The 55,539-nt window shown below is 68.3% G+C and carries 54 protein-coding genes and 2 pseudogenes (1 of these 56 only partly in view); 18 read left to right on the forward strand and 38 right to left on the reverse strand.

The features are described 5' to 3' along the window. Positions 1–351 precede the first annotated feature (351 nt). Both ACX80P_RS11375 and ACX80P_RS11380 read right to left on the reverse strand, forming a co-directional pair. Positions 352–1,101, reverse strand: coding sequence for a dienelactone hydrolase family protein (locus ACX80P_RS11375; RefSeq protein ID WP_459278210.1), 750 nt, complete (start codon positions 1,099–1,101; stop codon positions 352–354). 198 nt (positions 1,102–1,299) lie between these two features. Then, the gene (locus tag ACX80P_RS11380; protein ID WP_459278211.1) at positions 1,300–1,608 is read right to left on the reverse strand and encodes a RidA family protein; all 309 of its coding nucleotides are present in this window, start codon (positions 1,606–1,608) and stop codon (positions 1,300–1,302) included. 506 nt (positions 1,609–2,114) lie between these two features. On the opposite strand from ACX80P_RS11380, the gene ACX80P_RS11385 reads away from it, so the two are divergent. Together ACX80P_RS11385 and ACX80P_RS11390 are read left to right on the forward strand one after the other, a co-directional pair. Continuing rightward, positions 2,115–2,291 (forward strand): hypothetical protein, encoded by a 177-nt coding sequence (locus ACX80P_RS11385; protein WP_459278212.1) that lies wholly within the window; start codon positions 2,115–2,117, stop codon positions 2,289–2,291. Positions 2,292–2,394: 103 nt separating this feature from the next. Further along, positions 2,395–2,916, forward strand: a complete 522-nt coding sequence (locus tag ACX80P_RS11390) for a hypothetical protein (protein ID WP_459278213.1) — start codon at positions 2,395–2,397, stop codon at positions 2,914–2,916. A gap of 491 nt (positions 2,917–3,407) precedes the next feature. Here ACX80P_RS11390 and ACX80P_RS11395 read toward each other — a convergent pair whose 3' ends face one another. The 3 genes from ACX80P_RS11395 to ACX80P_RS11405 form a co-directional block, all read right to left on the reverse strand. Next, on the reverse strand, positions 3,408–3,620 hold the full coding sequence (locus ACX80P_RS11395; RefSeq protein ID WP_459278214.1) for a hypothetical protein: 213 nt from the start codon (positions 3,618–3,620) through the stop codon (positions 3,408–3,410). Positions 3,621–4,274: 654 nt separating this feature from the next. Next, entirely contained in the window at positions 4,275–4,775 is a 501-nt protein-coding gene (locus ACX80P_RS11400; protein WP_459278215.1) for a DinB family protein, read from the reverse strand. Positions 4,776–4,933: 158 nt separating this feature from the next. Next, positions 4,934–5,614: an SDR family NAD(P)-dependent oxidoreductase gene (locus tag ACX80P_RS11405; protein WP_459278216.1), complete on the reverse strand. Its 681-nt coding sequence runs from the start codon at positions 5,612–5,614 to the stop codon at positions 4,934–4,936. A 102-nt stretch (positions 5,615–5,716) separates the two neighbouring features. On the opposite strand from ACX80P_RS11405, the gene ACX80P_RS11410 reads away from it, so the two are divergent. Beyond that, positions 5,717–6,628, forward strand: a complete 912-nt coding sequence (locus ACX80P_RS11410) for a helix-turn-helix domain-containing protein (RefSeq protein ID WP_459278217.1) — start codon at positions 5,717–5,719, stop codon at positions 6,626–6,628. A gap of 280 nt (positions 6,629–6,908) precedes the next feature. On the opposite strand, the gene ACX80P_RS11415 is transcribed toward ACX80P_RS11410, so the two are convergent. The 10 genes and pseudogenes from ACX80P_RS11415 to ACX80P_RS11460 all read right to left on the reverse strand — a co-directional run bounded on the left by ACX80P_RS11415 (position 6,909) and on the right by ACX80P_RS11460 (position 18,749). Then, positions 6,909–8,030, reverse strand: coding sequence for a Gfo/Idh/MocA family protein (locus ACX80P_RS11415; protein WP_459278218.1), 1,122 nt, complete (start codon positions 8,028–8,030; stop codon positions 6,909–6,911). Beyond that, positions 8,015–8,710, reverse strand: a complete 696-nt coding sequence (locus ACX80P_RS11420; protein ID WP_459278219.1) for a ThuA domain-containing protein — start codon at positions 8,708–8,710, stop codon at positions 8,015–8,017. Before ACX80P_RS11420 ends, ACX80P_RS11415 begins: the two co-directional genes overlap by 16 nt. Before the next feature lie 86 nt (positions 8,711–8,796). After that, positions 8,797–8,958 (reverse strand): annotated as a pseudogene (locus ACX80P_RS11425) (sugar phosphate isomerase/epimerase); the annotation flags it as partial. After that, a complete protein-coding gene (locus tag ACX80P_RS11430) occupies positions 8,951–10,132 on the reverse strand; it encodes a Gfo/Idh/MocA family protein (RefSeq protein ID WP_459278220.1) in 1,182 nt (393 codons plus the stop codon). The gene ACX80P_RS11430 and the pseudogene ACX80P_RS11425, both read right to left, overlap by 8 nt. Positions 10,133–10,266: 134 nt before the next feature. Continuing rightward, positions 10,267–11,772, reverse strand: coding sequence for an arabinosylfuranosidase ArfA (gene arfA, locus ACX80P_RS11435; RefSeq protein WP_459278221.1), 1,506 nt, complete (start codon positions 11,770–11,772; stop codon positions 10,267–10,269). A 137-nt stretch (positions 11,773–11,909) separates the two neighbouring features. Further along, positions 11,910–13,166, reverse strand: coding sequence for an endo-1,4-beta-xylanase (locus ACX80P_RS11440; RefSeq protein ID WP_459278222.1), 1,257 nt, complete (start codon positions 13,164–13,166; stop codon positions 11,910–11,912). After that, positions 13,163–15,535 carry a beta-xylosidase/alpha-l-arabinosidase gene (locus tag ACX80P_RS11445; RefSeq protein WP_459278223.1) on the reverse strand — a complete coding sequence of 791 codons (2,373 nt, stop codon included), beginning with the start codon at positions 15,533–15,535 and terminating at the stop codon, positions 13,163–13,165. Before ACX80P_RS11445 ends, ACX80P_RS11440 begins: the two co-directional genes overlap by 4 nt. Positions 15,536–15,543: 8 nt before the next feature. Next, positions 15,544–16,416 carry a carbohydrate ABC transporter permease gene (locus ACX80P_RS11450; protein ID WP_459278224.1) on the reverse strand — a complete coding sequence of 291 codons (873 nt, stop codon included), beginning with the start codon at positions 16,414–16,416 and terminating at the stop codon, positions 15,544–15,546. Next, positions 16,416–17,441: a carbohydrate ABC transporter permease gene (locus ACX80P_RS11455; RefSeq protein WP_459278225.1), complete on the reverse strand. Its 1,026-nt coding sequence runs from the start codon at positions 17,439–17,441 to the stop codon at positions 16,416–16,418. The genes ACX80P_RS11450 and ACX80P_RS11455 overlap by 1 nt, the downstream gene beginning before the upstream one ends. 9 nt (positions 17,442–17,450) lie before the next feature. Then, on the reverse strand, positions 17,451–18,749 hold the full coding sequence (locus ACX80P_RS11460; protein ID WP_459278226.1) for an ABC transporter substrate-binding protein: 1,299 nt from the start codon (positions 18,747–18,749) through the stop codon (positions 17,451–17,453). 121 nt (positions 18,750–18,870) lie between these two features. On the opposite strand from ACX80P_RS11460, the gene ACX80P_RS11465 reads away from it, so the two are divergent. Both ACX80P_RS11465 and ACX80P_RS11470 read left to right on the forward strand, forming a co-directional pair. Then, the gene (locus ACX80P_RS11465) at positions 18,871–19,887 is read left to right on the forward strand and encodes a LacI family DNA-binding transcriptional regulator (protein WP_459278227.1); all 1,017 of its coding nucleotides are present in this window, start codon (positions 18,871–18,873) and stop codon (positions 19,885–19,887) included. 245 nt (positions 19,888–20,132) lie between these two features. Beyond that, entirely contained in the window at positions 20,133–21,134 is a 1,002-nt protein-coding gene (locus tag ACX80P_RS11470) for an NAD-dependent epimerase/dehydratase family protein (RefSeq protein WP_459278228.1), read from the forward strand. A gap of 100 nt (positions 21,135–21,234) precedes the next feature. On the opposite strand, the gene ACX80P_RS11475 is transcribed toward ACX80P_RS11470, so the two are convergent. From ACX80P_RS11475 to ACX80P_RS11485, 3 genes are all read right to left on the reverse strand, one after another. Next, positions 21,235–21,975, reverse strand: a complete 741-nt coding sequence (locus ACX80P_RS11475) for a GAF and ANTAR domain-containing protein (RefSeq protein WP_459278229.1) — start codon at positions 21,973–21,975, stop codon at positions 21,235–21,237. Positions 21,976–22,154: 179 nt separating this feature from the next. Further along, positions 22,155–22,808, reverse strand: a complete 654-nt coding sequence (locus ACX80P_RS11480) for a thioredoxin-like domain-containing protein (protein WP_459278230.1) — start codon at positions 22,806–22,808, stop codon at positions 22,155–22,157. 125 nt (positions 22,809–22,933) lie between these two features. Beyond that, on the reverse strand, positions 22,934–23,593 hold the full coding sequence (locus ACX80P_RS11485; protein ID WP_459278231.1) for a DUF305 domain-containing protein: 660 nt from the start codon (positions 23,591–23,593) through the stop codon (positions 22,934–22,936). Between the two features lie 141 nt (positions 23,594–23,734). On the opposite strand from ACX80P_RS11485, the gene ACX80P_RS11490 reads away from it, so the two are divergent. The 3 genes from ACX80P_RS11490 to ACX80P_RS11500 are packed head-to-tail and all read left to right on the forward strand — an operon-like array spanning position 23,735 to position 26,577. Then, a complete protein-coding gene (locus ACX80P_RS11490; protein ID WP_459278232.1) occupies positions 23,735–24,061 on the forward strand; it encodes a metal-sensitive transcriptional regulator in 327 nt (108 codons plus the stop codon). 43 nt (positions 24,062–24,104) lie between these two features. Continuing rightward, positions 24,105–24,329, forward strand: coding sequence for a heavy-metal-associated domain-containing protein (locus tag ACX80P_RS11495; RefSeq protein ID WP_459278233.1), 225 nt, complete (start codon positions 24,105–24,107; stop codon positions 24,327–24,329). 1 nt (position 24,330) lies between these two features. Further along, positions 24,331–26,577 carry a heavy metal translocating P-type ATPase gene (locus ACX80P_RS11500; RefSeq protein WP_459278234.1) on the forward strand — a complete coding sequence of 749 codons (2,247 nt, stop codon included), beginning with the start codon at positions 24,331–24,333 and terminating at the stop codon, positions 26,575–26,577. Positions 26,578–26,619: 42 nt separating this feature from the next. On the opposite strand, the gene ACX80P_RS11505 is transcribed toward ACX80P_RS11500, so the two are convergent. The 3 genes from ACX80P_RS11505 to ACX80P_RS11515 are packed head-to-tail and all read right to left on the reverse strand — an operon-like array spanning position 26,620 to position 29,847. Further along, positions 26,620–28,059 carry an MFS transporter gene (locus ACX80P_RS11505; RefSeq protein ID WP_459278235.1) on the reverse strand — a complete coding sequence of 480 codons (1,440 nt, stop codon included), beginning with the start codon at positions 28,057–28,059 and terminating at the stop codon, positions 26,620–26,622. A gap of 46 nt (positions 28,060–28,105) precedes the next feature. After that, entirely contained in the window at positions 28,106–28,876 is a 771-nt protein-coding gene (locus ACX80P_RS11510; protein ID WP_459278236.1) for a VldE C-terminal domain-containing protein, read from the reverse strand. Continuing rightward, the gene (locus ACX80P_RS11515) at positions 28,873–29,847 is read right to left on the reverse strand and encodes an EamA family transporter (protein ID WP_459278237.1); all 975 of its coding nucleotides are present in this window, start codon (positions 29,845–29,847) and stop codon (positions 28,873–28,875) included. Before ACX80P_RS11515 ends, ACX80P_RS11510 begins: the two co-directional genes overlap by 4 nt. Before the next feature lie 88 nt (positions 29,848–29,935). Between ACX80P_RS11515 and ACX80P_RS11520 the strand changes: the two genes are divergently transcribed. The 4 genes from ACX80P_RS11520 to mmsB all read left to right on the forward strand — a co-directional run bounded on the left by ACX80P_RS11520 (position 29,936) and on the right by mmsB (position 34,682). After that, a complete protein-coding gene (locus ACX80P_RS11520) occupies positions 29,936–30,481 on the forward strand; it encodes a CGNR zinc finger domain-containing protein (protein ID WP_459278238.1) in 546 nt (181 codons plus the stop codon). A 252-nt stretch (positions 30,482–30,733) separates the two neighbouring features. Beyond that, on the forward strand, positions 30,734–31,855 hold the full coding sequence (chvE, locus tag ACX80P_RS11525) for a multiple monosaccharide ABC transporter substrate-binding protein (protein ID WP_459278239.1): 1,122 nt from the start codon (positions 30,734–30,736) through the stop codon (positions 31,853–31,855). 74 nt (positions 31,856–31,929) lie between these two features. Next, positions 31,930–33,477 carry a multiple monosaccharide ABC transporter ATP-binding protein gene (gene mmsA / locus ACX80P_RS11530; protein WP_459278240.1) on the forward strand — a complete coding sequence of 516 codons (1,548 nt, stop codon included), beginning with the start codon at positions 31,930–31,932 and terminating at the stop codon, positions 33,475–33,477. Then, a complete protein-coding gene (gene mmsB / locus ACX80P_RS11535; protein ID WP_459278241.1) occupies positions 33,474–34,682 on the forward strand; it encodes a multiple monosaccharide ABC transporter permease in 1,209 nt (402 codons plus the stop codon). Before mmsA ends, mmsB begins: the two co-directional genes overlap by 4 nt. Before the next feature lie 69 nt (positions 34,683–34,751). On the opposite strand, the gene ACX80P_RS11540 is transcribed toward mmsB, so the two are convergent. From ACX80P_RS11540 to ACX80P_RS11550, 3 genes and pseudogenes are all read right to left on the reverse strand, one after another. Then, positions 34,752–35,174, reverse strand: coding sequence for a hypothetical protein (locus ACX80P_RS11540; protein WP_459278242.1), 423 nt, complete (start codon positions 35,172–35,174; stop codon positions 34,752–34,754). Between the two features lie 46 nt (positions 35,175–35,220). After that, a complete protein-coding gene (locus ACX80P_RS11545) occupies positions 35,221–35,832 on the reverse strand; it encodes a hypothetical protein (RefSeq protein WP_459278243.1) in 612 nt (203 codons plus the stop codon). Positions 35,833–35,948: 116 nt separating this feature from the next. After that, positions 35,949–36,266, reverse strand: a pseudogene (locus ACX80P_RS11550) (VOC family protein); the annotation flags it as partial. A gap of 399 nt (positions 36,267–36,665) precedes the next feature. On the opposite strand from ACX80P_RS11550, the gene ACX80P_RS11555 reads away from it, so the two are divergent. Next, positions 36,666–37,328 carry an ANTAR domain-containing protein gene (locus ACX80P_RS11555; RefSeq protein ID WP_459278244.1) on the forward strand — a complete coding sequence of 221 codons (663 nt, stop codon included), beginning with the start codon at positions 36,666–36,668 and terminating at the stop codon, positions 37,326–37,328. A gap of 52 nt (positions 37,329–37,380) precedes the next feature. Here the strand turns inward: ACX80P_RS11555 and ACX80P_RS11560 are convergent, their stop codons facing one another. The 4 genes from ACX80P_RS11560 to ACX80P_RS11575 form a co-directional block, all read right to left on the reverse strand. Continuing rightward, the gene (locus tag ACX80P_RS11560) at positions 37,381–38,679 is read right to left on the reverse strand and encodes a hemolysin family protein (protein WP_459278245.1); all 1,299 of its coding nucleotides are present in this window, start codon (positions 38,677–38,679) and stop codon (positions 37,381–37,383) included. A 244-nt stretch (positions 38,680–38,923) separates the two neighbouring features. Then, a complete protein-coding gene (locus ACX80P_RS11565; protein ID WP_459278246.1) occupies positions 38,924–39,790 on the reverse strand; it encodes a GAF domain-containing protein in 867 nt (288 codons plus the stop codon). A gap of 240 nt (positions 39,791–40,030) precedes the next feature. Then, the gene (locus tag ACX80P_RS11570; RefSeq protein WP_459278247.1) at positions 40,031–40,834 is read right to left on the reverse strand and encodes an MBL fold metallo-hydrolase; all 804 of its coding nucleotides are present in this window, start codon (positions 40,832–40,834) and stop codon (positions 40,031–40,033) included. Positions 40,835–41,092: 258 nt separating this feature from the next. After that, on the reverse strand, positions 41,093–42,460 hold the full coding sequence (locus ACX80P_RS11575) for an MATE family efflux transporter (RefSeq protein WP_459278248.1): 1,368 nt from the start codon (positions 42,458–42,460) through the stop codon (positions 41,093–41,095). An 80-nt stretch (positions 42,461–42,540) separates the two neighbouring features. Here ACX80P_RS11575 and ACX80P_RS11580 point away from each other — a divergent pair, with 80 nt between their 5' ends. Continuing rightward, the gene (locus ACX80P_RS11580; RefSeq protein ID WP_459278249.1) at positions 42,541–42,897 is read left to right on the forward strand and encodes a hypothetical protein; all 357 of its coding nucleotides are present in this window, start codon (positions 42,541–42,543) and stop codon (positions 42,895–42,897) included. A gap of 149 nt (positions 42,898–43,046) precedes the next feature. Next, complete coding sequence (locus ACX80P_RS11585; protein ID WP_459278250.1) at positions 43,047–44,165, forward strand: S1C family serine protease; 1,119 nt, start codon at positions 43,047–43,049, stop codon at positions 44,163–44,165. Positions 44,166–44,190: 25 nt separating this feature from the next. On the opposite strand, the gene ACX80P_RS11590 is transcribed toward ACX80P_RS11585, so the two are convergent. From ACX80P_RS11590 to ACX80P_RS11600, 3 genes are read right to left on the reverse strand one after another with little or no spacing between them, the layout of a single operon-like run. After that, entirely contained in the window at positions 44,191–44,586 is a 396-nt protein-coding gene (locus tag ACX80P_RS11590) for a GAF domain-containing protein (protein ID WP_459278251.1), read from the reverse strand. After that, positions 44,544–44,969: a hypothetical protein gene (locus ACX80P_RS11595; protein WP_459278252.1), complete on the reverse strand. Its 426-nt coding sequence runs from the start codon at positions 44,967–44,969 to the stop codon at positions 44,544–44,546. The genes ACX80P_RS11590 and ACX80P_RS11595 overlap by 43 nt, the downstream gene beginning before the upstream one ends. Before the next feature lie 2 nt (positions 44,970–44,971). Then, positions 44,972–45,706 carry a GAF and ANTAR domain-containing protein gene (locus tag ACX80P_RS11600; RefSeq protein ID WP_459278253.1) on the reverse strand — a complete coding sequence of 245 codons (735 nt, stop codon included), beginning with the start codon at positions 45,704–45,706 and terminating at the stop codon, positions 44,972–44,974. Between the two features lie 636 nt (positions 45,707–46,342). Between ACX80P_RS11600 and ACX80P_RS11605 the strand changes: the two genes are divergently transcribed. Beyond that, positions 46,343–47,161 carry a putative protein N(5)-glutamine methyltransferase gene (locus ACX80P_RS11605; protein ID WP_459278254.1) on the forward strand — a complete coding sequence of 273 codons (819 nt, stop codon included), beginning with the start codon at positions 46,343–46,345 and terminating at the stop codon, positions 47,159–47,161. Here ACX80P_RS11605 and ACX80P_RS11610 read toward each other — a convergent pair. The 4 genes from ACX80P_RS11610 to ACX80P_RS11625 all read right to left on the reverse strand — a co-directional run bounded on the left by ACX80P_RS11610 (position 47,144) and on the right by ACX80P_RS11625 (position 49,652). Further along, positions 47,144–47,551 carry a hypothetical protein gene (locus ACX80P_RS11610; protein WP_459278255.1) on the reverse strand — a complete coding sequence of 136 codons (408 nt, stop codon included), beginning with the start codon at positions 47,549–47,551 and terminating at the stop codon, positions 47,144–47,146. The two genes, ACX80P_RS11605 and ACX80P_RS11610, sit on opposite strands and share 18 nt — an antisense overlap. A 220-nt stretch (positions 47,552–47,771) precedes the next feature. Next, on the reverse strand, positions 47,772–48,119 hold the full coding sequence (locus ACX80P_RS11615) for an iron chaperone (RefSeq protein WP_459278256.1): 348 nt from the start codon (positions 48,117–48,119) through the stop codon (positions 47,772–47,774). Between the two features lie 41 nt (positions 48,120–48,160). Then, on the reverse strand, positions 48,161–49,060 hold the full coding sequence (locus ACX80P_RS11620) for a DUF4031 domain-containing protein (RefSeq protein ID WP_459278257.1): 900 nt from the start codon (positions 49,058–49,060) through the stop codon (positions 48,161–48,163). A gap of 40 nt (positions 49,061–49,100) precedes the next feature. Beyond that, a complete protein-coding gene (locus ACX80P_RS11625) occupies positions 49,101–49,652 on the reverse strand; it encodes a dihydrofolate reductase family protein (RefSeq protein ID WP_459278258.1) in 552 nt (183 codons plus the stop codon). A 134-nt stretch (positions 49,653–49,786) separates the two neighbouring features. Between ACX80P_RS11625 and ACX80P_RS11630 the strand changes: the two genes are divergently transcribed. Next, a complete protein-coding gene (locus tag ACX80P_RS11630; protein ID WP_459278259.1) occupies positions 49,787–50,803 on the forward strand; it encodes a sigma-70 family RNA polymerase sigma factor in 1,017 nt (338 codons plus the stop codon). Positions 50,804–50,855: 52 nt separating this feature from the next. Here ACX80P_RS11630 and ACX80P_RS11635 read toward each other — a convergent pair whose 3' ends face one another. The 3 genes from ACX80P_RS11635 to ACX80P_RS11645 all read right to left on the reverse strand — a co-directional run bounded on the left by ACX80P_RS11635 (position 50,856) and on the right by ACX80P_RS11645 (position 55,147). Then, positions 50,856–51,983 (reverse strand): AI-2E family transporter, encoded by a 1,128-nt coding sequence (locus tag ACX80P_RS11635; protein ID WP_459278260.1) that lies wholly within the window; start codon positions 51,981–51,983, stop codon positions 50,856–50,858. A gap of 22 nt (positions 51,984–52,005) precedes the next feature. After that, positions 52,006–52,425, reverse strand: coding sequence for a PLDc N-terminal domain-containing protein (locus ACX80P_RS11640; RefSeq protein ID WP_459278261.1), 420 nt, complete (start codon positions 52,423–52,425; stop codon positions 52,006–52,008). A gap of 106 nt (positions 52,426–52,531) precedes the next feature. Beyond that, the gene (locus ACX80P_RS11645; RefSeq protein ID WP_459278262.1) at positions 52,532–55,147 is read right to left on the reverse strand and encodes a LuxR C-terminal-related transcriptional regulator; all 2,616 of its coding nucleotides are present in this window, start codon (positions 55,145–55,147) and stop codon (positions 52,532–52,534) included. A 231-nt stretch (positions 55,148–55,378) separates the two neighbouring features. Between ACX80P_RS11645 and ACX80P_RS11650 the strand changes: the two genes are divergently transcribed. Next, positions 55,379–55,539: the 5' end (the start) of a DUF6325 family protein gene (locus ACX80P_RS11650; protein WP_459278263.1), read on the forward strand. 268 nt of this gene lie beyond the right edge of the window; the window shows 161 of its 429 coding nt (coding positions 1–161); the start codon lies at positions 55,379–55,381; its stop codon lies off the right edge, out of view.

Consider the following 55,539-nt stretch of genomic DNA (forward strand, 5'->3'; position numbering starts at 1 on the left):
TCACGCGGTGGCCGCGTCCATGTCCATCACCATGACGACCCGGGCAACCGCGCTACACCACTATGCGGGGCACAACTCATGGCAGGACTCGACAGCGTAAAGACTTGCCGCACTGCGGTTGTTCAGGTGAAGTGTCCCGAGGACAAGGAACAGCATTGACAGCGCGACTGCTGGCCAGAAGGCGGCCGGGCTCAGGGTTGCACCGAACAGGGGCTTGACCAGTTCGCCCACGGCCAGAAAGAAGATGAGCGTGAATCCCAGCACCTGTATGGATCCCTGAGCGGGGCGGTTCACCCAGGCCAGCCGTCGCGCTCAGGATGATGTCGCGGCTGGATCAGCCGCTGCTCATGGTCATGCCGAGGAGGATGTATCTGGGCGCAGGTGTGTGTTGAAGAACCGAACGATGCGCCGGCGCGCATCCGCAGTGGCGGCCTCGTCGTACCTGGTGCCGGAGATGCGGGCGAGGAAACGCAGGAACAGGGTCTGATCCTCGGGTGCGTGGTCATTCATGAACCCGTGACCCACCCTCGGGTAGATCTTGACGTCGTGGGGCACCTCGAACTCGGTGAGCAGCTCGTCCAGCTGCTCACCGGCGCGCGCGCCCAGTGGGGACCTGTCAGCACCTCCGAAGCTCCCCACGACTGGGCACGCCTGCGTCAACCAGTTCCTTGCATCTGAGGGGCAGCCGCCGTAGTTGACGGCCGAAGCACTGAAACCGTGGCCCTCGGCCAAGGCGATGGCGTACCCGCCTCCCATGCAGAACCCGACCACACCCACGACATCTGTGCACCCGTCGTGATCTCGGAGCCATTGCCGCGCTGCCTCGATGTCGTCGAAAGACCGACCCCGGCGCGGGCCAAGGTCTCCCATGATCGTGCGCAGGCAACGCAGTCTGCTGCCCCAGTAGTAGAGGTCAGGTGCGATCGCCAGGAACCCTTCCCCAGCCATCCAGCGGGCGTGGCCCTGAAGGTCCTGGCTCATCCCAGTAAAATCGTGAATCACGACAACGCCTGGCCACGGTGGTTCCGTCGTCGGCACCGCCACATAGGCGGTCATCGACCCACGACCGGTTTCGATCTCGAGAAGTGATGTCGTGTCCATAGCTCAGTTTGGGAGACACCGCGGTCTTTGGCCAGAGGAGGACCAAACTCGGTGCATCTCGGCCGGAAAAGCGGACTGCATTACGGGTCTCGAAGCGTGTCCGTAAGCCCATCGACCGTCGTCCTACGCGTCCCTCCTGTGCCCGAGCGGTTGCAGGGCAGCCGGCCAAGACGTGAGAGCCTAGGGTCGAGCATGACGTCAACTCAGGGAGAGGAAGATCGTGCGCGCCGAGCGCTGCTGCCGGTCAGTAGACGCCACCAGCACCCGAGTACTGATCACGTCCTCGATGGTGGCTCCAGCGTCCTGGAGAGCGGTCGTCATGTTCCTGATGCACTGTGCAGCCTGAGCTGCATAGTCACCGTGACCTACGGTTGCTCCGGCCGTGTCGAGGGGGCAGGACCCTGCGAGGAAGATGAGTCGAGCATCTGGGGCTGCAGTGGCCGCGTAGGCGTACTGCGCCACGTCAGATAGCGCGGTGGAGCGAATCAAAGTCACTGTTGAAGCCATCCGCGCCCAGCTTTCCCTCGTATCGACGAAGCTCCAGCATCCCACCTGCCGCAACGGGCGGGGAGGATCGGCTAGCAGGTCCGCTGTGGGACGCGGAATCGCCCGATAGGCGCGAAGGGCTGTGGTGGCCTCGCTATTCGTAGCTTGGTGGCTACACCCGGTTCAACGGCGGCAGGAATAGATATCGAAGTCGAGCCTCCAACGCGGCAGAGTCACGCTCAGTACGTACTCGGATTGCCCGTGACATTAGGCGGGATCTGAAACAGCAGCTCACAGACATTCCGACGCATTGCCAACTGAATAGCAGACACGAGTGGGAGAGCCGGGCTGACCCTTCCTGCGCCGCGGGCCCGATAGACGGTCCAGCAACGCATATGGAAAAAGCAGACTGGGCTCTTAACCTGATCGGTTTACGCGTCACGCTGCAGCGGGTTTCTTCTCTCAGCTGTCGTTTCCCGCGTAGACAAGGCCTTCGGCGTTACGCTCGAGCGACTAGATGATCAACCATGGGGGTAGTTGTGCGTGTAGATGGATTCGGTTTCTTCGTCATCCTCTTCATCATGTGGGTCGTGGTGCCGGCGGTCATCGGTTTCATCCTGTACTTGATCGTCCGGCTGGGCGTGAAGCATGGGTTGCGGGCCCACGATGCTGCCAGGAACGCAGGATCTCTCTCCGCGGAGTAGGTCAAAGTTTTCGTCCGCAGTCCGATCGTCGATTGAACGCCTCGGTCTCGACGACGAGTCGTCAACTGGCTGGCCCTCTGGGGTGTGCCGGAAAATCAGCCTCATGACGAGCACCGCGGATATCGAGCCCTTCACTGTTCAGGTCGGCGGGCAGTCCCGACCCGAAGTCTTGCAGTCGTTGAAGGATGCGGGCGTGCAGCTCAATGCCCACGCGGAGACGCTGCTCGCCCATCCCGCCTTCGACACCCCCGCGAGTCGGATACTGCGGATCGTGGAACGAACCGTGGGGCAACTTGGCTTTGAGCACGGTGGCGTCCAATCCCGGATCTTTGCCGCCGCGAGGCATCAGGGTCTCGAGCTTTGCCCCTTGGTGACCGGCCCCTACTTCCGGTTGGCGATGATGGATCAGGCAAACGCACCTGACTCCATCCTGTCCGCAGGTCGCGGCCCGACCGGAGCAATCCACATCGCGTCCGAGCCTGTCAGCGAAGACGTCGACTACCCCAAGGGGTTCTACCTCCGCGTCGTGGACGGGCAACCCTGGCTGCGAGGCTATTGCTGCGATGACACCTACCTATGGGCCCCGGAACAGCGGCTCGCGTTCCTCCTACCGGATCGCAAATAAGGCACCGCAGTGCCGCTCAAGGATCGTCTACCGGCGACCTCTGGAGCGTCCTCATCTGTCGACAGTCGTCCTACCGCATCGTCACGCTGCGAACAGCAACGATAACGAATGTCGATCCAGGCAATGGAAGCACCACCCAGGCCTTCCGCTCCGCGCTTAGCGGCTCCCCTTTTTTCCGCGGGTGCCGTACTGCCCACAACGAGCCGCCGATGATGAGCGCAATTCCCCCGAGGAGACATCCAAATAGACGATCGCGTAAGAGGTATCCATAGTTCCGCATCGTACGGGAGCTCTCGACTGGCTCTCGAAAATCAGGGCGGGTGTCCCGATCGGCGATGGACTAGCGGGCGGCGTGTCCCGTTCAAAGGCCGGAATCCGGTTCTTCCATGTGGTGCATCATGAGCTTTGGAAGTCGCGATCGATCCCATGCTGATCGCGATGCGTGTGCAGCGGCAGCGCCGTCCCGGCGGTCACGAGCCGCGATGTCATATTCAGCCGACGACGTCGATCAGCGCGAAGCGCTTGGACGCCTCCATGTCCTCCCCCGTCCCTTGTCCGGGTACGACGAGGGTGACAACCCCGTAGGTGTTCGGCGCGATGTCCGGCGTGACGTTGACGGTGTAGCTGACGCTCCCCGAGCCATCTGCGACGGCCGTCTGCTCGTCGACCTCCGTCGAGTCGGTCTGGTAGATACCCATGCTCATGAGCACGCTCTGCCCCGGCTGGTATCCGGTGCTCGTAACGATGAAGGAGGACCCGTGGACTGCAGTGATCCGGGGCGCCGCCTCCCATGTCGTCGCTGCAGCGACTTGTACCGGCGCCTCCGCCGTCGGCTCAGGGGACGGCACCTCGACCGGGGTCTCCGAGCGGATAGCATCCGGTGTTTGCGATGCCGTCGGTGAAGGAGCGGTGTCTGCAGCAGCGGTAGGCGTTGCAGAAAGCGTGGCCCTCGCACTCACGGAGGCAGTCGGGGCAGCGGAGGCCCGCGCCGCGCCGGGTTCTTCGGCAGGTGTAGCCGCACAGCCTGCGAGCAAGGCGGTGAGTGCGGCGAGGGTGACGGCGGCGGGTAGTTTGGACACGGTGCGGCGCTCCTGATGCAGTGCGGATGGTCGGACAACAAGGACTCGCCCGGCAGGTACTGCGCTGCTTCATCCCCCACTGGCAACGTTACTGGCGACGGGCGGCCTGCTGATGTCCGGAACCTCTCCTGGCGGGAACCGTGATCATTCCGGTACGTGTCGCCAGCCTCCGTGTGATCTCATCGCCGGAGACTGGGAGCATGGCTCCCATCGGGATCCTCGTGCGCCCACGCTGCCGGTGTGTTCGAGGCGTTGCAGGCGGACAGTGAAATTCCTTGCCTAATCTCCGGTGGATCCGTCCAGCAGCTCGCGCAGGATGTCCAGGTGCCCGCAATGCCGGCCCGTTTCCTCGATCATGTGCACCAGAACCCACCGCACGCTGTGCTCGCCGTCTCCACCGCTGCAGCGCTCCTCCAACCCATGCCGCTGCAGCACTTCGCGGGACTGGCGGCAGGCAGCCTCGTAGTTGTCGATGATGCCCGCCAGGCTGTCCGCTTCACTTACCCGGAACTCGCCGTCGGGATCCTCGGCGGACCATCGGGTGGGAACATCGCGTTGACCGTCGATTCGGTCCTGGAACCAGAACTGCTCAACGTCCGTCAGGTGTTGCACCAGGCCGGACACCGTTGTCAGCGAGGGCACGAGCCGCTTAACACCGTCGACATCGCTGAGGCCACTGGCCTTCATCACTACGGTGGCTCGGAAGTAATCCAGGAAGCCGGTCAGGGTTTCCCGTTCTCCGGCTGCCGTAGGCGGGTCAGTCCGGGTGTCCTTGTCCATCTACCCAACCTAGTCAAGGGGACCGAGCCGCTGTACAGGCTCCGTATCGCTCAAGTAGGAGGCGCTCGTCTTGTGGGCGTGACCAGGTTGATCGAACAGTGCTTGGCGCGGCGCTCCTTCATTGGTCACGAAGCCCTGCCGGGCCGTGGAGCAGACCGTCAGTAGCCGATGCGCCCGTGTCGGTTGTGGAACTCACCGGTCGGCCCGTCAGCCGCGATGAGGGCGAGGGCCACCGTGGCGTCCGTTCCCTCGGTCACAGTCTGGTGGCCACCGTGGCCGTTGAAATCGGTGGCGGTATATCCGGGGTCGCTGGCGTTGATGCGGAACGAAGGCAGGTTTTTCGCGTACTGCACGGTGAGCGCGATGACGGCAGCCTTCGACGCCGCGTACGGGATGGTGGGCACGGGGAACTCGTCGTGTCCTTCGGTACTGATGAAGCGCGGCCAGCCGACTCCGGAAGACACGTTGACGATGACGGGATACTGAGATTTACGCAGGAGGGGCAGGGCCGCCTGGGTGACGCGGACGATACCGAGCACGTTGGTGTCGAGCACGGCCTGCATCGCCTCGGGGGTGAGGTCGTCGACGCCGAAAGAGGTTCCGAGGATGCCGGCGTTGTTCACCAGTACGTCGAGTTCCGGCAGGGAACCGAGGGCGGTGTCCACGCTTCCTTGGTCGGTGACGTCGAGCTGCACGGGATGGGCGCCAAGGGCGCGGACCGCGTCGCCGTGGGTGAGGTCTCGCATTCCCGCGTAAACGACATGACCTGCTTCGATGAGGCGGCGGGTAGTTTCGAGGCCGAGGCTTTTGTTGGCTCCGGTAATCAGTGCTGTTGTCATACCTCCATCGTCCGTCCCCCGTTTTGTCTCATCCAGGCACCCGTCGACAGGGGGACTGCGAGTACCACCGTGATCATGCCGGCGCAGAGGACAATGAACTGCATGACCGAATTCGCCAGCGTCCTCAGAGCCTGGCGGGAGCGGGTGGGGCCTGTGGATGTCGGCTTCCCGGCTGGTTCTGGTCGACGCACCGCCGGCCTCCGCCGCGAGGAGCTCGCCGCCCTGGCCGGGATCAGCGTCGACTACATCGTGCGCCTCGAACAGGGCCGTGCGCGCAACCCCTCTCCGCAGCTGCTGCGCGCTCTGGCAAACGCGCTGCGCCTGACAGACGACGAACGCGATCATCTCTACCGGGCCGCCGGAGCTGCCCCACCCTCAGCCGGGGTCGTCCCCCAGCACATCGGCCCCGGAGTCCAGCGCATCATCGACCGACTCTCCGACGTACCGATGGCCGTCTTCAGCGCCACCCATGACATCCTGCTCTGGAACCCGCTCTGGGCCGCGCTCAATGGTGACCCGTCCCGATATGTCGGGATCGAGAGGAACCTGGTCTGGCGACACTTCACATCGGGTCATGCAGGCACAGACTTCGACGAGCAGCACGAAGAGGACTTCGCGCGTGACCTGGCAGCGGACCTCCGCGCCGCGGTCGGCCGATACCCGCGCGACAGGGCTCTGACCCACCTCGTGTCGCGGCTCCGTGCCGAGTCCCCCGAGTTCGAACGCCGCTGGGCGGAGGCACGGATCGCCGAGCACCGGTCGAGCCGCAAGACAGTCACGACTACCCCGGTCGGACCGATCACGATCGACTGCGACGTGCTGACCGCTCCCGGCAGCGACCTGCGCATCGTCGTCTACACGGCTGCTCCCGGCAGCGCGGACGAGGCCAGGCTCGACCTCCTGCGCGTCACCGGGCTCCAAACACTGACATCGACAGACCCCAGCCGACCCCGAGGACACGAAGGAATCCCATCAGGCGAAGCGCCCCTGGGAGACCGACGCATCCCGATCTGATCCTCCATCCGAGCCCTACCTGCGGTCAGCGAGCATCCATCCCGCCGCTTTCGGCTCGACGACATGATCTCCCTGGGCTCAAGCCAGACAGGTCGCCGCGACGAACTCACCGGGTTATCGAGATCTCAGGCGTGGCCGTGGGAGGAGGGGACGTAGTGCAATCCGTGGGTCTTCTGAAAACCCTCCTTCACTGAGCAGATTTGGTGATGCCGCAAGGGGATCGAGATTTCAGAATCTGCGGTCGTAGAACGTGCAGTAGACAGTCTCTACTGATGCCGCCTCAGCGGGAGGTCGAGGCAGCCAGCTCCGTAAGGGACCTGAGTGGCACCAACTTGGGTCTCTCCGCGGTGCTTCCCACGGATTCGGTGCTGCCGCTTGACGCCGCCTTCAGGAGCGACTCCATGACGTCGAGCACGTGGTAGGCGAGTTGCCCGTTCGCGCGGTGTTCCATACCGGATGGCGTTAGAGCCATGTCCGCGAGGCCGTATCCCCTGCCGGCTCCGATATAGCCTGCACTGGTGGGGAGCACCTTCCACGTGTTCTGCTCCCTGTCCTCGAGGCCCCAAATGGACACCTCGCCATCGAAATAGTTGGGGTCAGGAACCGTCAAGCTGGCCGATTCCCCGTGCACCTCGATGTTGGAAGCCCTCGTCTGCACGGCGTCGAAACTCATGATCAGGGTGGAGAGAGCTCCGGATTCGTGGACGAGGACTCCGGTGACATGCGTGTCGATCGAGACAGGCACAGTCTCACCCGCACGGGGCCCACCCCCGATGGTTCGCTCGTCCCTGGTGTGGCTGGCCGCACCGATGACGGACGTGACCGGGCCAAGCAGGGTGACCAGCGCGGTGACGTAGTACGGGCCCATGTCCAGCAGGGGTCCGCCACCGGGGACGTAGTAGAAATCGGGGTTGGGGTGCCATCGTTCGTGTCCCGGCGTCATCATCGTGGCAGACGCCGAGATCGGGCGGCCGATCAGGCCGCTGTCGATGGCATCGCGGGCTGTCTGGATGCCCGTCCCCAGAACGGTGTCCGGTGCGCACCCGACGCGGACGCCGGCCTCGTCCGCCAGGGCGAGCACCTCCTGCGCCTCGCTCGTGGTGGCCGCGAGGGGTTTCTCACCGTAGACATGCTTGCCCGCCGCGATCGCACGCTTGGCCACCTCGGCGTGCGCGGCAGGGATCGTGAGGTTCAGGACCGTGTCGATGCCGGGGTCGGCCAGAAGTTCGTCCACGGTCAGTGCGCGCACGCCCTCCTGGGATGCGGCGACGGCTTCCGCTCGGCTGAAGTCCAGGTCCGCGACCGCCCTCAGATTCACCGATTCCAGCGGCGGCAGGGTCTTCAGGTACTGGGCCACGATCGCTCCGCAGCCGACTATTCCGACGTTCAACGGCTCGCCCACAGCAAACCCCTTTCGATGATGGTTCGGACGTTCGGATCATCGAGGATCTCGACGCGGTGACCGGGCGTCGAGACGAAGATGCGCCCCTCGCCCCACTGACGGGTCCAGACGGCAGGGGACGTCACGGGACGGTTCCACGGGTCCCAGTCGCGGACCGCCTGGGTCGTGGTCGCGAGCACGTCGACGTAGTCGTCCGTCAGAACCCAGTACTGCTCCGTGACGAGGTCGAAGTCCCCGATCCCCTGCGTGATCGGATGGTCCGCCGCAGCCGGGAGCATGTTCACTCTGTACGGCACGTAGTTGTCCGATTGCTCGCCGACCCGCTCATCGGGGTGCTTGCCCGGGTGGCACGCGAACTGCCCGCCGATCAGGTGGAGGTAGTCGGACTCGTTGCGGTAGGAGTCCGCGATCCCGCCGTGCCATCCGGCGAGCCCGGTCCCGGCCTCGATCGCCGATCGGAGCCCGGCGAATTCGTCCTTCTCGATGGTGTTCATGGTGTTGCACTGGAGGATCACATCCACGGTCGACATGTAGTCCGCGTCCGCGTAGATCTTCGGTGCCTCCTCGACCCGGACGGCGTATCCGTTCTCACGGAGGAACGGGATGAAACGGTCCGTGGCTTCAACGGGCTGGTGGCCGTCCCACCCCCCGCGGACGACGAGTGCTTCCTTGCTGGTCATGGTCCCTCTTTCGTGATGGCGTGGTCGGATGTTTCATGGGTGCTCGCGCTTCGCGCCGAGAAGGCGGCGTCGAAGGCGGCGGCCCGACGGCGGACCCCCGGGTGATCCCCCCAGCAGGCGATCTCGAGGCCGTCGTAGCCCCACTCGCCGGGCAGCCGGGCGACCTCCTCGAAGGGCAAATCGGCCCATTGCCCGGTGAACAGGGTGACGGGACGCGGTGCGATTCCGGTCGGGGCGGCCTCAGACATGCTGCCACCCCGAGTCGTTCGCTGCGCTCTGCTCGATGGCGTGCAGGACCTTCTGAACACTGAGCGCCTCGTCGAAGGACGGCGAGGGGGTGGTGCCGTCCGCGATTGCCTGCACCAGGTCCACGACCTGGTGCGTGAACCCGTGCTCGTAGCCGAGCCCGTGACCGGCTGGCCACCAATTCCCGGTATAGGGGTGCACGGGTTCGGTGACGTTGATGGTGCTGAAGCCCGCGGTCTCGGCGGGCTGGGTGCCGTCGTAGAACTCCAGGGAGTTCATGTGCTCGAAGTCGAAGGCGAGCGAACCGAGCGTGCCGTTGACCTCGAGCCTCATGGAGTTCTTCCTGCCGAGCGCGAAGCGCGTGGCCTCGAACACCCCGATCGCCCCGGAGTCGAAGCGCGCGCTGAAGATCGCGGCGTCGTCGACCGTGACCGTTCCGGTTCCCCCGTCACTGGCGCCCTGGCCGCCCAGGCCCACGAGGGTCCCGCCGAGGGGACGCTCGTGGACGAAGGTGTTGAGGAGACCGGACACTCCCGTGACCTGCAGGCCGGAGACGTACTGTGCCGCGTCGATGCTGTGCGCTCCGATGTCCCCCAGGGCACCGGAACCGGATTTGCTCCTGTCCAGGCGCCAGGTCATCGGTGCATTCTCGTCCGACAGCCAGTCCTGGAGGTACTGTGCGCGGATGTGGCGGATGGTCCCGATCCTCCCCTGCTCGACGAGCCGCCGAGCGAGGGTCAGGGCCGGCGTGCGCCGGTAGGAGAACCCGCACATGGCGAAGACCCCTTTCGCTGCGGCGGCCTTCGCGGCCGCCGCCATGCGTTCTGCCTCCTCGACCGAGTTCGCCAGCGGCTTCTCACAGAGCACGTGCTTGCCGGCTTCCAGCGCCGCGATGGCGATCTCGGCATGCGTGTCCCCGGGGGTGCAGATGTCGATCAGGTCGACGTCGTCGCGTTCCACCAGGGCCCGCCAGTCCGTCTCGGTGTCCCGCCAGCCCATCTTCTCGGCGGCGGTCGTCACGGCCTTCGGGTTCCGCCCGGCGAGGACGGCGAGTTCGGGCCGCAGCGGGAGGTCGAAGAAGCGCGGCGCGGTGCGCCAGGCATGGGAGTGCATCGCGCCCATGAAGGCATAGCCGATCATTCCGACCCGCAGGGCGGGTTGCGACGTGGACGTCATGAGACTGGTGGTTCCTTTCGTTCACAAACCAATGTCGGCAGATCATTCCCGCGATATGCCTGCCGGAATCAGCCATATCGGGCGGATGGCAAGCCCTGATCACACCACCGGAACCGCCTCGTGAAACATCGAGGCTAGGTGAGGCTGATAGCTGACCATGACACGGGTGGCAGCGTCACGGTGAGTGTCCCTTCGTCGACCGAGACGCCGTCGAGTGCTTTGAGGCCCACCCGGTTCTGGTCCTCGAACGTATTCTTCGCGTAGACGTCGTCATCGTGCAGGGTGAGCGCCTCGGTGATCGTGGTGGCATCAAGATCGGCGACGTCGATCGAGACGTCGATGGATTCGGTTCGGCTGCGGTTCACGAGGAACACCGCCGACGAGCCGGCCTCTACGTCCATTGTTGCCACGGCGTCGACGAGGGGCGCACGGCCGTAGACGGGGGTCTCGTAGGTGTCCACCTCGATGGTTGGGCGAAGGATGTCGCCTCGGGCTAGGCGTGCGGTGACCGAGAAGGGGAAGAAGGTGCTCTGACGCCATGCTGCACCACCTGGTTCGGTCATGATCGGCGCGATGACGTTGACGAGTTGCGCCAGGGACGCAGACGCGACTCTGTCGTGGTTCTTGAGCAGGGTGATCATGAGGTTGCCGAGCACTACGGCGTCGGCGACGGAATAGACGTCCTCGAGTTGGCGGGGCGCAAAAGTCCACTGGTCGTTGACCTCGCCGGAGGCTTGGTGCTCGTCGAGGTACCAGATGTTCCACTCGTCGAAGGACAGGTTGATGGTCTTGTCGCTGCGCAGTTTGTGTTTGACGTGATCGGCGGCGGCGACGACGGCCTGGATGAAGTACTCCATGTTCAATGACGAGGCGAGGTAGGAATCGAGGTCGCCGCCGCGCTCTTGGTAGTACGCGTGGCAGGAGATGTAGTCCACGTGTTCATAGGCGTGTTCGAGCACGATGCGCTCCCAGTCGCCAAAGGTGGGCATCGAGGAGCCGGAGGATCCACAGGCTACGAGTTCCAGGGTCTTGTCCGCCGCTTTCATGGCCTGTGCGGTGCGGGCAGCGATCTGACCGTAAGCGTCGGCGCTCATGTATCCGGTCTGCCAGGGGCCGTCCATCTCGTTCCCGAGACACCACATGCGGATGTCGTAGGGCTCTACAGCGCCGTTGGCGACCCGCTGGTCGCTCAGTGCCGTTCCTGATGGGTGGTTGGCGTACTCCAGGAGGTCGAGGGCGCTGTCGATCCCGCGGGTCCCGAGGTTCACGGCCATCATCAACTCGGATCCGGTGAGTTTGCACCAGCGAGCAAACTCGTCGATGCCCACCTGGTTCGACTCCAGAGCATGCCAGGCGAGGTCACGGCGTACCGGGCGTTGATCGCGTGGGCCCACACCGTCTTCCCACCGGTAGCCGGAGACGAAGTTGCCGCCCGGGTAGCGGATCGTCGTCGAGCCGAGCTCTTTGACCAACTCGACCACGTCGAGCCGGAAGCCGTCCTCGTTGGCGGTGGGATGATCCGGCTCGTGAATCCCGCCGTACACACACCGGCCGAGGTGCTCTACGAACGAACCGAAAATCCTACGATTCAGGGGTGCAACGACCGCCGAACGCTCGATGACAATACGGGCATTGGTCACAACATCATCCTGTCCATAGTTACGTACGAGAGAGCTTGTTCCTCGGAGCCACGGAGCGCGGTAAAGGCACGGCTCCCGGCCCGGGTGCCTTGATCTTGAGGTGAAGCGGGAAGCTGGTCGGCGCGATCACGCCAGAGTCAGCGGAATCGGACGGTGTCCGTGTCACGCCCCCGCGCGAGCGAGACCGGCGCACTCTGCCCGTCGCGCTGGATCACGTAATCACCGAGGAAACCCGTGATCGACAAGCGTGCGTCACCATCCGTGCGCATCGACGTTCGCGGCAGCCACCATTCGCCCTTGATCAGTGACCGTAGTGCGTGAAACGAGGGTTTCGGCGTGCCGTCGGCACGAACGAACCCGCCCGGCGCGCCGAGCCACGCTCCGTCGTCGGTGAACCCCCAGTACGTGATGGCCTGCACGGCCGGGTGGCCCACGAGTGAGCGATAGTGGCGGACGATCTCGTCCGCTTGCCTGGCCTCTCCCTCGGGTGTCGATGGCCACGATGGGATCTGATAGTCGTTGAGGTCGACGATCTCCGGCGGCATGAGGTCCCCCGACAGCAGAGTCGTCTCGGTCAGATGGAGGGGCAGGCCGAAGCGGGCGAATCGGTCGACCATCGCGAGCATGGTCTCTTCTCCCCAGTACCCCTGATGCATGTGCGTCTGCAGGCCGATCGCGTCCACGGCGATCCCCGCTTCAAGCACGCGCTCGATCAGAGCTTCGTAGTCGCTCGACAGGTCGAAGTCGTTCAGGACGAGGGTCGCCGAAGGATTCGAGGCGCGAGCTTCCTCGAACGCGAGCTGAATCATGGGCACGCGACCGATGCTCTGCGCAAGCCGGGTGATTCCGTTGTCCTCTGCAGTGAACACGGGCATGATGACGACTTCGTTGATGGCGTCCCACGTGTCGATGACCCCGGAGAAGTCGGTCACCTCGCGTCGGATCCTCTCGCGTTGCAGCCGCTCGATCTCCGCCACCGGGAGACCGGTGAGCCACTCTGGCGCGAGCGTGTGCCAGGTGAGCGGATGCCCCTTCACCGTCACGCCGTGCTCAGCGAACCACGAGGCGGTCCGGAGAAGTCTTCGGGTGTCGGGCTTGCCGCGGGTCGGCTCGAATCCTCGCCAGTAGAAGGGAAGGGTCGCGGTGTTGAAGAGGTCGAGCCACATCGTCTCGAGCTCCGCCAGGCCGGCGAGCCCGGCCCCGCCGAAAACGGGCTCCGCCGCGGCATCCTGCTCGGTCTCCCCATTGGCGAGCGGAATGAAGTCGAAACCGATGTTGCCGAAGGCGAAGTCGTGGCGTTGCTGTTCGACAGTGACATCCGCGTTGCGCACCGGGTTGCCGACGGCGTCCAGCACGGTGACCTGCGCGGTCACCCGGCGGTGATCGACACTCACGAGGCGCTCCGTGCGATCTCGTTGAAGGTCGGGTGGAAGGCCCGGTCGAAGCCCACGACGCGGGCTTCACCGGAGAGCTGCACCGAGTGGGTGATCCGTATGTCGGTGCTCGACGCTCCGAGGCCGAGGACGATCTCTCCCGGTTCGACGACCCGCTCGCCGTTTCGGCCGGTGAAGCCGGTGACGTCTGCGGGAACGTGTATCGAGAGTTCGACGGATTCGCCCGGCTTCAGGTCAACGCGCTGAAAACCGACCAGACGCTGCACCGGGCGCACCACTGACGCGACCGGATCGTGGACGTAGATCTGGACGATTTCCGTCCCAGAACGGTCCCCCGTGTTGCGGAGGCGGAGGCCGAGGGTCGCCGTGCCGTCGACTCCGACCGTATCCGGCCCGTGCTGGCCGGCGCTCCAGTCGAAGGTCGTGTACCCGATCCCGTGCCCGAACGCGAAGACCGCGGTCGGGTCGATGCTCGACACCTCGTTGGAGCGCGCCAGGGGAGCGGCCAGGTATGTGGACGGCTGCGTTCCCTCTGAGGCCGGGATGCTGACAGGCAGGCGTCCGCTCGGATTGACCCGGCCGGAGAGGATGCCGGCGAGTGCGGCGGTTCCTTCTTCTCCTGCGAAGAACGCCTGCACGATGGCGCCGGCGCGTGTGGCAGCGGATCCCAGCGCGTACGGTCGTCCAGCGAGCAGGGTGACGACGGCAGGAGTCGATGTTGCCAGGACGGCGTCGAGAAGGTCCTGTTGGGCACCGGGCAGGCGGAGCGACTCGACGTCGCAGCCCTCGCCGCTCGTGCCGCGGCCGAAAAGCCCGGCCCGGTCGCCGAGGGCGACGATGACGACGTCCGCCCGCGTTGCGGCATCCACCGCTGCGGGGATCCCGGCCGTTTCTCCTCCGTCGATCGTCGTGCCCGGCACGTATTCGATGTCGGCTTCGGGAAACTCGATGCGGAGGCTGTCCAGCAGGGTAGGCAGCTTGATACCGAGGGGTGTGTCAGGATGCTGCACGCCGACATGCGCAGGGAACGAGTAGCAGCCGAGAACGGCGAAGGGGTCGTCGGTCGTCGGTCCGACGACAGCAATCCGGCGCGGGGCGGCGAGCGGAAGGGTCCCGTCGTTGCTCACGAGCACGATGGACTGTTCGGCGATCTCGCGGGCGACCGCCCGATTGCCGGCGTTGTCCAGGTCGATGGTGCCGCGGATGCCCTCCGCGTTGTCCACGTCGACGTCCCGTAACGCTTCGGGCGTGGCATCCCAGTCAGGATCGAGCAGTCCGAGTTCGATCTTCTGGCGCAGCACACGCCGGAGGGCACGATCGATGACCGCCTCGGGCAGGTCGCCCGACCGGACGGCTTCAGCCAGCGGCGCACCGAAGGTCTTCACGGTCGGCAGTTCGACGTCCACGCCCGCAGTGAGCGCGAGAGCAGCGGCCTCGCCCCACGAACCCGCGACGCCGTGAAGCAGTTTCAGGAAGGCGATCCCGAAGTAGTCGGCCACGACGGTGCCGTCGAAGCCCCAGGTGTCACGCAGGACTCCGGTGAGCAGCGACTCGTCAGCCGCCGATGGCACGCCGTCGATGTCGGTATAGGAGTGCATGACCGAACGCGGCTTGCCTTCCCGCATGACCATTTCGAACGGGACGAGCAGCACGTCGGCGAGTTCACGCGGACCGACCGAGACCGGCGCGAGGTTACGCCCGGCTTTCGACGCCGAGTATCCGACGAAGTGCTTGAGGGTTGCGACGATTCCTGCGGACTCGAGGCCACGGACGTACGCCGTTCCGATGGTGCCGATGAGATACGGGTCCTCACCGATGGTCTCTTCGACGCGACCCCAGCGGGCATCCCGCACGACGTCGAGCACCGGGGCAAGGCCCTGGTGGATGCCGACCGAGCGCATGTCGGACCCGATGCGGTGTGACATCCGCTCGATGAGCCCCGGATTGAACGAGGCCCCCCAGGCGAGAGGCACCGGATAGGCGGTCGCCCCCCAGGTGGCGAAGCCGGCAAGGCACTCCTCATGCGCAACAGCCGGGATGCCGAACCGGTTGGATGCCGCGATCCGGCGCTGGCTGCGGAGGAGGGACAGCGCCCCGAGCGCCGGGTCGACCGGAGCCGAGCCGAACGGCCGAGTCAACTGGCCGAGCCCGTTCGGCAGGAGCGCATCGAGGTCGACGACGTCGTCCATGTCGTTCTGATGCGGCGCTACGTCCCCGCCCTCATTGGACGCGCCGACCCAGACGCCGAACAGCTGGGCGATTTTCTCTTCGAGCGTGAGCTCGGTGAGGAGTGCTTCGACGCGGTCGGAAGCGGATGCGGTCACGTCGTGCCATGCCGGCGTGGTCGTCGTGGATGTCGTGGTGCTCAAGGGAAGTCCTAACCTTTGACGGCGCCGGTGAGTCCGCCGACGATGCGACGCTCGAACAGCGTGAAAAATATCAGTGCCGGAATCATGGACAGTGAGGTGAAGGCGAGTACCTTCGCCGTGTCCACCGAATACTGCGAAGCGAACGCCTGGACGCCGAGCGGCAGGGTGTACGTCGCCTGGTCACCGAGGATGAACAGCGGCAGAAGATAGCTGTTCCAGCTCGCCACGAAAGCAAGGATGCCCGTCGTCACCACGCCCGGCAGCGACAGAGGAACGACCATCCGGAAGAAGAAGCCCAGCCGGCTGGTGCCGTCGATCGACGCCGCCTCTTCGATCTCATCGGGGATGGCCTTGAGGAACGGCACCAGGATGATGATCGTCACCGGCAAGCCGAAGGCGATCTGCGGGAGAATCACGCCGGCCAGGCTGTTCATCAGCCCGAGGTCCCTGACGAGGATGTAGAGCGGCGTGATGGCCACGGTCATCGGGAACATGAGCCCGGCGGCGAACAGTGAATACATCGCTCCGCGGCCGGCAAACCTGTACCGCGCGAGGATGAAGCTCGCCATCAGGCCGAGCACCACCACACCGATGGTCGTAGCGATCCCGGCAATCGCCGAGTTGCCGACCTGCTGCCAGAAGGTCGGGCTCGCGAGCACCTCAGCGTAGTTGTCGAAATTCCAGGGGTTCGGGAATCCCGCGGGCGAATTGGTGATCTGCGAGTTGTCGCGGAACCCACCGAGGATGATGTAGATGACGGGTCCGAGACAGAGTGCGATGAAGACAAAGGCGATGAAGTAGGTCGCCGGGCTGCCCCACTCCTGGCGGTCACTCGGTGGACGCTTCTTGTGCAGGCGCGTGGGAGCTTCGAGAACAGCCATCACTTCTTTCCTTCTGTGAGGGCACCGGCGGTGTCGCGTGAGAGAACGAACCGCTGGTAGATCAATGCGATGACGAGGGAGATCAGGAACATGATGACGGCGACGGCACTGCCGTAGCCGAAGTTGCCCGACGTGCGCCCGTTGGCGACCATGTAGGTGGCCATGGTCGAGGTCCCGGCAGTCGAGGCGACGTACTGGCCCCAGATGATGAAGACCAGGTCGAACAACTGCAGCGAGCCGATGATCGACAGGAACGCCCAGATCCGCACGGTCGGCCCGAGGAGCGGCAGCGTGATGGTGCGCTGGATCTGCCAGTAGCTGGCGCCGTCGATCGCGGCCGCCTCGAACAATTCGTCCGGGATGCTCTGCAATCCGGCGAGAAAAAGGATGACGGCGAAGCCGATGTACTTCCACGAGATGATCACCATCAGGGACCAGATGGCGATACTCGGATCGGAGAGCCAGTCTTTCTGGAAAGCTCCCAACCCGATGCTGTCGAGCAGCCCATTGACGGAACCGGATGTCTGCAGCATGAGACCCCAGCCGATCCCGACGATGACCTCGGAGATGATGTACGGGACGAAGATGAGCACGCGGATGAGCGAGCGGCCACGGATTTTCTGGTTGAGCAAGAGCGCGAGGACGATCGCGATGGGCCCCTGGAGGACTAGGGAGAGCACCAGGATGAACCCGTTGTGGCGCAGCACGTCGTGGAACGCGCTGTCCTGAAGAATGATCATGTAGTTTTCGAAACCGACGAAGTCGGTAGCTGGCCCGAAGCCCTTCCAGCGGAAGAAACCGTAGTAGCCAGCGAGGACGACCGGGAAGATCACGAAGCTGACGAAAACGAGGATCGCCGGCCCGGCCAGAAGCGTGATTTCGAGGCGCTTGCGCCAGTCCGTTGCACGCCGTCTGGGCCGCGGCGCGGCAGGGGACGCCGCGCGAGCGCCATCCCCTGCCGTAACCGTGCCCCGCGGCGGCTGCTGGTCCGTCAGCAACGGAGCACCCCCTGCAGGTTCACTCATGATCTGCTGCTATCCCTTGGCCGCTGCGTCGTTCAGAGCGGAGACGATGTCTTCAGCTGTGCCCTGACCGGCGAACAGATCGACGGCACCCTTGTTCAGCGCGTTTCCGACGTTCTGCCCGAACAGGGTGTCGAGCCACACCGTGACGTACGGTGCGTCGTTGTACGCTTCGAGGATCGACTGGAGCGCCGGGTCGGTCACAGCTGCCTGGGCGTCCTGGTTGGCGGGGATCGTCTGGAACGCTTCCGCGTAGCCTTCCTGGTGCTCCTGCTGCATGAAGAAGTTCAGGAACGCGGCGCACTCTTCCTTCGGGGCCTGAGCGGAGCAAGTGAATCCGTCGACGCCGCCCATCATGGCGCCAGGCTCACCCTCGCCGCCGTCGACCTCGGGGAACGGGAACCAGCCCAGGTCCGCCAGAGGCTTCTCGTCAGGAGTCAGCGAAGCGATGACACCTGGATTCCACGCCCCCATGAGCTCCATGGATGCCTTCTTGTTGGCGAGGAGTCCGGCCGAGCTACCTGCACCCTGCTGCGCCGAGGTGGTGAGGAATCCGTTGTTGAACGGCTCCGTGTCGACGAATTCCTGCAGGTTGTTGCCGGCTTCCAGCCAGCACGGATCGTCGAACTCCATGGTTTCGGCGGCCGTGTTGAGAACGTCCTGCGAGCAGGCGCGAACCGCGAAGAAGTAGTACCAGTGCGCTGCAGGCCAGGCATCCTTCGCGCCGACGGCGATGGGGTCGATTCCTGCACCCTTGAGCTTGTCGACGGCAGAACCGAGCTCGTCGATGGTCGTCGGTGTCCCCTCGATGCCCGCTTCGGCGAAGAGGTCTTCGCTGTAGTAGATGCCACCAGGCAGCAAGGCGGTCGGCATTCCGTAGATCTTGCCGTCGACCGCGAAAGCGTCCAACACACTTTCGGGCACAGCAGCCCTGGTGGCGTCGTCGATGGAATCCGTGATGTCCATGGCCTGTCCGGCCGCGACGACATCCGCAAGCTTGCCGCCACCGCGCGCCATGAAGATGTCGGGTGCATCGCCGGAGTTCAGCGCCGTCTGGAGCTTTCCGTCCATCTCCTCGTTCTGGATGGACTGGATGTCGATCGTAACGCCAGGGTTCGCCTCCTCGAACGCTGCGACCGTCTTCTCCCAGTGCGCCTTGCCGGCGCCCGTCGTCGAGTTGTGCCAGAACGTCATGGTGACGTCGCCACCTTCTGTTGCTCCACTGTCGGAGCCACACGCTGACAGACCGCCAAGGGCGATTGCTGTCGCCGCCCCGACGGTCAGCAGCTTCTTCATGCTGTGCTTGTTCATCGTTGAACACCTCTCGAAAGTTTCGACATTTTCGTCGAAGACATTTAGTGTGGTGTGAGCCTAACAGTGGCGGCCCGGTGCGCCGCAAGTGTTTCCCGCAACAAATGAAGATTGGATCCTCATGATCGACTCGAGTCGCAAGGTCAAACTCAACGAATTGGCCGATGAGGCCGGAGTCTCGCTGTCCACCGTCTCCAAGGTCCTCAACGGCCGGTCGGACGTGTCCGCGCAGACGCGGGCAAGAGTCGAAGAGCTCCTCAGCAAGCACGGGTACCAACGCCGCCCGGGCCTGCCCAACCGGGACACCTTGATCGAGCTCGTCTTCCCCGAACTCGAGACAGCCTGGGCCATGGAGATCATCCGCGGAGTCGAAAATGTCGCTCGTGCGAACGATCTGAGCGTCGTACTCACCGAGTCGGGTGACCGTCACTCCCCGTCTCCGGCCTGGATCACCGGGGTTCTCCGCCGGCGCCCGGTCGGGGTGGTGCTCGTCTTCGCCGATCTCGCGGCCGAAGCGAAAGCAACCCTCCAATCCCGCGCCATTCCGTTCGTGATCATCGACCCGGCCGGCGATCCGGCCTCGGATGTCCCCGCGATCGGGTCGGCGAACTGGTCCGGCGGCCTCGTCGCCACTCGTCATCTCATCGAACTGGGACACACACGGATTGCCGCGATCACCGGTCGCGACGACATGATGTGCTCCTTCGCCCGCGTCGACGGATACCGGTCCGCCATGAACACGGCCGGCATCGACATCGACGAACGCTTCGTGCGATTCGGCAACTTCCGGGTCGACGGTGGCCGCAGCATCGCTCTCGAACTCCTGACGCTGCCCGACCGCCCCACAGCGATCTTCGCGGGAAGCGACCTCCAGGCGCTCGGCGTCATCGAGGCTGCCCGAACCCTCGGGCTCCGAGTGCCCGTTGATCTGTCCATCGTGGGCTACGACGATCTGCAACTCGCTCAGTGGTCCAGTCCTGCGCTCACAACCGTGCATCAGCCGCTCACGGCGATGGGCGAGGAGGCGGCGCGGCTCGTGATCCGCATGAGTGAGAGCACCCTCAAGACCATCCCCCGGATGGACCTCGCAACGCGGCTCGTCGTCCGTGACAGCACCGCCGCGCCGGCTGCGGGCTGACGGGCCGAGGCGGAGATGACCGGCCCGGACCCGCCCGAGTCGAGCGAACCACGAAGCACCCGGCAGGACAATGATCCCCGGGATCGAGAATACGAATGATGCGATGTCCACGGAGGCTGACACAGGCAGTCGAGAAGTGGCGTCGTCGCGACCGCACCTCTGGCCATCCTCATTCCGCTCTTTCAGCGGCGTATCGTTAGCGAACTCACAACAGGCTGGGTCGAATGAACCACCAGGAGAAAACCATGCAGGGCTTGAAAGTACTTTTCATCGGCGGCAGCGGAATCATCAGCGCCTCCTGCACGAGACAGGCAGTCGAGGCAGGCATGGACGTCTATCTGCTCAACCGCGGGATCAACACCCTGCGCCAGGTACCCGAGGCTGTCACCACCTTGGTCGCGGATTCCCGGGACAGGCAGGCCGTCGCCGACGCCATAACTGGTCACAACTTCGACTGCGTGGTCAGCTGGGTCAACTTCACTCCCGAGCAGGTGAAGCAGGACATCGAGATATTTGCCGGACGCACCGGACAATACGTCTTCATCAGCTCGGCATCGGCTTATCAGACACCGCCGACACACCTGCCCGTACTGGAATCCACCCCGTTGAAGAATCCCTTCTGGGAGTACTCGCGCAACAAGATCGCCTGTGAGGACCTGCTCGTTGCGGCCTACCGCGAAGAGGGATTCCCCGTCACGATCGTCCGTCCCTCCCACACCTACGACGAGACGCTGATCCCGTTCGACGGAGGATGGACAGTGGTTGAACGCATGCGCGCCGGGCGGCCCGTCATCGTGCCCGGAGACGGAACATCGTTGTGGACGATCACCCACAGCCGCGATTTCGCACAGGGGTTCACGGGTCTGCTCGGAAACACCTCCGCCATCGGTGAAGCCGTGCACATCACCGGTCAGGAGACTCCGTCGTGGAATCAGATCTACACCCAGGTCGCGGCGGCTGCCGGCGTCCCGGACCCCTTCCTGGTCCATGTCGCCTCCGACTCCATCGCCGAAGCCGACCGTGAATGGGGCGCAGGCCTCCTGGGCGACAAATCGCACACGATGATCTTCGACAACACGAAGATCCGCTCCCTCGTCCCCGGATTCACCGCCAGCATCCCCTTCAGCCAGGGCGCTCGGGAAATGATCGCCTGGCATGACGCGGATCCGTCGCGCCGAACCGTGGACGCCCACATGGACGCCCTGATGGACCGGCTCGCCGAAGCGTACGCACCGCGTCCTCTCTGACACCCCGACGGAACGCGGCGCGTCACCCACGCAGGATGACTTCACGCAGCACGCCGGGGAGGACTCGGCGACCTGCGCAGGCGCGCCGACGTGCGGTGGGTCAGGGGACGAAGTACGTCTCGGGGACCTGCTGGCCGATCGAGGTGACCACGGCGGCGGCGACGTCCGCCAGCTTCATGTTCCGTCCGCTGGACGCGGCCTTGAGGATGGCGATGGCCGCCTCGTGGCTGCAGCGGTTCTGACCCATGATGATGCCCGCCGCCACGTCGATCGTGGTCCGCGAACTCATCGCGGCCCGCAGGTGCTCGCCCGTGTCGGTGAGATGGGCCACACGGACCGCCATGCGGAGGAACTTCGAGGCCTCCGTGGCGAGCTGCACCGCCTCGGTGACGGACGCGTCGTCGAAGGCGTGGGGCTGCGGCGAGTAGAGGTTCAGGCCGCCGGCCGCGAGGCCGTCGAGCGGTATCGGCACGCCGAGGGCGGAGCGCACCCCGTGATCCGCGATGGCCGCCGTGTAGTCACCGAAGCGCTTCTCGTCGAGGAAGTCGTCCACACGGTAGACCTGCCCGTCGCGGGCTGCCCGGATGCACGGACCGTCGTCGAACGCGTACTGGACCTCGTCCATCAGCTTCGCCTGTTCGCTGCTGCTGGCCACGGTCCCCGTGGAACGGCGCCGCAGGAGAGTGACACCGGCCATCACGTCCCTGCCCCGGGAGGAGAGCTCGTCCGCGATGATCCTGGCGAACCCGTCGAGGAACTCGTTGATGTCCGTGCTGTCCAGGACCATGTCCTGCAGCATCCCAGGCAGGGACCGTTCTCCGAGCATCTGGTCGTCGGTCACAACTGGTACCTTCCGCTCATCCGGGGCCGCCGGTTCGCTGCCCTGTCTGTCCACGGTACCGAAGTGTTCCCCGGAAGTGACAACGGATGTGGCTGGACGAGTGTGCAGCAGGAAGGCGGACGACGACGGCGCGGCAGGACCGCGGTGGGTCCTGCCGCGCCGTCGGCGGTGCGGAACGGCTAGGAGGCGAGGCCCGGAGGCGTGATCCCGCCGGAGCAGGCAGCACCGGGTTCGCGGGTCTGCTCGCCCTGGATGTACTTGGTGAGGAAGGTGGACAGCCGCGGATCGTCGGCGGAGTCGACCTTGAGCTGGACGCCCCACGCGCTCGCCGCGACGGGCGAGTCGAGGTCGGGGTAGGGGCTGAGCAGCACGTAGGAGCGTTTCCCTACGAGCTCTGTCAGCTTGTCGATCTCGGCCTGGCCGATATCCGGGTTGTAGGTGATCCAGACGGCGCCGTGCTCCATCGAGTGGACGGAGTTCTCGTTGGGGAGGGGCTCGGTGTAGACGCCGCAGTTGGTCCAGACGGGGTTGTGGTTCCCTCCGACGGGCGGCGACTGATCGTACGCCACGGGAGTGTCCACGTGGTCGAACGTCACATCGGGGTATTCCTGGACGCCCTCGATGGGCTGGGACGCCAGAGCGTCGCGCTCCCGGTTGTCCTGCACCTGGTTCACGATGACCAGGGTCACCGCGATGATGATCGCGAGGATGACGGCGCCGATCCCGCCGAAGATGAGGGCATTGCGCTTGCGTTCACCGGCCCGCTGCTGAGCTTGGATGGCGGCCAGGCGCGCTTGGCGGTCCTGGTTCTCCTGAGACCGTTTCTTGTTCAACGAGGTGTCCTTCGGTGCTGGGATGGCTGCGGCGGTCGCCGCGGTTCGGTGGGCGCCGGAACCAAATGTACCGGCGGGGGTCGCCCGTCCCTGAACCGCCCGGCGGGGCGGCGGGGCTTTCGGCCCTACAGTGCGTCGAGCATGGTCTGCATGAGGGTGATCTCGGCCTGCTGACCGGACTGGATCTTCGTGGCCAGCGTGCGGACCTGGTCCGTCTCCGCGAGGTCGGCGCCCGCCGCGGCCATGTCCACGCCGGCCTCGTGGTGCCGGATCATCAGCGTGAGGTAGAGGCGTTCGGCGTCCACGCCGCGGGCGGCGCGCAACTCGTCGAGTTGGGCGTCGGTCGCCATGCCGGGCATGAGCCCGTCGGATGTGAGCATGGAGCCGGCGTCGGCCGCCGGCCCCATGTCCATCCCGCCGTGATCGGCCGAGCCCGCCATCCACTCCATACGGGGCTGCGCATCGCTCTGCGGCAACCCCCACTCCTCCAGCCAGGCGTACATCTGGCCGGCCTGCTGCTGCTGGGTCAGCGCGATGTCGTAGGCGATGGCACGGAGCGTCTCGTCGTCCGCGCTGTCACGCACGATCATGGACATCTCCACGGCCTGGTTGTGGTGGACCTGCATGTCCCGGGCGAACCCCGCATCGGCACTGCCGGTGTCGGGGTAGGAGGGCCCGGCGGAGACACGGCCGGCGGTGAAGGCGAGGGCGAACAGTGCGACGACGGCGATCCCCGCGAGGATCACGAGGACTCGCTTCTGCCAGACCGGCAGTGAGAGGGTCATGGACGTCCTTGGGTCGGGGGGTGTGCCGATTAGCAAACGTACGGCATCCCGCTGGGCGTTCCCTCGATGCGGGGATACCAGGAGGACGTTGCCGGTTATACCCCCCAAGGGTATCGTGGGCCGTATGCGAGGAGCCAATTCATGACTGCAGGGACGGACGCGGAGAATACCGTGCAGCACGGCTACACGGCCGACAAGGACGCCTACCTCAAACGGCTGCGGCGCATCGAGGGCCAGGTCCGCGGCATCGCGCGGATGGTCGAGGAGGACAAGTACTGCATCGACGTCCTCACGCAGGTCGCGGCCGTGAACAAGGCGCTGCACGCCGTCTCGATGGGGCTGCTCGAGGAGCACATCGCCCACTGCGTCGTGGGAGCCGCCCAGGACTCCCGGATCTCCGGCAACGATGACGCCGTGCAGGAGAAGGTCCAGGAAGCCACCGCGGCGATCGGCCGCCTCCTGCGCTAGCACCACCCACCGATCCACCGATCCACCTACCGAGGAGAACACCATGAGCACCACAACCGTCAACATCACCGGCATGACCTGCGGCCACTGCGTCAGCGCGGTCAAGAGCGAACTGTCGGAGCTTCCCGGCGTCGAGACCGTCGACGTCCACCTCGTGAACGGCGGCACCTCCACCGCGACCATCTCCTCCTCCGCGCCACTGGATGCCGCCTCGATCGACGGCGCCGTCACCGAGGCGGGCTACACCGTGGTGCCCGCCGGTTCCTGAGATGGCCGCCCAGCAGGCCCCCGTACGGGGTATCGAGCAGGAACACCGCGTCGTCGAGCTCTCGATCCAGGGCATGACCTGTGCGTCGTGCGTCGGGCGCGTCGAGCGGAAACTCGGCAGGCTCGACGGCGTCGAGGCGAGCGTCAACCTGCCGCTGGAGAGCGCCGTGGTCCGGGTGCCGGCCACCGTCAGCGACCAGGACCTGATCGACACCGTCGTGGCCACCGGTTACGGCGCCCACGTGGTGCACCCCGACCACCCGGACGACGGCGGCGACCACGCGCCGTCGCTCCTCGGGGCCCGTCTGGTCCTCGCCGCGGTCCTGGCCGTGCCGGTGCTGCTGATCTCGATGGTGCCCGGCCTCCAGTTCCCGGACTGGGGCTGGGTGGTGTTCGGGCTGTCCCTGCCGGTCGTGACGTGGTCCGCGTGGCCGTTCCACCGCGCGGCGGCCGTCAACGCACGCCACCTGTCCTCGACCATGGACACGCTCGTCTCCATCGGGGTCACGGCAGCCTTCCTGTTCTCGGCCGGGCAACTGTTCGCCGACCCCGGGCTGACCCGGCACGCGGGCATGGCCGGCATGGACATGACGGAGCACTCGCTCTACTTCGAGGTGGCCGCCGTCGTCGTGACCTTCCTCCTGCTCGGCCGCTTCCTCGAGGCGTCCGCGAAGCAGCGCGCCGGTGACGCCCTGAAGTCCCTCCTGGGCCTCGGCGCCAAGGAGGCCCACGTGGTGCGCACCGTCGGCGGCGAGCGGATCGAGGTCACGCTGCCCGCCGGCGCGCTGATCCCCGGGGACGTGTTCGTCGTCCGCCCGGGCGAGAAGATCGCGACGGACGGCACGGTCACCGAGGGCCACAGCGCCGTGGACACCGCCCTCCTGACGGGCGAGAGCATCCCCGTCGAGGTGGGACCCGGCGACACCGTGACGGGCGCGACCATCAACACCTCCGGACGACTCGTGGTGCGCGCGACACGCGTCGGATCGGACACCGTGCTGTCCCAGATGGGGCGCCTCGTCAGCCAGGCGCAGAGCGGGAAGGCACGCATCGCCCGGCTCGCCGACCGCATCAGCGCGGTCTTCGTCCCCGTGGTCCTCGTGCTCTCGGTCCTCACGTTCGTGTTGTGGCTCGTCCTGGCCGGCGACCTCGACGCGGCCTTCACGGCGTCCGTGACCGTGCTGGTGATCGCCTGCCCGTGCGCCCTCGGCCTCGCGACGCCCACGGCGCTCCTCACCGGCACCGGCCGTGGCGCCCAGCTGGGCATCCTCATCCGCGGGCCCCAGGTCCTCGAGGACACCCGCACCGTGGACACCATCGTGCTGGACAAGACGGGCACCGTCACCACGGGCACCATGGCCGTGGACGACGTCGTCCCGCTCACCTCCGTTCCGGCACCCGACCTGCTGCGCCTCGCCGGAGCCGTGGAAGCCGCGAGCGAGCATCCCATCGCGCAGGCCATCGCGCACCACGCCGCCACCGCCGGCAGGCTGCCCGAGGCACAGGCCTTCTCGAGTGCGCCCGGGGGCGGCGTACGCGGCGAGGTGCACGACGTCGTCGTCACCGTAGGGCGGGCCGGGTGGCTCGAGCGCCACGGGATCCGGCCGACCGACGGGCAGGCCGCCGCGTTCGCTGCCGCGGAGGACGCCGGACGGACGGCCATCTGGGTGGCGGTCGGGGACGACGTCGCCGGCCTCATCACGCTCTCCGACACCGTCAAGGAGGGCTCGGCGGCTGCGATCGGACGGCTCCGCCGGCTGGGGCTGCGGCCGGTCCTGCTCACCGGCGACAACCGGGCGGTCGCCCTGCAGGTGGCCGCCGTCGTCGGGATCGACGCCGCCGACGTACACGCCGGAGTCACGCCGGAGGGCAAGGTCGACGCCATCCGGGAGCTGCAGGCCGGCGGGGCGACCGTCGCCATGGCGGGCGACGGCGTCAACGACGCCGCGGCACTCGCACAGGCGGATCTCGGTATCGCCATGGGATCGGGCACGGACGTCGCGATCGAGGCAGCGGACCTCACCGTGATGGGCAACAGTCTGGAGCAGGTCGCGCAAGCCATCGAACTGTCCCGCCGCACGCTCGGCACCATCAAGGGGAATCTGTTCTGGGCGTTCTTCTACAACGCCGTCGGCATCCCCGTCGCTGCCCTCGGACTGCTCAACCCGATGCTGGCGGGGGCGGCGATGGCGGCGAGCTCGGTGCTCGTCGTCGCGAACTCGCTGCGTCTGCGCAGCTTCGGGCGGTAGCCCCTCCCGACCGGGCGGCCCCGACGCAGCGGGACCGCCCGGTCACCGTGCCGCCGGGACCTCCGCGGCGGCATCGGCGTAGGACGCCGATACCCGACGGTAGACCGGCGTGAGGAAGGCCAGGACGGCGGCCGCGATGATGACGATCCCTGCCACCAGGAACACGAGGGCGATGCCGCGGGAGGTACCCTCGCCCAGGAGCGGGGCCAGCCGGGCCGCCCCCTCGACGGAGCGCGCGTACGGGATGATCCAGAACTGCGCGATCGGCGCGATGAGGAACGCGGTGATCGGCGCCGCCCCGGACTCGAACGCCATGGCGAAGCCGAACACGCGGCCCTGCCGCGGCAGGGGCACCACCCGCTGGATGACCGTCTGCTCGGCAGCCTCGACGAACGGCACCAGGACCAGGTAGAGCCAGATACCGAGGACGTACAGCCATCCCCATTCGCGGAGTGTGAACACCGCTCCGACGACCCCCATCACGATCACCGCGATGAGCATGGTGCGCAGGGGGTTGGCCCCCAGGCCGAACCTGCCGATCAGGGCGCCGCCCACGATGAACCCGGTGGCGCCGAAGGCGAAGAGGGTCCCCCACAGCTCCACGGTGAACAGTTCGAGCCCGTAGGGATCCATCAGCGCCATGTAGACGCCGCCCACGAAGTTGTTGAACGTGGAGAACAGGATCAGCGCGAACAACCCGGAGATCGCGAGGACCGCGGCGAGGGAGCCGCGCAGGTCGAACCCGCCCTGCGCATCCGTGGCCGCCGCTCTCACCTCCTCGGGCATGCGCAGCGTGAGCAGGTGCGCGAAGGCGAGCGCGGTCAGCACCAGGGCGACGACGATCGTCCAGCCCATGCCGATCAGCCCGATCGACAGCCCGGAGAGCACCGACGTGATGATGAACATCAGCCCCTGCACCATGCCCACCAGCCCGTTGGCGTTCGCCCTCCGGTCCGGGTCGATGAGGATGGTCACGGTCGTGGACAGCGCGATGTTGCGCATGTTCTCGACGACGGCACCGATCAGGATGATGAGGGTGAAGCCCCAGAACCACGGCTGTTGCAGGTCGGGGAGTGCGGCCACGGGCGTCACCAGGAAGACGACGCCGGCCAGCACGAACATGACCAGGGTGAAGGCGCCCGCGAAGCGCATGACGGAGAGCTTGCGGTAGCGGTCCACCACGGTGCCGAAGCTGATGCTGGACAGGGCGATGAGCAGCATGTACATGCCCCCGATCACGCCGGTGGCGATCACGTTGCGTGTCTCCAGGTACGCCCAGAACGTCAGGGCGAACCAGAGGTAGCTGGTGGTGATGTTCGCGAGCCCGGTGTTCACGAGGATGCCGCGGAAGGTGCGGTCCCGCTCCGCCGGACTGCGGAGGGAGGTGTCCCGCGACGCGCCGCCGGCCGCGTCAGCTGGAGGGACCGCGCCGCTCTGAGGAACCGCAGCGGCCCCGGGAGGGGCCGGATCCTGCCGGGTCATGCGCACCAGTGTAGTGGTGGCCGGCGGCCACCTGAAGGGCCGGGCCTCACGCGTCCGGCGGTGCGCCTCCGCGGTGGACGTCGACGTGCACGTGGTCCCGATGCCGCAGGATCTCGTCGGCCGGCTCGGGCGCGTCGTAGTCACCCCACTGCGTCCTGGTGCTGTGGTCGCTCCAGAACCGGTCGTCGAAGATGACGTACTGGATGTCCAGGTCCTCGGCATGGGCGACGAGCCAGTGGGCCACGAGCCAGCCCGCACGTCGGTTCTCGTCGGTCACGGGGCGGAAGAACACGTCGATGGCCCGGCCGTCGTAGTGCGTCGATTCCGCGCCGTGGCCCTGCCCCACCCCGCCGGGGGCGAACCCGCCCAGGCTCTGGTCGCCGAACACCCCTGTCAGGGCTTCCCGGACCCGTTCGGCGCGCGGTGTCAGGCCGCTCGCGGTGAGCGCCTGGACCGGGAGGTCGCCGGCAGCCGAGCCGCGGCAGGCCAGGACCGGGCCGGCGTCCTCGTCGGGCCCCTCCGCGAGCGGCCGCAGGACCGCCTCGTCGATCCCGGCGCCCTCCGGTGCCGGCATCCCGCGGGCCGCGAGCGCCACCGCCGTCGTCGCTTGCTTCGCCTCGTCCCGGGTGAGCCCCACCTCACCCTCCGACGTCGCCACCGTGCACTCCGCACCCCCGGGCACCGGGCCCCCGAGGGTCCGCAGGCCGCCCAGCAGGCCGGGGCCCACGAACGCGAGCGTGGCCGCGAGCACGCCGGCCAGGAGGAGACCGAGAAGGAGTCGGGGCGCCCTGCGGCGTCGCTCGGTGGACCTGTTCATGGGCGCGGGATCGGCTCCACGGGGCTGGGCTGGTCGAATGCAGCCTCGAGGTCGCCGTCGGGCACGGACCGCAGCTCGTCCACCCGGACACACACGACGCCGGCCACGATCAGGAGCCCGCCGAGCAACTGGACGGGACCGGGCAGCTCGCCGAGGATCAGCCAGGCTGCGAGCACCGCGAACATGACCTCGGTGAGGGCCACGAAACTCGCGACCTTCGAGCCGAGGCGCTGCGCGGCGAGGATGCCCGTCACGTAGGCGGCGACCGTCGCGACGAGGACGAGGACGGCCACCGGGACGATCCAGCTGTAGGTGCCTCCGGCCAGCCGGACGTCCTCGAACACGAAACGGAACGGCATGATGTTCGTCAGGCCGAGGACCAGGATGGTCCCCGCAGCCACCACCATGCCGCCGCCGGCCATGACGATCGGCGGCAGTGTCTCGTCCACCCGCGCGGACATCACGAAGAACACCACGAGGCAGACGGCGGCGGCGAGACCGAACAGCACGCCGACGGGGTCGAGCCGGGCATCGCCCGCGAGGTCGAGGACCAGCAGGAGGCCGAGGATCGCGGTCACCGACCCGACGATGGTCAGCGGGCGCGGCGCCGTCCGTGAGCGCAGCCAGAGGAACCCGACGAGCAGCACGGGGGCGAGGTACTCCAGCAGCAGCGACACCCCCACCGACATGCGCTGCACGGCGCTGAAGTAGAAGAGCTGGCAGAGCGCGATCGCCGTCATCCCGTAGATCGTGATGGTCAGCGCGTTGCCGCGCACGGTGGACCAGCGCCCCCGCAGGGCGATCAGCGCCGGGACGAGCAGCACGACGGCGGCTCCCCCGATGCGCAGCCCGACGGCGGCTCCCGGGCTCCAGCCGATCTCGAGCAGGGACTTCGCGAACGGGCCCGAGACGCCGAACGTCGCAGCGGAGACGAGCGCTATCCAGAGGCCGGCGGCGGGGCGCAGGGTCATGGCCTCTCCCTTCGGATCGATGCTTGGTGTCAGGGGTGACAAGTGGTTATGGTCGTGACACTAGATGAGCGCGATGTCAGGAGTCAACATGTCTTTCACCTATGACACGGAGGTGGCCCTCTCGACCGTCGCAGCGCTGATCAACACCGGGAAGGACGCTCCCGATCCCCTGGCGACACTCGAGGGTCTCGACCGGTTCCTCGCGGAGCAGCGCTTCAGCGGCTCGCGCACCCACACCGGGGCCGAACTGGAGTCCGTCCGCGCGCTGCGCGCCGAACTCGAGGTCATCTGGTTCGCGGAGGAGGACGACGCCGTCGAATGCGTCAACGCGATCCTCCGCCGGGCCAACGCGCTCCCGCAGCTGGTCCGCCACGACGAGTGGGACTGGCACCTCCACGCCACCGCACCCGAGGCGCCACTCGAGGAGCGGATGGCGACCGAGGCGGCCATGGCCCTCGCCGATGTCATCCGCGCGCATGCACTGGACCGGCTGCACTCCTGCGCGGCCGAGGACTGCGACGACGTGGTGCTCGATCTCACCCGCAACCGTTCGAAGCGCTTCTGCGACACGGGCAACTGCGCGAACCGGACGCACGTGAAGGCATACCGGGCCCGGAAGGCCCGGCCCGCCTGACCACCCTCGTGCCGATCGGTGCCGAGGCGGAGGTCTCGGTTCCATAACGTTCGCCCAGAGTCTTGTCGTGGGGACGAGCGGTGGATATGTTGTCTTCGCCTACATATTGTCGATGGCGAGATCGACCGGGCGCTACAGCGTTGTATCAGCTCGATCCAGCCATACGGCACACCAGCGGCACGCCGACCGTCAGCTTCCGGCGCCTGCCCTGCGTGCCCACCTCCGGTCGGATCCTTTTCAAAGGCTCAATCCATGACCACGATCAAGAACGTTTCGGCCTTCCTGCTGGCAGCCGGCGTCGCAGCGGGCCTGTCGGCCTGCGCGCCGGCCGGATCCGCGACCCCGGATGCCGGAGGCGATGCGTCCACCAGCTGCAATGTGGGGATCTCCATGCCCACCCGGAGCCTCGAGCGCTGGATCAACGACGGCGAAGGGCTCAAGGAGAAGCTCGAGGCCGCCGACTGCACCGTCGACCTCCAGTACGCCGACAACAAGACCGACCAGCAGATCAGCCAGATCCAGAACCAGGTTGCCGGTGGGGCGAAGATCCTCGTCGTCGCGGCCATCGACGGCCAGACCCTGGGCCCGGCACTGGAGGAGGCGAAGTCCCAGGACGTCCAGGTCATCGCCTACGACCGCCTGATCAACGGCACCGAGGCCGTGGACTACTACGCCACCTTCGACAACTACAAGGTGGGCCAGCTCCAGGGCCAGTTCATCGAGGAGAAGCTCGGCCTCGCCGACGGCAAGGGCCCCTTCAACCTCGAGCCCTTCGCAGGCAGCCCGGATGACAACAACGCCGCGTTCTTCTTCGCCGGGGCCTGGGACGTCCTGCTGCCGTACGTCGAGTCCGGCCAGCTGGAGGTCCCCTCCGGCAAGTCCCCCGCGGACAACGACGGCTGGAAGGCCATCGGCATCCTCGGCTGGGGTTCCGACGACGCGCAGGCCGAGATGGACAACCGCCTGCAGTCCTTCTACACCGGCGGCGACAAGGTGGACGTCGTCCTCTCCCCGAACGACAGCCTCGCGCTGGGCATCGAGGCGTCCCTCAACGCGGCGGGCTACAAGCCCGGTACCGACTGGCCCCTCATCACGGGACAGGACGCCGACGTCGCCAACGTCAAAGCCATCCTGGCGGACCAGCAGTCCATGACCGTCTGGAAGGACACCCGCGAGCTCGGAGGCCAGGTCGAGTCGATGGTCGCCGCGATCGTCGCGGGCGACGAGGTGGAGGTCAACGACACCGAGACCTACGACAACGGCACCAAGGTGGTTCCCTCCTACCTCCTGGACCCCGTGGTGGTGACGAAGGACGACGTCGAGTCGACGCTCGTGGAGTCGGGCTTCGTCAAGGCAGCAGACATCGGTCTCTGACCACCCTGAGGACGAGCGGGGCGCGGTGTCAGGTCGCGTCCCGCTCCGCCCGCGATGAGCGAAGCGAGAGCAGCATGAGTGACCCCATCCTCGAGATGAGCGGGATCGTCAAGGAGTTCAACGGCATCAGGGCGCTCGACGGCGTCTCGGTGAGCGTGCAGCGCGGCGAGGTGCATGCGATCTGCGGCGAGAACGGCGCCGGCAAGTCCACCCTGATGAAGGTGCTCAGCGGCGTCTACCCGCACGGCAGCTTCGACGGGACCATCACCCTGGACGGCGGTCCGGTGGCGTACAACTCCATCAACGACAGCGAGCGCGACGGCGTGGTGATCATCCATCAGGAGCTGGCGCTCAGCCCGTACCTGTCGATCGCTGAGAACATCTTCCTGGGCAACGAGGTGCAGCGGGGCGGGGTGATCGACTGGAACCGGACGAACCTGCGGGCCGCCGAGCTCCTCGCGCGGGTGGGCCTGCAGGAGAACGCCGCGACCAAGGTGCTCGAGCTCGGTGTGGGGAAGCAGCAGCTGGTCGAGATCGCGAAGGCGCTCTCGAAAGAGGTGAGGATCCTCATCCTCGACGAGCCGACCGCGGCACTGAACGACGACGATTCGGCGCACCTCCTGGGCCTGATCGAGCAGCTGCGCACCCAGGGCATCACGTCGATCATCATCTCCCACAAGCTCAAGGAGATCCGGGCGATCGCCGACACCGTCACGGTCATCCGGGACGGGCGGACCATCGAGTCCTTCCCGGTCGAGGACAGCGACGAGATCGAGACGCGCATCATCCGGGACATGGTGGGGCGCCCGCTCGACCACCAGTTCCCGCCGCGCGAGCCTTCCATCGGGGAGGAGAAGTTCCGGGTCGAGGACTGGACCGTGCACCACCCCATCGACGTGGAGCGGACCGTTGTGGACCGCGCGTCCTTCCACGTGCGCGCCGGCGAGATCGTCGGCTTCGCGGGCCTCATGGGGGCGGGACGCACGGAACTGGCGATGAGCATCTTCGGCCGCTCCTACGGCAGCGGGATCTCCGGGCGCGTCTTCAAGGACGGCAAGGAGATCCAGACCCGGACCGTGGGGCAGGCGATCCGCAACGGCATCGCCTACGTCACCGAGGACCGCAAGCGTTACGGCCTGAACCTGATCGGCAGCATCACCGTCAACGTCTCCGCGGCAGCCCTCGGGAAGCTCGCCCGGCTCGGCATCATCGACCGGCACCGGGAGTACGCCGTCGCCGAGGAGTACCGCCGGCAGATGAACATCAAGACGTCGAGTGTCTCCTCCGTGGTGGGCAACCTCTCCGGCGGGAACCAGCAGAAAGTGGTCCTCAGCAAGTGGATCTACTCGGGCCCGGACGTCCTGATCCTCGATGAACCGACGCGGGGCATCGACGTCGGTGCCAAGTACGAGATCTACGGAATCATCAACGAGATGGCGGCACAGGGCAAAGCAGTGATCGTCATCTCCAGCGAACTGCCCGAGCTGATCGGCCTCTCGGACCGCATCTACACCATCGCGGAAGGCAAGCTCACCGGCGAGCTGGATCGCGCCCATGCCAGCCAGGAGGAGCTCATGCGCCGCATGACCGCATCCAGGACCCAAGGAGCACAGCCCTCATGACCACCACCACGCCCGAGCAGGCCACCGCCCCCGTCCCGCCGCGGCCCGATCCGGTGAAGAAGAAGCGTCGCAGCGTCGACCTCCGGCAGTACGGCATCCTCGCCGCCCTGGCCGTCATCATCCTGCTCTTCCAGGTCCTGACCGGCGGCCGCCTGCTGTACCCGGGCAACGTGAGCAACCTGATCCAGCAGAACGCGTACGTCCTCATCCTCGCGATCGGGATGGTCATCGTGATCATCGCCGGGCACATCGACCTGTCCGTGGGCTCCGTCGTCGCGACGGTGGGTGCGGTCGCCGCGCTCTCGATGAACAGTTGGGGGCTCCCCTGGGGCGCCGCCGTCGCCCTGTCGCTCCTCGTCGGTGCGCTGATCGGCGCGTGGCAGGGCTTCTGGGTGGCCTTCGTCGGCATACCCGCCTTCATCGTGACCCTCGCCGGCATGCTCGTCTTCCGCGGGGTCGCCCTCGTCCTGCTGACCGGCGGGACGATCAGCGGACTGCCCCGCCCCTTCAACGCCATCGGGTCCGGCACCCTGCCCGCTACCGGTACGCCGGACCTGATCACCCTCGGCATCGGCGCGCTGGCCTCCCTGGCGCTGGTGGTGCAGCAGGTGAAGGGGCGCGCTGACCTCCGCCGCCTGAACCTGCCCCGCGAGCGGACCCTCTCCTTCGTCCTCAAGATCGCCCTCGCCGTCGTCGCGATCATGTACCTGTGCTACCTGCTCGCCTACAACCGCGGGACGCCGATCATCCTCGTCATCCTCGCAACCCTGGTGCTGCTGTACTCGTTCATGCTCTCCCGGACGGTCTTCGGCCGCCACGTCTACGCGATGGGCGGCAATCTCTACGCCGCGATGATGTCCGGTGTGAAGACCAAGTGGGTGAACTTCTTCATCTTCGTCAACATGGGGTTCCTCGCTGGCCTCGCAGGCGTCGTCAGCACGGCCCGCGCCGGGAGCGCGGTGGCGTCGGCGGGTCAGAGCTTCGAGCTCGACGCGATCGCCGCCGTCTTCATCGGCGGAGCCGCGGTCCAGGGCGGCGTGGGGACGGTCGTGGGCGCCGTCATCGGCGGTCTCGTCATGGGGGTCCTCAACCAGGGACTGTCCATCCTGTCCGTGGACGCGGCGTGGCAGCAGGTCATCAAGGGGCTGGTGCTCCTGCTCGCGGTGGCCTTCGACGTCTACAGCAAGCGACGCACGGGCCGCTGACCGGGAAGCGGTCCGACGCGCCGGGGGGGGTGCGACAGTGCCGTCGAGCTCGGGGGTGGAGCGTTGGCGTCAGGAACTCTGCTTCGGCAGGCGCTCCCCGTAACGGGGCTGGTCATCCCGCTCCGGGGCGGGCGACGACGGCGCGGACGGAGCCTGCCCGGCCTGCCCTCGCACGGATGTACCCTGCGCGGACGGTCCCTTCGGGTCCGGGCTCGCGGAGGACCGGTTCACGCCGGACCCCTTGCCGAGGTGCTCGGCGTTCGGCGTCTCCGCCATCATGAGCATCGCGCAGATCACGAGGGAGACGATGAAGGCGATGCCCGCCGCGGTCAGGCCCAGGTCCATGCGCAGCTCCTTGGAACCGCCGCCCGTGGAGAAGATCGACGTCGCGACCCCGGCCACCACGGCCAGGGCTGCGGAGAAGACGAGGGGCGCCTTGATGCCGTGGCGGAACCGTCCCTGGGTGGGTTTCCCCGGCTGGCGCTTGGCCACGGGCACTCCTTCCGGTGATGCGAATCTTCTACGAGACGTAGAGCCTTTAGTTTACGGCGTCCGGCCGGGCGCGGGAGCCGGGGCCGCGGGATGCGCTGAGCGCTGAATCATGCCGGTAGCTCAGGGCGGCGATCGCGAGGACGACTGCGGTGAGCAGCGCGCCGCCGCCCGTCACGCCGAGCAGCGCGTGTGCCCCGAGCGGCTCGACGAAGGGCAGGATGGCGCCCGTGGCGGTGCCGACGACTCCGACGACCACGAGGTCCCGCGCCGCGGCGTGCCCACGGGCGACGAGGCCGCGGACCAGCTCGGCGACTCCGGCGACGACGAGTGCGACGGCCCCGGCGACCGCGAAGACCACCTCGGTGCGGAACACGAGGCTCGCCAGGCCGGCCCCGACAAGCAGCCCGCCGCCGATCCCCGTGACAGCCCTCGACCCGGGACCCCAATGCGTCATGCGGTGCGCCCAGAGGTACGCGACGCCGACCAGGAGGAAATAGAGTCCGCCGGCGATCGACATCACCAAGGCGGACGGTTCGCGCCAGAAGACCGTCACGAGGCCGAACACGCCGCTGACGAGGGCACGCACCAGGAACGGCTTCCAGATCGTGAGCGCGGCGTCGTCGGATCCGTCGCCCGGGACGGGCGGTACAGCAGCCATCAGGGGCCTCTCGGGAGGAATGCGGGGCCGGGCGGTCTCCGGCCTGTCCAGTTTAGTCGGGCACGACGGCGGCCTCGCCCGGCGCGGTGCGGGGAGAGCCGACGCCCGGTTCACCATGCGGCGATGGCGAGAGCCGCCTGGATGTCGTCTACCGAGAAGGCGACGCGGTGCATGCCGATCTCGTTGGGGCGGGTGGGCTCCGTCTCGATCGCGGCGGGGCGGATGTACTCGAACAGCTCGAGACGTCCGGTCCCGTCCGGCGTCTGGAGCATGGCGATGTGGGCGTGGTTGCCGTCGAGACCGACGGCGGTGTCTGCCCACTCCCCGCTGACCGTGTCACGACCGAGGACGCTGAGGCCGAGGTCTGTGAAGAAGGCGATGGCCGCTTCGAGATCGCGGACGGCGATGCCGATGTTCTCCAGTCTGATGGGCATGCGGCACACGGTACCAAGCCGGGGAGAACGCCGGCTCGTCGCCCTGGGTCTCCCGCAGGAGGGTCTCCTACCCGTTTCCGCGGGGATAAACACAACGGATCTTGACCGGTCATGCGGGGTGGGGCCGCTGATCGGGCGCGCATACTGGGGTTACACCTAACGATGTCCCGGATCCGTCCGCGGGCCTCAGCCGGAATACACCGACGAGCCTCGTGCACGAACGTGGGAATCCCTCCGGTCGTCAAGCAGCCGGCTACCGGAGGGAGCTCGGTGGGCCGCCCTGCGTCGCTCCCGGGTCTGGGCCCATCGTCGGGCGCGATGCGGTGTTTGTTGTTACTCTGCTCCTTTGAGGTCCGGGTTGAGACGCCAGCCCGGATCAGAGTACGTCGAACGGCCCCCATGACCTCAACCGTCGAGCCCTCCGTGCCCCTGTCCGGGGCCGTGTCCGGTGTCGAGTACTTCATCGACTGCCCGACCGGCACCGTGGAACACTACTTCGCCGACGGCGCCTTCCACTGGTCGGACGAGTTGTACCGGATCCACGGCTACGAACGCGGCGACATCGTCCCCACCCTCGAGCTCGGCATGTCCCACTTCGATCCGGCAGATCGGGACGCCGTCCGGGCGTTCTGGACCAAGGTCACCACCACGGGCGGGCCGTCGTCGGTCTACGCATCGCTCCGCGACCTCCAGGGGCGCACCCGCAAGATCCTCATCTCCGCGGACCTGATCCACGAGGACGCCGAGCCCGTCGGGGTGTGGGCGCTGGTCGTGGACCTCACCCGCTCCATCCACGCCGACCGGCACCAGCTCGCCAACGAGGCAGTCGCCGCATCCGCCCTCAGCCGGGCCGTCATCGAGCAGGCCAAGGGCATCCTCATGGGCCGCGCCGGCATCACGGCGACGGAAGCGTTCCAGCAGATCAGCTCCCACAGCCAGAGGATCAACCGCAAGGTGGTCGTCGTCGCCCAGGAGATCATCGACCGCGCCGTGACGCTCACCCGCCAGGACCAGCCCCGCGTTCGCGATCAGGCCCTGCAGGATTTCTTCCGGGCCCCCTGATCCAATCGGCCCGCGGCCCGACCCGGCTCCTGGCGTCTACGGCCGGGCCGGTTCAGTGGTCGTCGGACGGTGGGGTCTCCGACGGCAGGACGAGGAGTTCCGCGATGCGCCGTCGGTCGATGCTCGTGACCTGGAGCGTCACGCCGTCGACGTCGACGGTGTCGCCCTGCACCGCGAGCCGGCCGAGGCGGTCGAGGACGAAACCGGCGACCGTGTCCCACGTCCCCCGGGGCAGCTCGATCCCGGTGGCTTCCGCGAAGTCCTGCAGATTGAGCCGACCGTCGACCACGCCTCCGCCTTCTGCCAGTTTCAGGGGAGCAGTGTCGGTGTCGTACTCGTCGAAGATCTCGCCGACGATCTCCTCGACGAGGTCCTCCAGGGTGACGATCCCGTCGGTGCCGCCGTACTCGTCGATCACGACCGCGATATGGGTGTTCCGCGCCCGGAGCTTCGTGAGCGTCGGCAGGACCCGCGCGGTGGCGGGCAGGTACGGGATCGGCCGGATGATGGGGCCCAGTGCTGCCTCGGGGTCCTGCGACGCGGCGTCATACAGGTCGCGGACGTGGACGAAGCCCGTGATGTCGTCCATGGACTGGTCCACGACCGGGTACCGGGAGAACGGCAGGTCCTCGATGCGTGTGATGGCCGCACCGACGGAGTCGGCACTGTTGACCGCGACGACCTCCGGTCGGGGACGCATCACCTCACTGATCTGTCGGTGACGGAGCGAGAGCACGTCGTCGAGGATGCGGCGTTCGTCCTCGGGCAACCCGTGGTGGGTGGTCACGATGTCGCGGAGTTCCTCCTCGGACAGTCCCTCACTCGTGCGGTTCGGGTCACCGCCGAGGAGCCGCACCACCGCGTTCGTCGAGACGGACAGCAGCCAGATCACGGGCCGCATGAGGTGCGCGAAGCCGTTCAGCACCGGCGCCGCCGCATAGGCGAACTGCGCGTTGCGTTGGATCGCGAGCCGCTTCGGTGCCAGCTCGCCGAGGACGAGCGACAGGTAGGCCACCACCAGGGTGAGCAGGATCGTGGCGAGCGTGAGCGCGGCCGGCGCGCTCACTCCGAGCGACACCAGCAGTGGTGCGACGGACGGCGCGATGGACGCGGCGCCGTACGCTGCCGAGGCGAAGCCGGCGACCGTCACGCCGATCTGCACCGCGGACAGGAACCTGTTCGGATTACGAGCGAGGGCGGCAACCTTCCGACCCCGTTTGCCCCGTTGGGCTATCGCGTTGACCTGGCTGTCGCGCAGTGTCACCAGCGCCATCTCGGTCGCCGCGAACACGCCGCCGATCAGAACGAACACCACGACCAGCGCGATGTTCAGCAGCAGCTCCCCGTTCATCGAAGGGCTCCGGGAGGTCCTGCCCGGCCCGGCCTCCACCGGGCACCGGGTCTGTCGCCGTCGGACGAGGCCTGAGGGGAGGGAGTCATGGCTCCACTCTAGGAAAGAACGTCCACCACGGTCGACTCCACGACCGCGGGCCGAACGCGTCCTGGGACCCACGTCGACGGGCGGGTCCTCGGGAGTCGGATGACCGGGCAACCGTCATCCGCACCAGCGCCTGACCTCGGTCGATCATTCGACCTCAGTCCGTGCCGAGCCAGATCTCGATCTGGAGGTCCCGGGCCATGCGCTGGAGATCCCGTGCGTCGTCGTCGCTGAAGGAGCGCGGGCGGTCGTCGATGAGGCACAGCGTCCCGATCCGCCAGCCGTCGGCGGTGGTGATCGGGTGGCCGGCGTAGAAGCGCACGCGGGGACCGCCGACGACGAGCGGGTGGTCCCGGAAGTCGGGGTCGGTCCTGGCATCCGTGATGACCAGTGTCGTCGAGGCTTCGATCGTCCGCGCGCACAGGGCGATCCGGCGGGGCAGGTCCTGCCCGATCGGACCGGCGACGGACTTGATGACCTGGCGGTCCTCGGTGATCAGCGCGATCGACGCCGAACTCACCCCGAAGTGGCTGCGGGCCCGCGTCGTGTAGCGGTCGAAACGGTCTTCCGCTCCTGTCTCCAGCAGTCCCGTCTCATAGAGGGCGTGGCATCTCCGGTACTCGGCGTCCTCGTCCCGCTCCGCCGTGCCGTCGATGTCCGCGCCGTCGCTCGCGATTCCGCCGGGCGCCGTCGCCGCGGGCCGGTCGAACCTGTACCCGTCGGGGTCCAGGGTCAGGACGCGAAGGTTCTCGCCGAACCCGGATCCGTCCGCGACGGCGTCGGTGCTGTAATGGGCACCGTCGACCGGGAGCCCGGCGTCCTCGATCATCCCGTTCAGCGCGTGCGCGACGAGATCCCGGTCCTCGGCCGGGAGCATCTGCCCACCCTCGAGGTAGGCCGTCACCTCGCCGACGTCCCGCGAGCCGCCGAAGCCCGCGTACGTGGCCCAGACGGACGGCGCGTCGAAGTCCGTGGTCCGAAGGGTCTGGACAGCGACCCATTGCTGCACAACCTGGCTGATCATGATGCCGCTTCCTAAACCCCATGGAGTGCCTGTATCCGCCGCATACGTGCCGGCCCTCCGATCACGCTATCGTGCGCGACCAGTTCCCGCGCATCGCCCCCGTCCTCGCGGGCCGGGTGGACAAACGGAGGTATCAGGGAGATCGCATCCGCCCGCGGCCGTCGGGGGCTTCAGCCTGCGCGGCGCTCACGGCTTCGTCGGGGGTGGCCGCCTCGAACGAGTCCGGCGTGCGCCCGGAGGTCAGCCGTCCACGGGCCAGAGGATGAAATCGTCGCAGACCCGGCGCGTCGGCTCCGGGCCCGCGGCATCCAGTGCCGAGCGCACCTCGCGGAGATGATCGACCGTCATCTCGAGGGGAGGCTCATCGGGCTGGTAGGTGGTGCGCACCGGGTAGTCCACGCCCGGCGTGCCGGTCATCTCGATGTGACAGCCGAGGACGTGCGTCACCGGGTGTGCGTGGGCGAAGGCGATGAGGCGATCGACGCTGCGCGAGAAGGCCGGCCAGTCCTCGATGTACAGCCGGCCGCGGTACACGGTGTCGCCCGTGAAGAGGATCCCGGTCCACGGGTCGTAGAACGTGACGGCGGCGGCGTCGTGCCCCGGGGTGGCGAGAACACTGAGGATCCGCCTCCCGAGATCGACCTCGCCGATCTCCTCCGGGGCATCCGACAACCCCAGATACTGCCAGGCGGCCTCCCTGTCCGCCGGCACGAGGGTGGTGGCGGGGCGGCCGGCGAACTGTGCGTCACCGGCACCGTGGTCCCCGTGCGAGTGCGTGTGCAGAACCACCAGGTCGTACGGGCGGCGCGCCTCGGGGTGGCGGCCGAGCCACACCCGGATGAGCTCGTCGACGACGGCGCGCACCGGGAAGAGCTGCGGGGAGGCGGTGGCCCCGGTGTCGAGCAGTACCACGCGCTCGTCCCCGAAGAGCAGGAACAGGAAAGGGGCCTCGTAGTCGACGGCCTTGTTCTGCCGCAGCACGACGGTGTCGTCGTCGTACCAGTGGACCTGCACCTCCGGATCCGTGTTGTGTTTCGAGGACACGGACCCGTGGATCCATCGCACCGGCAGGGGCCTCGCCACGGGCCCCCCTGCAGGACGCATCCCTGTCACAGCAACCTCCGACGTTCGGGCACCACAGCGGTCATCCTCCCGACAGGGTAGTACGCGGCCTGCCGGGTACCACCCCTCCACACGGCCGAGGGTGCCGATGTCCTCCAGGAGGTCCTGGTGGACCGCGGCGCTGACGGTGGTCCGGCACCAGCGCCGAGCGCCTGTTCGGCCGGTGCGGCGACATACTGTTCACGCCCGCCGTGAGCCGTGCGGTGCCGATGCCGCGGCGCCGGTGACCATCCAGCGGTCGTCCCGGACCCGCCATCCCAGCGTTGCCGCACGCGCCAGCATGTAGCCGCCACCGAAGGCGAGCCACAACCAGACGATGCCCTCCGCGCCCGTCAGGCCCGCCCTCCCGACGAGGCCCAGCAGCGGCAGGTACACCACCAGGTTCACGACGCCGGCGAGCGCCAGGTAGCGGGCGTCGCCCGCACCGATCAGGACGCCGTCGAGCACGAAGACGAAACCGCAGACCGGCTGGAACGCGGCGAGCACCCACAGGCCGGCCGCGAACGCCGCCTGCACCGCCGGATCCGTGGTGAAGATCCACCCGACGAAGGGCGCGACGGCGGCCAGCAGGCAGCCGGTGAGCACGCCGAACCCTACGCCCCACGTGACCATGCGCCGCGTGAGCGCCGCGGCGAGCGGCCGGTCCCCGGACCCGAGTTCCTTGCCGATCAGGGCCTGCGCGGCGATGGCGAGGGCGTCGAGGGCGAAGGCGAGGAACGTGAAGACCGTCATGACCAACTGGTGCGAGGCGAGGCTCACGGGCCCCTGCGCGGTCGCGACGACCACGGTCGCGAGGATCGCCACGCGCAGCGACAGCGTACGCAGCATCAACCAGGACCCCACACCGGCGGTGTGCCGGATACCCCGCAGCGACGGCACCAGCGGAACCAGCTGCCTCCTCGTCGCGCGGGCGAGCATCACGAGGTAGACGGCCGCCATGCCGCACTGGGCGAGGCTCGTCCCGAGCGCTGACCCCGCCACCGACAGCCCCGCGCCGTAGACGAGGAGGTAGTTGAGCACGATGTTCACGCCGAACCCCGCACCGGCGACGATCAGCGGCGTCCGGGTGTCCTGCAGTCCGCGCAGCACGCCGGTCGCCGCGAGCACCACCAGCATGGCGGTCAGCCCCGGCATGGACCAGCGGAGGTAGTCGACGGCGAACGCGTGCACGGCCCCCTCGGCACCCATCAGCGACGCCAGCTGCGGAGCGGCGCCCCAGCCGAGGGCTGACAGGAGGACCCCGAGCACGACGGCGAGGCCCACGCCGTCGCGCCCTGCCGCGAGCGCCTCGGGCAGGCGCCCGGCCCCGAGCAGGCGGGCGACGGCGGGCGTCGTCGAATAGGCGAGGAAGACCATGAGCCCGACGGCGGTCTGCAGCACCGTGGACGCGAGGCCTACGCCGGCGAGCTCGTCGACGCCGAGGTGCCCCACGATCGCCGAGTCGGCGAGCAGGAAGAGCGGCTCGACGATCAGTGCGCCCAGGGCGGGGACGGCGAGCCGGAGGATACTGCGGCTGAGCCGGCGGTTGCTGGGCAGGGTTCCTCGCACCAGTCCAGCGTAGGGGTGCAGGGGCGAGGGCCTAAGCTGGAATGAACCCCGAACCGACCGCGAGGACATCCAGGGAAGTCATGAAACTCGGCGTGAAGCAGTACCTGACAGGCCTCGTCCTGCTGTTCGTCAGCACCCTCTTCGTCCCGCAGGCGGTCTCGGAGTTCGCCCGGGCGGCCTCGACGGGCACCCCGGCACCCGCGGAGGCGCCGATCCTCCTGGCCATCGGGTTGCTGATCATCCTCGCCGCCGCGGCCTGCATCGCCCGGGGGTACTGGCTCACCCACCGCTCGGGGGCGCCCCGGACGCCGCACCCCGAGGATGATCCCGACGAGCCGCTGCTGCGCCCCGGCTACGGTCCGGCTCCGGCCGACCGCCCGGACTGGCGTGAGAACCCGCTGCGCCGCCGCGACCAGGACAGCGACGGCCGCTTCTGACGCGGGCCGGGCACCCTACTCGCCCGCCGGGTGGGGGCAGGGGCGTCTTTCGGCCCTTGTCACAGGCTGCCGTACTTCGTAGCGTCGTACTCAGCGACCGGGCGGGGTGCCTTCCGGGCGGCCGACCACTGCAGGGAGAGGACCCACCCATGACTCGGATCACCGGGACCCGCTCTCCCGTTCTCGCCCTGATCTGCGCCCTCCTGCTCGCGATGACCGGCTGCACGGGCACCGATGGGGGCGCCGAACTCCCGGCGCCGACGCAGAGCGGAGGCGGCGCGGGCACATCGTCGGAGGGCACCGGTGGCACCGGCTCCCCGTCCTCCGGGACCGGCTCCGGCTCCACCTCCGGGGGATCGGGAGGCCAGGACATGGAGATCCCGGACATCGTGGACGCCGTGCAGCCCTCGGTGGTCACCGTCTTCACCGAGGGGGGAATCGGCAGCGGCGTGATCTACACCGAGGACGGGCTCATCCTCACCAACGAGCACGTGGTCCGCGGCAACGAGGAGGTCGAGGTGGCCTTCGCCGACGGCCGGCGCGTGTCCGGAACGGTGGAGGCGGCGGACGCCGTGTCGGACGTCGCCCTCGTCCAGGCCGACCGGCGCGGCCTCCCGGCCGCGACGTTCCAGCCCGACCTGCCGCGCATCGGCGAGCTCGCCGTCGTCATCGGTTCCCCGCTCGGCTTCGAGAACACCGCGACCTCGGGCATCGTCTCGGGCCTGCACCGGGAGATCCCCGGCTCGGCGGCCTCGAGCCAGTCGCTGGTGGACCTCATCCAGACGGACGCGGCCATCAGTCCCGGCAATTCCGGCGGCGCCGTCGTGAACGGTCGGGGCGAGATCATGGGCATCAGCGAGGCCTACATCCCGCCCTCCCAGGGCGCCGTCGCCCTGGGCTTCGCGATCCCCGCCTCCGTCGCCACGGAGGTGGCGGAGGAACTCCGGGAGGACGGCACGGCCGAGCACGCGTTCATGGGGCTGGCACCGGGCCAGATCACGCCGCAGATCGCCGAGCAGCTGAACCTCGAGGACACGACGGGCGTGGTGGTCCTGTCCGTCTCGCGGGGCGGGCCCGCCGACGACGCCGGCATCCGCCCCGGCGACATCATCACGAGGATCGGGGACGAGGACATCACCACACCGGAGGACCTGCTGGCGGCACTGCGCCGGCGCGATCCGGGCGAGTCGGTCCCGGTCGAACTCCGACGGGATTCGGAGACCCGGACGGTGGACGTGGCACTCACGGATCGCCCGGCGGAGCGCTGAGGAACCCCGCCCCCCGACGCCGGGTTCAGGAGAGTGTCCAGGCTCTCCAGCCCGGATGGATCTCGTGCTGCATCTCCTGCGCGAGCGCCTCGAGGTCCTGGTGGTCCCGCGCGGTGAACGGACGGGGAGTCTGCGACATGACGCAGATCGTCCCGATCAGCCAGCCTCCCGGACCCCGAAGGGGGTAGCCCGCGTAGAAGCGGATGTGCGGTGCACCGGCCACGAAGGGGTGGCCGCGGGAGCGCTCGTCCTCCAGCGTGTCGGGCAGGACCAGCGCACCGGACGACCGGATGGTCATGTTGCAGAACACCTGGGTCCTGTCGAGGTCCTGGTACGCCTCGCCGACCGCGGACTTGATGAACTGGCGATCCCTGCCGATCAGGGCCAGCGTCGCGATCTCGCAGCCGAAGCGCTCCGCCACCCGGCGTGTGATCGCATCGAAACGCTCGGGGGCGTGCCGAGGAGACGCAGCTGCTCCAGTGAATCGACGCGCCCGCGTTCGGCGGCCTCCGCGTCGACGAAGACGGAACCGGCGGCGCCCAGAAGCCGGAGGAAGTCCCGGTTCGCGTCGTCGGGCAGGGGACCGGCGGCGGGCGGGTCGAGGCCCAGCGCCCCCTGCGCCGCCTCGGCGAGGAGTTCGCGCTCGAGCGGAGCGAGATCGGCGTCCCCCTCGAGGTAGGCCTCGATCTCGAGTTCCGAGAGCGACCCGCCCAGCGCGAAGTACTGGACCCACATCTCGACGGCCGTCAGGCCGGATCGACGCACCGCGTCGATGATCGGTGCCCTCTGCTTCGGCTCGTCCATCGCTACTCGAAGTGCATCTTCGCCGGCCCCTGACCGAGGGACTGCAGGACGGAGGCGGCGACGTCGCGCAGTTTGATGTTCCTGGCGCTGGACGCCGCCTTCAGGATGGACATCGCGGCGTCCTGGGAACACCGGTTCTGCCCCATGATCACGCCGACGGCGAGGTCGATCGTGGTCCGGCTCTGCATGGCGGTCCGCATATCGGCACTGGACTCCGTCAGCTCGGCGATACGCACCGCGAGACGCAGCGACACGGAGACCTCCTCGGCGAAGCGGCAGGCGGCCCGGATGGACTCCTCGCCGAAGGCGTGGACCACGGGTGAGTAGAAGTTGAGGGCCGCCGTCGCCTCGCCCTCGAGCGGGATCGGCACGCCCAGCGCTGACTTGATCCCGTGGCCGGCGATCGCGCGGCTGTACTCGGGGAAGCGTTCCTCGGTGTCGAAGTCGCTGACGTAGTGGACGGTACCCTCGCGCGCGGCACGCAGGCACGGGCCGTCGTTGTAGTCGTACTGGACCTCGTCCATCTGCTGGGCGTTCGGGCCGTTGCTCGCCACCGTGATCTTCGTGCGGGCCCGCAGCAGCGTCACCCCGCACAGGACCTCGTCGTCGGCCGACAGGCTGCGCCCGGCGACCGTCACGAGTTTCGTCAGGAACTCCTCGACGTCCTGGCTGTCGAGGACCATGTCCTGCAGCAGGCCCGGCGCTCCCGGACCGTTCTCTCTCTGGTACTCAACCAACAGGCAGACCTTTGCATCAACCCTCCGCCAGTGACGCAAGACTCCTGGCGCGGGGGAGGTGGGGGCCGCCTGCTGCTAAACAACCTAGAGAATAGTACCCAAAGAAGACCCGCCCCGCTGCCCGTCCGACGTCGTGCCGCGAGCTTCCCGCCGCGGTCGTCCGCGTTGTCAAGGCGGCGGACGTGATCCCCCCCCCCCCCGACGCCTTCCGTGCAGGGCGGGTGCATACTGGAAGAACGCAGTAGATGGTCCGGACCGTGTCCGTGGCCTGATCCTGAATACGTGGACGTGCGCGCGCGGCCACGGGGCAGCAGCTGGGGTCAAGTAGCCGGCACCCGACCGAGCACCTGCAGGCCCCGCCACGCCTTCGGCTCCACCCGAAGGATCCCCTGTCACGAACGGTCGCCGTCGCGGGAGCCAGGGTGACCTCGGGGAGCGCACCACCCGGGCCCTGATCGACCAGGGGGCGACATCCGGGTTCTCACGCCTCGCTGGACAACGACAGGTCCACGGGTCCCGCCCGTGGGCCGCCGCCCGGGACGTCCTAGCCCGCCGCCGACGGCCCGATCCGGCGACACGGACGCCCCGCCCCGCTATCCTCGTGGTGCCCGGTCATCTCCTCCGAAGGGCCGCCCCGTGCACCACGCGTCGAACCGCCGCATCCCGCCCCTCCCGGGTGAGGACGAACTGGCGGCGCGGCTCCGGGCCGCAGGGTGCGTGTTCGCCGAGGACGAGGCACGCCTGCTGGCCGACAGTGGGGCCTCCGGGGAGGCCCTGGCGACCGTACTCGACCGGCGCCTGGCCGGGTTCCCCCTCGAGCACATCCTGGGCTGGGTGGACTTCTGCGGGCTGAGACTCGAGGTGGGCCCCGGCGTCTTCGTCCCCCGGCAGCGTTCCGCTCTCCTCATGCGTTGCGCGGCGGAACTGACGAGGACGCGCGCCACCGTCCTGGATCTCTGCTGCGGCTGCGGTGCCCTGGGCGCCGCACTCGCCGACCTCGTCGAGGACCTCCGGCTGCATGCCTCGGACATCTCGGGTCCCGCCGTCGAGCTCGCGCGGCGCAACCTGGCCGGCCTGCAGGCCGAGTGCTACGTGGGCGACCTCTTCGAGCCGCTGCCCGCGGCGCTCAGGGGCACGATCGACACCATCCTGTGCAACGCCCCCTACGTCCCCACACGTCACCTGCGGTCCCTGCCCCCCGAGGCGAGGGTGCATGAGCCGCGGGCCAGCCTCGACGGCGGAGCGGACGGGCTGGACCTCCAGCGGCGGGTGGCCCGCAGCGCCGGGGACTGGCTGGCGCCCGGCGGCTACCTCCTGTTCGAGGTGGCGGAGGCGCAGGAGGGGTCGTGCCTCCGGTTCCTCGAGGACGCGGGCTTCCGGTCCTGGTCCTGCAGCCTCGACGAGATCGGCGCGACCGTCGTGGTGGGGCAGGCGCCCTCAGCGGTCCCGGCGTAGGGGCGGCAGCGGGGACAATCCCTGGGGTCGGCGCCCGGCAGGCGCGGCAGGGCGCCCCGGCGTGGCGATTCGCCGGCCCCACCGGCCCCGTACGGGCACGGTGCAGGAGGGGTACGGCCGGGGTCCGGGCCCCGTCGGGAGGACGTCGGCGGCGCTGTAGGGGGCGCGGCAACAGGCGCGGCCGCCCGCCACCGCCCGGTCGTGGAGCAGTTCGTTCACGGCCTGCGCCACGAGGTCGCGATCACCGCGCGGGAGGGGCGTCAGCCCATTGAGGTAGGCGTCGAACTCGAGGTAGCCCACGGAGCCTCCCAGGTTCTGCAGGTGGTCCCAGACGAACCGCAGGGTGAGCTCCGCGTGGCGCATCGCGGTGTGGGTGTGCAGACCTTGCATCGGCAGATTCCTTCGGGTGGCCCGGACGGGGGCGGGAAGCCGGTCGACCGCCCCCGCCCGAGGCGGCGGGGCTCTCCCGCGGCCGGCTTCCTGACTGCCTGGGGAGGGTGTCGGCGTGCGGTGCCGACCATGCCTGATTGATCCATCGTGGCATCGGCCGAGCGGGCGGGGAAGCCGTTTCCTCCCGTCGGGGCGGGGTTGCGCGGCGGAGCGGAGCCCGCTAGGAGCCCTCGATCTCGCGGCTTCGCAGGCGGACGATCTCCCGGACGAGGTCCTCGGGGAGCGGCTGCTCGGCCGTGAAGTGGAGGGTTCCCTTCGACCGGGAGACGTCCCCGAGCCGCGGCACCACGGCATCGATCACCCTCGACGAGAACGGGTACAGGGAGAGATGGCTGAGGGTGGCGGCCACGGCGAACAGGGGCTTCCCGGCGAGGATGAGGGCCGGCATGCCGTAGCTCATCCCGTCGACGGCATCCGGCCGGACCCGCCGGGCGGTGGCAACCACGGCGCGCAGGCATTCCCGGTCGGGTTCGTCCAATGCGGCAATCGCGTCATCCACGGATCCCATGCCGCGATGGTAGGGGCGGCGCCGGAGCCCGTACAGGGTCCTCACGCACCCTCTGACCGGGGTTCCAGCGATGCCAGCTCCCGCGTCAGGTTCCCGCGCGCCGGCGCTGTCCACTCCTCCTGCGCTGCCGCGGTGCGATAGAGCGGCTCGAGGGCCAGGAGGTGCCGCAGGACAGAGCGCCGCCCCCCGATGAATGCATCCTCGGGAACATGCCGGTATTCGGCGCGGATCGCCGCGACGTAGCGGGCGTAGGCCTCCGGGGCCCCGGCGAGGACTGCCAGATCCGCATCGCACAGGAGATGACCCGCGCGGTCCTCGGGCCCCGGGTCGTGCGTCGCGGTCAGGAGGACCAGGCGCTCGACGTCCCCGACGACGTCGTCCGGCCTGATGCCCCGGAGGCTCTGCACGGCGAGGGACGCGGATGCGCGTTCGTCGTCGCCGGCGCGCCCCTCGTACACGGCGTCGTGGAACCAGGCCGCCAGGAGCACGGCGTCGCGCAGGGGTTCGTCCGCCGGTTCCAGCAGAACATCCAGCGCCTCGAGGACCGCCAGCAGGTGCGCGGGCGTGTGGTACCGGCGCTGCTCCTCACCCCACCGGTCGAGCAGCTCCGCGCCGAGGCCTCGCGCCTCCGGCAGCAGGGCCTCCCAGCGGGACATCAGCGCGGCGCGGAGTCTGGGCGCCCGTCGCCGGGCCGGGATCCGGAGCCCGCTCGCGATCAGGGCCCGCACCAGGGCCGCCCCGCTGACCTCCTGGGCGCCCTGCACCACGAGGTCGCGGTACCGCCGCTCCGGGACGTCGTAGTGGTCCTCGTCGAAGGCCCGGCGCGGGATGCCCGCGGCGGCTGCGAACGCGTGGAGTTCCTCGAGCGACGACGTCGAGACCAGGTGGGAGAACACCGTTCCGTGCGCGGGCCAGGTCGGTGGATCGATCAGGACGGCCATGACCAGCAGTCTAGGCGCGTCCCGACGCCGCCAGAGGCGGTCAGGCGCCGCGGAGGCCGTAGGAGGACAGCACGTTGCCCTTGCTGGTGACCGTGGTCTCCTGCAGTTCCAGCCGCGTGACCGGGTCCGACGGTTCGAACAGGCGGCGACCTGCTCCGGCGACGACGGGGTGGGTCATCAGCATCAGCGAGTCCAGCAGCCCGGCGAACAGGAGTTGCCGGACGAGGGAGATGCTGGCGCAGACGGCGATGTCCCCGCCGTCGGTCGCCTTCAGCTCGGTCACGAACTCCTCGAGAGGTGCGGTCATGAGGGAGGCGTTGGTCCAGCCCAGCTCGCCGCTGAGGGTGCGGGACGCCACGAACTTCTCCACCGGGGTGATGAACCTGCCGAACGGGTCGGTCGCCTCGGCCTGCGGCCAGTAGGCAGCCCACTCCTCATAGCCCTGCCGGCCCAGCAGCACGGTGTCCACCCGTTCGATCATCGCGTTCATGCCGGCGCCGAGTTCCGGGTCGAAACTGTCGAACTGCCACAGGTGGGGGGATTCGACGACGCCGTCGACGGAGGAGAAGAGGCCTGCTGTGAGTCTGCGCATGGGTGCTCCCGATCTGAGGTTCGCGGTGTCGTTTCCATACCGTAGACGGTGCGACCGGCCCGAACTCATCGATGCGGGGAAAAAGGCGTGGCCGCTCCCTCCCGTTCGAGGACCGCCGTGGCTAGGCTCGGGGCATGCAGCAGCCCACCTCGTCCGCGGTGCAGGACGCAGCGCCCGGAACAGCGCCGTTCGACCAGCTCCTGGAATCCTCGCGCAGGGACCTGACCGGGTACTGCTATCGGATGCTCGGTGCTGCGTCAGAGGCCGAGGACGCCGTCCAGGAGACGATGATCAAGGCGTGGTCGAAGAAGGATTCCTTCGCCGGCCAGTCCACGCTCCGCACGTGGCTCTTCCGGATCGCGCACAACGTCTGCGTCGACATGCTCCGCAGCCCGCAGCGCCGCGCCCGCCCCATGGATCTCGGCCCCTCCACGCGCACCGCCGACGCCGTCCTCGGCGCCCCCCTCACGGAAGGCGTGTTCGTCCAGCCGATCCTCGACGAGCGGGTGATCGACACCTCGGGCGATCCGGCCGTCGTCGCCGAACTCCGCGACACCGTACGCCTGGCATTCGTGGCCGCCCTGCAGCACCTCCCGCCGCTGCAACGCAGCACCCTGATCCTGTGCGAGGTGCTCCGGTGGTCGGCCGCCGAGGTCGCCGACCTGCTGGAGGTCACCCCCGCGTCGATCAACAGTGCGCTGCAGCGGGCGCGGAGGACCATGGCGGACCGGGCGCCGACGCCGCACATGCCGCTCGAGGACCCGGCGCACCAGCTCCTGCTCTCCCGGTACCTGCAGGCCTTCGAGGCCTACGACATGGACCTGCTCGTCTCGCTGCTGCGGGACGACGTGGTCCTCTCCATGCCCCCGTTCGACCTGTGGCTCTCCGGGCCGTCGGACGTCCGCGCCTGGTTCGTGGGCGAGGGCAGCGTGTGCGAGGGCGGGCGCCTGGTCCCCGTCGGCATCAACGGTGCCGGCGGATTCGCCAACTACCACTTCGTGGAGCCCGGCCTGTGGAAGCCGTGGGCCATCCAGGTCATCGAGACCGACGGCGAGCGCATCATCGGCCACCACAACTTCCTCTACCCGGAACTGTTCGAAGCCTTCGGGCTGCCGGCCGTCATCGACGAACGCCCGGCGTCGGAGGACTGACCGACCCCCGCTCCCCGGGGGGTCCCCTGCAGCGGCGCGGGACGGCGGCCGGTCACTGGACCCGGCGCACCGGGACGACGAGGTTGTCGACGAGCAGCATGCACGCCGCGGCGGTCGGGATGGCCACGAGGGCTCCCGGCAGACCCAGGAGTGCGCCGCCCGCCGTCGCCGCAATCAGCACCCACGCGCCGGGGACCTGCACGGCCTTGCTCATCACACGCGGGGTCAGGACGTATGCCTCGATTTGCATGTAGATGAGCATGGCGACCAGCACGATGATGGCCGCCACCGGCGAGTGGAAGAGGGACGCGACGGTCATGACGATGGTCGTGAGGATGGTTCCGATGAGGGGGATCAGCGTCACGAAGAACGCCGCGATCGAGATGAGCGCAGCGAACGGCACCCCGGTGAGGGTGAGCAGGATGAAGCTGTAGGTGGCGTTCAGCAGAGCGAGGACCACCATCCCGCTCAGGTACTTCCCGACGGAATCGGCGATCTTCTCCGTGAGGTACACCGTGGTCCTTCGCCGGGACGCCGGGATGAGGGCATAGAAGCCGTGCTTGATGCGCGGCAGTCCGGCGAGGAAGTAGAGGGTGAGAATGGCGGTGAAGATCATGGACGAGACGACGTTCGCGGCTCCGATGCCGGCGCCCACCACTCCATTGGCGATGTTCGTCAGGACGTCGGGGCGCACGAGCGCCTGACCGACGGACTCCATGGCTCCGACCAGGGCTCCGCCCGTCAGGTCATCGACGCGCTGGAACCACTCCTCCCCGGCCATCCCCCTGATGGCTGCCGGCAGCGCCTGGACCAGGGCCGTCACCTGCGTGATGACGAACGGGACGACGAGGGAGACCAGGCCCGCGGCGAGGAGGGCGACGGCGACCCCGATCACGGCCACTGCTCCGCCCCGCCGCATCCCGGCACGGCGGAGCCGGCGGACGAGTGGGTTGAGGCCCAGCGCGAGGAACAGTGCGGCGCCGAGGGACATGACGACGGAACGCAGGGAGAACAGCACCGAGGCCAGCAGGATCGCCGCGAGGACCCCTGCCGTCACCCGGAGGCCCATCCCGAAGAGCGAGGGGACCCGCACCCGCACGGGTCCGGGCGGCGTCACCTCCGCCAGGTGCGCCGTCGCCGTGCGGGCCGTTCCATTCCGTGAGCCGTCGTCGAGGTCCACAGCTCCTCCTCCCGCGGGCCGATCAGCCCGTCGTCGTGCGTGGCGCGGGATCGGCGGGAAGTGCCCGGGACGCCTGCTGGAGGGCGTGCTTCTTGAGCCGCTCGTATTCGTCGGAGGTGATGGCGCCCTGGCGGAGGAGCTCGTTCGCCGAGGCGACCTGCGCCGTCGGATCGTGGGATCCCGGGGGTCCTTCCGGACCGGCCTCGGAGCGGAAGCCCCGGCTGGTGCGCAGGGCCATGGTCTGGCCGTGGACGAAGAGGTAGGCGATGGACGCGACGAACGGGAGGACCACGAGCAGGACCACCCAGAGCGCACGCCATCCCCGCGAGAGGGCCTGGTTACTGATGATGTCGCTGAGCACGATGAAGACCAGGGCCAGGTAGGCGGCGAACAGGACGACGGAGAAGACCGCCCACGTGATCTCCCATACGTTGATCTCCACGGCACGTCCTGTCCTCGGCCCCCGCTGTCCCAGCATGGTATGCAGGACCGGCCGGGCCGTGGTGGTTCTTGCTCCGTGCTCACCCAGCACGGGTGAGCACGGCTGTCTAACGAGCCGACGCGCTCCGCAGGACGCGCAGCGGAACCGGCGTCGGTGCGAGGAGTCCGAGCTTGTGGGCCGCCGCGATGGCCTCGCGCCGTGTCCCGACCCCCAGCTTCCGGTAGATGCCCCGCAGGTGGGTCTTGACCGTGTTGGTGGAGATCTGCAGATCCAGGGCCAGCTCGTCGACGGTCGCGAAGGTCGGCAGGAGGGCCACCAGTTCGATCTCCCGCGGGGTGAGCGGCGGGCCGGAGATCTCGTGGGCCGGGCGGCGCCGCTGCGTCACCAGCAGGTCCACCTCCCGGGAGAAACGGGGGTAGTGGTGGCGGTCCCGCTCGAGGGCGCTCCTCACCGTCTCCCCGGCGAAGCCGATGCCCCGGACGGATCCCCCCTGTGCGGCCAGGGTGAGCGCGCGATCCAGCGCCTCCCTGGCCTTGAACGGTCGGTTCTCCAGCAGTTCGAGGCGCGCGAGCATCGCGAGGGCCGTCGTCATCCCGATCCTGCTCTGGCTCCTCACGTAGTCGGAGGTCACCGGGGTCAGCAGCTGCCGGGCGCGATTCAGCTGTCCGGCGAGCAGGTGCTCCCAGGCCGAGATGACCTGCAGTTCCCCGCTGATGCCCTGGTACCGGCGGAGGTCGACCTTCAGTGTCGTGAGGTCGTCCGCACGCCGCAGGGACAGCATCATCTCGGCGACCTGCAGCGAGCAGACGGCGAGGTCCTGTGGCTGCGCACCGTGTGCGAGGTCGAAGCGGACCCTGTCGAGGAGCCCGGCCGCCTCCTCGGCCGGTCTCGCCGAGGAGGCGAAGGACAGCATGAGACCGAGCTTCGACGCCGAACGCGCGAGCATCGGGGGCGTACTCGTCGCCCTGAGCACGAAAGCGTTGTGGAGCCGTGCGGCGTCGTCGTCGAGCCGGTGGTATGCGCCCCAGGCGAGGATGAGGTGGGCGGGCCGGAGCCGGGGGCTGTAGCGCAGCCGCTGCCGCTCCCCTTCCCGGATCGCGGCCGAGGCGTCGCGGTCGGCGGGCGCGAAGTCCTCCAGCGCTGCAGCGAGTGCCGCACGGGCGATGTGGGCGTCGATCCGGGCGCCCGGGTTCTCCCGCTCCTCGGCGGCGGCCACGCACGCCTGGGCCGCGTCGTCGGCCTCGTCCAGCCGTGCGGCCACGATCAGCGCGGCCGAGAGGACGTTCGACACGAAGAGCCCGACGTCGGGCGGCAGAGCCGTGGCGCGCAACGGTCGGAGATGCTCCAGTGCTTCCTCGGGACGTCCCCGGGCGAGCAGCAGGTGCGCCTCGAGACCGGTCCGCAGAGCACGGAACGGCCCTGTGGGGTCACCCTGGTGGTCGGCGCGATCGACCCGCTCGAGCTTCGCGCGGGCGCGGCCCGGGTCTCCGCCGGCGAGGGAGAGGAGGCTGTCGAGCAGCCCGAGCTCCACCGATTCGACGGTGGTGAGGTCGCGCAGGATCTCGTCGAGGGCGGCTAGGTTGTTGCTCCACAGCAGGTGCAGTCCCGAGACCGCGGCGACGTCTCCGAGCAATCCGGCGTCACCGGCCCTCCCCGCGTGGGCGAGCGCTTCGGCGTGGCGCCCCTGGCGGAGGCGACGGCGCGCCATCCGGGCATGCACGAGGGGGCCGTCGGTCACGGCCGCGCCTGATCCCCCGCCCAGGAGCCAGCGGGACAGCAGGCGATGCAGCCGGAAGGATCCGGGAGTGCCCGCGGGGACGACGAGGCCGGAGGTCCGGACGGTGACGTCGAACACGCGGGGCGCATCCGTGCCGGCGAGCGCCGTGCACAGGTCATCCGCCGTGAAGGGCTCGATCAACGCCATGACGGCGAGGGCGGTGCGGACCTCCGACGGGAAGGACCGGAAGAGCTGTCCGCACAGCCGGTCGAGGTAGGCCGCTCCACCGGTGACCGCAGCGGCCGAAGCCCCCGCACCGCCCAGGGCGCGCGCGAGCACGACGGCGGCGGGCCACCCCTCGGTGGCGTGGAGCAGCAGGTCCGGGTCGGGGCACGCGGGCGGGAACAGCCGGGCGATCTCCCGCCGTCGCAGCATCAGGTCCTCCTGACCCACCCGCCCCAGGACGCCGTCGACGTCGAACCGGTAGAGCCCATCCAGCTCCGGCACCTGCCGGCCGCAGAGCATCACGGTGAAGCCCCGCGGCGCACGCCGGACGGCGTAGTCCACCTCGAGGAGGAGCCCGGCGTCGCGCAGGTGTTCGCAGTTGTCGAGGACGAGCACGCATTGCGCCGGTCCTCCGCCCGCACGCTCCAGGAGGGCGTCGAGCCACTCGATCCGCCCGGCCGGTCCCGCCGTGGCGGGATATCGGGGCGACGCCGGGCTGCCGGAGGGTTCCAGCGCCTCCGCCACGAGGTCCCAGAAACGCTCCGCGGAGTCGTCGGCGGCATCGAGGGAGGCCCAGGCGACGTGGTCCCCCGAGGCCACCCGCCTCCGCGCCCACTGGGCAGCGAGGGTCGTCTTCCCGTAGCCCGCGCCCGCCCCGATGACGACGGCGCGGCACCCTGCCTCGATGAAGGCGTCCAGGCGCGCGGTCAGCCGGGGCCGCTCCAGTTCGCGCGCGCCGGTCCGGGGGACGGTCGTCTTCGCCCTGATGATGCTGTTCATGCTTGCCACCTGTCCGACGTCGCACTCCTGCCGCGCTCTCATCCGCAGCAACGGGTGAGGCATCGTCGGCCTGGTGGCGCCCACCCCCAAGGATCCACCCTGGAACGGGTGCCGGCCTGAGGCCAAAGTCCCCGTCTGCCGGATCATCACCCCGCGCGGGTGACGATCAGGGACCTGCCCTGACGGACGATTGCACCGAAGAACAGGAACCAGCCGGATGGGGAGGGTGTCATGAGGGTTGGTCCCGTGGATGTCCTGGTCTGCTCCGTGCCGTCCCTGACCGGCGATTCGCTGCTCGTGGACGCCCTGCAGGAAGCCCTGGACAGCGGTGCGGTGGCCCTGATCGACGTGGTGCTCATCGCCCGCGCAGCCGACGGCACACTGTCCTTCGC

The sequence above is a fragment of the Arthrobacter arabinosi genome (genome assembly GCF_054511115.1).

Coding starts and splice junctions, on each gene's coding strand:
- ACX80P_RS11395 (WP_459278214.1), bottom strand. CDS start 3,620: ATGAGCATGGGTATCTACCAGACCGACTCGACGGAGGTCGACGAGCAG.
- ACX80P_RS11500 (WP_459278234.1), top strand. CDS start 24,331: ATGGCCGCCCAGCAGGCCCCCGTACGGGGTATCGAGCAGGAACACCGC.
- ACX80P_RS11455 (WP_459278225.1), bottom strand. CDS start 17,441: ATGAGTGAACCTGCAGGGGGTGCTCCGTTGCTGACGGACCAGCAGCCG.
- ACX80P_RS11405 (WP_459278216.1), bottom strand. CDS start 5,614: ATGACAACAGCACTGATTACCGGAGCCAACAAAAGCCTCGGCCTCGAA.
- ACX80P_RS11465 (WP_459278227.1), top strand. CDS start 18,871: ATGATCGACTCGAGTCGCAAGGTCAAACTCAACGAATTGGCCGATGAG.
- ACX80P_RS11400 (WP_459278215.1), bottom strand. CDS start 4,775: ATGGACAAGGACACCCGGACTGACCCGCCTACGGCAGCCGGAGAACGG.
- ACX80P_RS11385 (WP_459278212.1), top strand. CDS start 2,115: ATGGGGGTAGTTGTGCGTGTAGATGGATTCGGTTTCTTCGTCATCCTC.
- ACX80P_RS11460 (WP_459278226.1), bottom strand. CDS start 18,749: ATGAACAAGCACAGCATGAAGAAGCTGCTGACCGTCGGGGCGGCGACA.
- ACX80P_RS11555 (WP_459278244.1), top strand. CDS start 36,666: ATGACCTCAACCGTCGAGCCCTCCGTGCCCCTGTCCGGGGCCGTGTCC.
- ACX80P_RS11615 (WP_459278256.1), bottom strand. CDS start 48,119: ATGGGATCCGTGGATGACGCGATTGCCGCATTGGACGAACCCGACCGG.
- ACX80P_RS11515 (WP_459278237.1), bottom strand. CDS start 29,847: ATGACCCTGCGCCCCGCCGCCGGCCTCTGGATAGCGCTCGTCTCCGCT.
- ACX80P_RS11565 (WP_459278246.1), bottom strand. CDS start 39,790: ATGATCAGCCAGGTTGTGCAGCAATGGGTCGCTGTCCAGACCCTTCGG.
- ACX80P_RS11645 (WP_459278262.1), bottom strand. CDS start 55,147: ATGAACAGCATCATCAGGGCGAAGACGACCGTCCCCCGGACCGGCGCG.
- ACX80P_RS11430 (WP_459278220.1), bottom strand. CDS start 10,132: ATGACGTCCACGTCGCAACCCGCCCTGCGGGTCGGAATGATCGGCTAT.
- ACX80P_RS11375 (WP_459278210.1), bottom strand. CDS start 1,101: ATGGACACGACATCACTTCTCGAGATCGAAACCGGTCGTGGGTCGATG.
- ACX80P_RS11505 (WP_459278235.1), bottom strand. CDS start 28,059: ATGACCCGGCAGGATCCGGCCCCTCCCGGGGCCGCTGCGGTTCCTCAG.
- ACX80P_RS11625 (WP_459278258.1), bottom strand. CDS start 49,652: ATGCGCAGACTCACAGCAGGCCTCTTCTCCTCCGTCGACGGCGTCGTC.
- ACX80P_RS11485 (WP_459278231.1), bottom strand. CDS start 23,593: ATGACCCTCTCACTGCCGGTCTGGCAGAAGCGAGTCCTCGTGATCCTC.
- ACX80P_RS11620 (WP_459278257.1), bottom strand. CDS start 49,060: ATGGCCGTCCTGATCGATCCACCGACCTGGCCCGCGCACGGAACGGTG.
- ACX80P_RS11390 (WP_459278213.1), top strand. CDS start 2,395: ATGACGAGCACCGCGGATATCGAGCCCTTCACTGTTCAGGTCGGCGGG.
- ACX80P_RS11585 (WP_459278250.1), top strand. CDS start 43,047: ATGACTCGGATCACCGGGACCCGCTCTCCCGTTCTCGCCCTGATCTGC.
- ACX80P_RS11490 (WP_459278232.1), top strand. CDS start 23,735: ATGACTGCAGGGACGGACGCGGAGAATACCGTGCAGCACGGCTACACG.
- ACX80P_RS11610 (WP_459278255.1), bottom strand. CDS start 47,551: ATGCAAGGTCTGCACACCCACACCGCGATGCGCCACGCGGAGCTCACC.
- mmsA (WP_459278240.1), top strand. CDS start 31,930: ATGAGTGACCCCATCCTCGAGATGAGCGGGATCGTCAAGGAGTTCAAC.
- ACX80P_RS11450 (WP_459278224.1), bottom strand. CDS start 16,416: ATGGCTGTTCTCGAAGCTCCCACGCGCCTGCACAAGAAGCGTCCACCG.
- ACX80P_RS11420 (WP_459278219.1), bottom strand. CDS start 8,710: ATGACCAGCAAGGAAGCACTCGTCGTCCGCGGGGGGTGGGACGGCCAC.
- mmsB (WP_459278241.1), top strand. CDS start 33,474: ATGACCACCACCACGCCCGAGCAGGCCACCGCCCCCGTCCCGCCGCGG.
- ACX80P_RS11470 (WP_459278228.1), top strand. CDS start 20,133: ATGCAGGGCTTGAAAGTACTTTTCATCGGCGGCAGCGGAATCATCAGC.
- ACX80P_RS11580 (WP_459278249.1), top strand. CDS start 42,541: ATGAAACTCGGCGTGAAGCAGTACCTGACAGGCCTCGTCCTGCTGTTC.
- ACX80P_RS11630 (WP_459278259.1), top strand. CDS start 49,787: ATGCAGCAGCCCACCTCGTCCGCGGTGCAGGACGCAGCGCCCGGAACA.
- ACX80P_RS11595 (WP_459278252.1), bottom strand. CDS start 44,969: ATGGACGAGCCGAAGCAGAGGGCACCGATCATCGACGCGGTGCGTCGA.
- ACX80P_RS11495 (WP_459278233.1), top strand. CDS start 24,105: ATGAGCACCACAACCGTCAACATCACCGGCATGACCTGCGGCCACTGC.
- ACX80P_RS11410 (WP_459278217.1), top strand. CDS start 5,717: ATGACCGAATTCGCCAGCGTCCTCAGAGCCTGGCGGGAGCGGGTGGGG.
- chvE (WP_459278239.1), top strand. CDS start 30,734: ATGACCACGATCAAGAACGTTTCGGCCTTCCTGCTGGCAGCCGGCGTC.
- ACX80P_RS11545 (WP_459278243.1), bottom strand. CDS start 35,832: ATGGCTGCTGTACCGCCCGTCCCGGGCGACGGATCCGACGACGCCGCG.
- ACX80P_RS11560 (WP_459278245.1), bottom strand. CDS start 38,679: ATGAACGGGGAGCTGCTGCTGAACATCGCGCTGGTCGTGGTGTTCGTT.
- ACX80P_RS11380 (WP_459278211.1), bottom strand. CDS start 1,608: ATGGCTTCAACAGTGACTTTGATTCGCTCCACCGCGCTATCTGACGTG.
- ACX80P_RS11510 (WP_459278236.1), bottom strand. CDS start 28,876: ATGAACAGGTCCACCGAGCGACGCCGCAGGGCGCCCCGACTCCTTCTC.
- ACX80P_RS11520 (WP_459278238.1), top strand. CDS start 29,936: ATGTCTTTCACCTATGACACGGAGGTGGCCCTCTCGACCGTCGCAGCG.